A 43,984-nucleotide genomic window follows, 5' to 3' on the forward strand; every position below is an offset into this window, starting at 1 on the left:
GGCTTGTCCGTAGGTGCTCGCGTCCACTGTGTTGGTTCTGAGACAGCAACCAGACCCCACACACATGTCATTCCCCGTTTTCGGGTGGGTGGGGTGTGTGTGCGGGTGGTGTGTGTTTCATTGTGTTTCGGTGGTTATAGCGTGAGGGAAACGCCCGGTCACATTCCGAACCCGGAAGCTAAGCCTTTCAGCGCCGATGGTACTGCATGCGGGAGTGTGTGGGAGAGTAGGACGCCGCCGAACAATTCTTGAGTGAAGAGCCCTGCCGGGTCATCCGGCAGGGCTCTTTCTCGTTTCCCCGGCCCCCCTTTTTTCCACTACCTCCGCCCCCACTCCCTTGTCTCGGTCCCTGGCGAGACCAGCCGCGGAAAGGCTCCCCCTTCTCGGGGGGCTGACGGGGAGTGCAGAGAGGCCGGAGGGGAGGAGGGGTGCGGGCCCCGCTCTTTCCGCTTCTGTCAGAGCCGGCCGGCGGCCTTGAGGGCGAGGTAACTGTCCGCCAGTTCGGGGGCCAGCCTGCCCGGCAGGGTGTCCACGACGCCGACGCCCTGCCGGCGCAGCGTCTCGGCTACCCGGCGTCGGTCGGCACGGGTGCGGGCGGCGGCGGCCGCCGCGTACACCCCGTCGACGGTGCCCCGGGACGCCGCCATCTCGGCGACCCGGGGATCGGACACCGAGCCCACCAGGAGCGTGTGCCGTTGCGTGAGCATCGGCAGCACCGGCAGCAGCCCCGCCTCCGCGGGGGCCGAGTCGAGCCCGGTCAGGAGTACCACGAGCGAGCGCTGCGGGGCCCGTTGCAGGATGGCGGAAGCCATGCCCCGGGCGTCCGCCTCGACGAGCTCCGCCTCCAGCGGGGCCATGGCGTTCACGAAGGCCGGCAGTACGTCGCCGGCCGTGCGGCCTTGCACGGAAGCGCGCACCCGCCGGTCGTAGCAGAGCAGGTCCACCCGGTCACCGGCCCGGGTGGCCAGGATGGTGAGCAGCATGGCCGCGTCCATGGCCGCGTCGAGCCGGGGCACGTCGCCGACGCGTCCGGCTGCCGTCCGCCCGGTGTCGAGCACCACGAGGAGGTGCCGGTCCCGTTCGGGACGCCAGGTGCGCACGGCGACACCCGTCTGCCGGGCGGTGGCGCGCCAGTCGATGGACCGGACGTCGTCCCCGGGGACGTAGTCCCGCAAGCTGTCGAACTCGGTTCCCTCACCGCGGGTGAGCACGCTGGTCCGGCCGTCGAGCTCCCGCAGGCGGGCGAGCTTCGCGGGAAGGTGCTTGCGGCTCTCGAAGGCCGGGAGCACCCGCACCGTCCAGGGCACCTCGTGGTTGCCCTGGCGGGCGGCCAGGCCGAGCGGACCGTGGGAGCGGACCGTGACCAGGCGGGCCTTGCGGTCGCCACGGCGGGTGGGCCGGAGGCGGGTGGTCAGGCGTCGCCGCTCGCCGGCCGGGACGGTGGCCCGGTGCCGGGCCCCGCCGCCGTTGTCCCCGGGCGGGAGGCTGCTGGGCGGCCAGCCGTCCCGGAGCTCGGCACGGAGCGTGCGTCCGCTGGGGTTCGTGAGGCGGAGCTGCACTTCCGCGGGAGAACCGAGCCGAACTGATGTATCACCGGAACGGGTGAACTGGAGCGATCGCACTGGCGCGGCGCGTGCCAGGTCGTACAGGATTGCGAACAGCAGGAGGAGTTGGACGGCCAGCAGGCCGGTCCAATCGGGGAGCAGCAGTCCGACGAGAAGGGAGCAGATCGCCGCCAGAAGCGCGGCACGTCCGGTGAGAGCCATGGTCGCGACCGTGCCGGCTCAGCGGGGAACGGGTACGCGGGCGAGGATCGACGTGAGCACGCTGTCGGCTGTCACGCCTTCCATCTCGGCCTCGGGCCGCAGTCGTACGCGATGGCGAAGGGTGGGAAGGGCGAGGGCCTTCACATCGTCGGGAATGACGTACTCCCGGCCGGAGAGCCAGGCCCAGGTCCGGGCAGTGGCGAGCAGGGCCGTCGCACCACGGGGGGATGCCCCGAGGGTGAAGGAGGGGGAGCCTCGCGTGGCTCGACAGATATCGACTGCATAGCCGATGACTTCGGCAGAGGCCGCAGTCGCCGCGACAGCCGTCCGAGCGGCTTCCAGATCGGCCGGTCCGGCAGCCCGTTGTACGCCGGCGGCTTCCAGGTCGTGTGGGGTGAAGCCCTGCGCGTGACGGGTGAGCACGCCGACCTCCTCCTCGCGGGAGGGCAGCGGGATGGTGAGCTTGAGCAGGAAGCGGTCAAGCTGGGCTTCCGGCAGGGGATAGGTGCCTTCGTACTCGATCGGGTTCTGTGTGGCGGCCACCAGGAAGGGCTCCGGGAGCGGCCGTGCGGTGCCGTCGACCGTGACCTGGTGTTCCTCCATGGCCTCCAGCAACGAGGCCTGGGTCTTCGGCGGAGTCCGGTTGATCTCGTCGGCCAGCAGCAGGTTGGTGAACACCGGCCCGGGCTGGAACGAGAACTCGGCGCTGCGGGTGTCGTACACCAGCGAACCGGTGACGTCGCTGGGCATGAGGTCGGGCGTGAACTGCACCCGCTTCGTGTCCAGGTCGAGGGCCGCTGCCAGGGTCCGTACCAGCAGCGTCTTGGCCACCCCGGGGACCCCTTCGAGCAGTACGTGGCCGCGGCTGAGCAGGGCCACCACCAGACCGGTGACGGCGGCGTCCTGTCCGACCACGGCCTTGGCGATCTCGCTCCGCAGGGATTCCAGGGCGGCGCGGGCGGACTCGGCGGTAGGGGCGCTCACGAGGGTCGGTCCTTCTCTTCTGGGTTGGTGCAGTAGTGGCTGATCCGGCTCTGCAGCAGGTCGAGTTCGTCCGCGAGCCGGACGAGGGCGTCGTCGTCGGCCGGCGGGTCGCCGAAGAGCAGGGTGCGGGCACGACTGCTGTCAACGGTGTGCGGGGCGACGGCGACGGCCAACTCGTGCGGGTCGTGGGCCTGTGCGGCGGGGACGCCCACCAAGGGGGCGATGGACGCCCTGGCCTCGGCGCGCAGGGCGTCGGCGGCCCGGTCACGGGCGTGGGCCAGCCGGTAGAGGCGGGCACGGCCTTCTGTCGTCTCGGAGGCGTGGACGGCGACGGGCAGCCGCTCGGGGATCAGCGGGCCCAGCCGGCGGGCCCGCCAGACGGCGGCGAGTGCGGCGGCGAGCGCGAGTTGCCCGGCGCCCCACAGCCAGCCGGCGGGGACGAGTGCGAGCAGGCCCTGGTCGGCCTCGTCCTCGGCGGCGGGGTCGGACAGCGAGGGGAGATACCAGATCAGATGCGGGCGCGAGCCGAGCAGTTGCAGCGTGAGGGAGGCATTGCCGTGGCTGTCGAGACGGTGGTTGAACAGTGGGTCGGGGGCACCGAGCACCACGGTGTCCCCGGAAGTAACGGAAGTACCGGTGTCCTCGGGACTGCTCGTGCGGCCGTTCCCCGCGGGCAGCCGGAGCAGGGTGGGGAGTTCCCCGTGCGGATAGCACGCGTCCACGGTGTCGGCCGAGGAGGTGTAGGCGTAGCCGCCGAGTTCGGCCCCGCCCGCGCGCTCCGCGAACGACGCGGCGCACTCGGGCTGCCGGACCTCCACCTCCGTCTGCCCCACCGCCCCGACCCGCGGCGCCAGGATGCTTACTGATTCCGGGCCGGGAGCCAGCAGCACCGTCCGGCCGCCGCTGGGCGCGGAGGCGGCCCGCAGCCGGCGGAGCTGGCTGTCGCTCAGCAGGTCGGGGCTGGTCACCAGCAGGGTCCGGTCCGGACCGACGGCCTCGGTCGCGTCCTCGGTGGTGGTCACCACCGAGACCTCCACGCCGCGCTCGGTGAGCAGCTGAGCCGCCGCGCGACTGCCGAACCGCTCGGCGGACCGCGGGTCGAGCTCGCCGTACTGCGCCTCCGACCTCAGGGCGGCGACGGCCAGACCGGCCAGGAGCAGCACGAGGACGCCGAGGAGCGGCCCGCGCACGCGGCTCCAGTGCCGGGCCGCCCCGACGGACCGGGAGGTGCCCGCTTCCGCCGGAGGACGGGTCGCCGTGGCCGTCGGCGGCGTCACGAGGGCGCCCCCGCTTCGCTCGCGGCGGCCGGTTTCGCGCTGCGCAGCGCGGTGTCGAGGTCGGCCAGCGCGCGGTACGCCTCCGGGCCGGAGGCGCGGCCCGCGTACGTGACCTCGTCGAAGGCGCGAGCGGCCGCACGCAGCCGGTCGGCGTGGGCGGGCAGCACCCGTCCGGCCTCGGCGGCGGCCTCGTCGGCGGTGCGGCCCGGGTGGTGGTCCAGCAGCTCGCGATCCTCCAGCTCGCGCACCAGGGCGCGCATCCGCTCCTGCACGGCTCCCGCCCAGTGCTCCGCGGCCGCGTGCTGCTCGGCGGCCCTGCGATGGGCGGAGGCGCGGTCCGGCCGCTTGTCGAACAGGGCGGCGGGACCGGTGCCCAGAGCGCCGCGCACGCTGCCGAGCCGCAGTCGCAGGGCGAGGATGAGGAGGACGGCCAGGACGCTCACGACCAGCAGACCGAACCAGCCGCCGGGCGTCACTCCGGCGGCGGAGGAGAGCAGTGCGCCGAGCTGCTCCAGTACCCAGTCGAGGGCCTGCCTGAGCAGGCCGGGCTCGTTCTCCTGGTACGCGGGGTCGGACAGCTCCCGTTCGGCCGCCTCACGGGCGCTCCCGCGGTCGATCACGAGCGGTGTGTCACCGTCGGTGTCGTGGTCCCGCGGCACGCCTCTGAGCCGGCTGGTGGTTCCCGTCATGGCATCAGCGGCGCGGCGCGCCGTCGTCCCCGCCACCGGGGCCGCCCGCGGGGCCTTCGGCGGCGCGGGTGAGTTCGATGTCGAGCCCCTCCCGCCGGATGCGGCGGTCGATGTAGAGCAGGGCGCCCACCCCGGCGCTGAACGGCAGGGTCACGGTGGAGACCAGCACGGAGCCGATTCCCACGATGATCAGGTACGGCCAGGTCAGAGTGGTCTGCCCGGTGAGGAAACCCTCCCCGCCGTCGCCCGTGAAGAGGGTCGCGACCGCCGTGGTGGGCAGCGAGACGACGAAGCCGATCACGGTGACGAGCAGCAGGGTCAGGATCTGCACGCCGAAGACGCGCCACCAGGCGCCGCGGACGAGCTTGGCGGAGCGCCGGAGGGCGCGCACCGCTCCCTGTCGCTCCAGCATCAGCGCGGGGGCAGCCAGGCAGAGCTTCACCCAGAGCCACACGGCCAGTAGCACGCCGCCGAGGATCCCCAGCAGGGCGAGGCCGGCGCCGGCCGCCGGGGAGCCCAGGGAGGCGAGCAGCAACCCGGGCAGGGTGCACACGAGGAGAGCGCCGAGGACGATCACGGTGATCAGCAGGGTCAGGCCGAGCAGGCGCAGGAGCAACGGCCGGGCGTCGTTCCAGGCCTCGGCAACGGACACCGACCGGCCCAGCACCGCACGGCTGACCACCATGGTGAGCATCGCGGTGACGATCACCGTCCCGATCATGGTGGCGAGCATCGCGATGCTCTCGCTGACCATGGTGCCGTTGAGCGCGTCCATCACTTCGGACATGCTCGGGTTCGGGTCGTTCTGGATGCTGGTGAGGTCGGTGAGGTCGCGGAACCACACACCGGTGACCACGGTGGAGATCAACTGGATCACGACCGCGATGCCGAGCGCGATGCCGAGGACCGGGCGCCAGTGGGCGCGCATCGTCGATACGGCCCCGTCGAGGATCTCGGTGACGCCGAGCGGGCGCAGCGGGATCACACCGGGCTTCGCCGCCCGGGCGTGCTGCCAGGCGCCGCCTCCGCCGCCCCAGCCGGTGGGCGGCCCGGCGGACGGCGGCGCCCCCCACGCCGGGGCGCTCCCCTGCGGCGATGCTTCCGCGCCCGGGGGCTGCCGAGCGGACCAGGCGGCGGGAGCGCCCTCGGGGGCGCTCTGCTCGGGGGACTGTTCCCGTTCGTCGTCGTGCTTCGGCGCACGGTCGCGGGGAGGTTCGGACGGGGACGACCCGGGCGAGGCCCAGCCCGGAGACTCGTTCACTGCGGTTCACCTCGGTCTTATGAGCACTGGTTGGCAGCCATCGTGCCACGGCGGTCGTCCGGATGTACCGGGCCCTGCCCCTTCGCCGTGCGACCGGGCACACTTGGCGAATGGCTGATCACACTGCGCCGGTCCACGGCTCGGTGGCTGTTCCGGTGCTGCGGTGGGACGAACTTCCCGAGGGGCCGGTCCGCGTGCTGCTGGACCAGACCCGGCTTCCCCACGAGGAGACCGGGTTCGTCTGCACGGACGTGCCCGCCCTCATCGGTGCCATCCGGTCGCTCACGGTGCGCGACGCCCCACTGCTGGGTATCGCCGGCGGCTACGGCGTGGCGCTGGCGGCGGCCCGCGGGTTCGACGTGCAGGAGGCGGCCGGGCAGTTGGCGGCCGCCCGGCCGACCGCGGTCAACCTGGCCCACGGGGTCGAACGCGTGGTGGGTGTCCACGAACGCGCGCTCCGCGAGGGGGCCACCGCGGAGCGGTCCGCCGCACTCGCGCTGGCAGAGGCGCGGTCGCTGCACCGCGAGGACGCGGAGTCCGGCCGCCGGATGGCGCGGCACGGCAGCATTCTGCTGCGGGAGCTGCTGCCCGGGGGCGGCCACCGCCTGCTCACCCACTGCAACACCGGCCGGCTGGTCTCGGGCGGGGAGGGTACCGCGTTCGGGGTGGTCCGGGAGGTGCACCGGGCCGGGGAGCTGCGTCGGCTGTGGGTGGGGGAGACGCGTCCGCTGCTGCAGGGTGCCAGACTGACCGCCTACGAGGCCGCACGGGAGGGCCGGTGCTCACCGACGGCGCCGCCGGTTCGCTGTTCGCCGCCGGGGAGGTCGACGCGGTGCTGATCGGGGCGGACCGCATCGCGGCCGACGGCTCGGTGGCGAACAAGGTGGGAAGCTGTCCGCTGGCCGTGCTGGCCCGCTATCACCAGGTGCCGTTCGTCGTGGTGGCGCCCGTGACTACGGTGGACCTCGCGACGGAGGAGGGGGACGGGATCGAAGTGGAGCAGCGTGCGGGGAGCGAGGTCACGGAACTGGCCCCGGGCATGCCGGTGACGCCCCTGGGCGCCCAGGCGTACAGTCCGGCGTTCGACGTGACCCCGTCGGAATTGATCACCGCGTTGGTGACGGACGCCGGTGTGGTGTCCCCGGTCACCGCAGCAGGAGTGGCCGGGCTGTGTTCCACGTCACCGGCGGGAACCTCACGATCAGGTAATGGGATGATGAACGCATGAAGGGACGCGTCCTTGTCGTCGACGACGACACCGCACTGTCAGAGATGCTCGGCATCGTGCTGCGCGGCGAAGGCTTTGAACCGTCGTTCGTGTCGGACGGGGACAAGGCGCTCGCCGCCTTTCGCGAGACCAAGCCCGACCTGGTGCTGCTGGACCTGATGCTGCCCGGCAGGGACGGTATCGAGGTCTGCCGGCTCATCCGCGCGGAGTCGGGAGTGCCGGTGGTGATGCTCACCGCCAAGACCGACACCGTGGATGTGGTGGTCGGACTGGAGTCCGGGGCCGACGACTACATCGTCAAGCCGTTCAAGCCGAAGGAACTCGTCGCCCGGATAAGGGCGCGGCTGCGCCGTTCGGAGGAGCCGGCACCCGAACAGCTCAGCATCGCTGACCTGGTGATAGACGTCGCCGGGCACTCGGTCAAGCGGGACGGGCGGTCGATCGCGCTGACCCCGCTGGAGTTCGACCTCCTGGTGGCGCTGGCCAGGAAGCCGTGGCAGGTCTTCACCCGCGAGGTGCTGCTCGAACAGGTCTGGGGCTACCGGCATGCCGCCGATACCAGGCTGGTCAACGTTCACGTGCAGCGTCTCCGCTCGAAGGTGGAGACGGACCCGGAACGCCCGGAGATCGTGGTGACCGTGCGCGGCGTCGGCTACAAGGCCGGACCGGGCTGACGTGTCCGCGCAGTCTCCTGCTCCGCAGGAGGAGCCGGAGCGGAAAGGGAACCCGAAGTCGGCGATGTCCGTCCTTCGGCAGGTCCGGCGCAGCGGGTACCTGCTCTCCGACGGGCTGCTGGCGGAGGGGGCCAAGGCCACCGGCAGCAGGGCGCATCCGCTGACCCGGATGTTCCTGCGGTGGATCCGGCGGCCCCTGCTGCCGGTGCTCCGGCTCTGGCGGCGGAACATCCAGCTCAGAGTGGTCGCCGCGACCCTGCTCATGTCGCTGGCGGTGGTGCTGCTGCTCGGGCTCGTGGTGATCGGCCAGGTGCGCAACGGGCTGCTGGACGCCAAGAAGCAGGCGGCCGAGAGCCAGGCCGCCGGCGGGTTCTCGGCGGCCACCGACTCCGCCGACCGCGCCGCCAGCGGGGACCCGGAGACCGAACCCGGGGGGAGCCCGACGATCACCAACGCGGCGACCTGGCTGACTCAACTGGTGCAGCAGCTCGCCAGCGGAGGCCAGGGTGTGTACACCGTGGTGGCGCTGAGCTCCAAGGACGAGGTGGCCCCGTTCGTCGCCGACGCGACGGCGAACACCCGCGGGCCCCGCGCCTCCGGAGACGTGCGCCCCGAGGAGAGCGTCTCAGCCGACCTGCGCGAGACACTCGACGCGGAGCCGAGTTCGTACCAGCAGTACGGCGAGATCGTCTGGACCTCCGGGGACACCGAGCCCGCCCTGATCATCGGCAAGCGTCTCAACGACGTCAACGGCAACCCGTACCAGCTCTACTACCTCTTCCCGTTCGACCAGGAGGAGAAGACCCTGACCCTGGTCAGAGGCACCCTCGCGACGGCCGGGCTCTTCGTGGTCGTGCTGCTGGGAGCCATCGCCTGGCTCGTGGTGCGCCAGGTCGTGACCCCGGTCAGGATGGCGGCGGGCATCTCGGAGCGGTTGGCGGCGGGCCGGCTCCGCGAGCGGATGAAGGTGACCGGCGAGGACGACATCGCCCGACTGGGCGAGGCGTTCAACAAGATGGCCCAGAACCTCCAGCTCAAGTTCCAGCAGTTGGAGGAGCTCTCCCGGATGCAGCGCCGGTTCGTCTCGGACGTCTCGCACGAGCTGCGCACGCCGCTGACCACCGTCCGGATGGCCGCCGACGTCATCCATGAGGCCCGGGACGAGTTCGACCCGGTGACGGCGCGCTCCGCCGAGCTGCTGCTCGGCCAGTTGGACCGCTTCGAGGCGCTGCTGTCCGAGCTGCTGGAGATCAGCCGGTTCGACGCCGGAGCCGCCGCGCTGGAGGCTTCGCCCACCGACCTGCGGGAGACGGTGCAGCGGGTGGTCGAGGGGGCGCAGCCGTTGGCCGATGCCAAGGGCAGCCGCCTGCTGGTGCGTGGCGACGAGCAGCCGGTGGTGGCGGAGGCGGACAGCCGCCGCGTCGAGCGGGTGCTGCGCAACCTGGTGGTGAACGCGGTGGAGCACGGCGAGGGACGGGACGTCGTCGTCACGCTCGCCCAGGGCCACGGAGCGGTCGCGGTCGCGGTGCGGGACTACGGCGTCGGACTCAAAGCGGGCGAGGCCCAGCGGGTCTTCAACCGCTTCTGGCGCGCCGACCCCGCCCGGGCGCGTACGACGGGGGGCACCGGGCTCGGGCTGTCCATCGCGATCGAGGACGCCCGGCTGCACGGTGGCTGGCTGCACGCGTGGGGCGAACCGGGCGGGGGCTCGCAGTTCCGGCTGACGCTGCCCGGCACGGCCGGTGAGGCACTCAACGGGTCGCCGATCCCGCTGGAGCCCCCGGACTCCCGACGCCGCGCCGGGCCGCTCCCGGCGGGTGGGGGCACCACGGGCGCCGTGGCAGCCGGTGGCCGGAGCGTGGCCATCGAGAGGGACGACGAGGGGAGCAGGGGTGCGGACTGATCGCCTAAGGACGGTGGCGGCCCTGACTGCCGGACTGCTGCTCTCCGGTTGCGCCTCGATGCCGTCCGGGGGCGAGGTCAGGAAGATCGACTCCCTCCAGCGGAGCGATGCCGACTCCCAGGTGAGGGTCTTCGGGGTGAGCCCGCAGAAGGGCGAGCTGCCGACGCAGATCGTGCGGGGCTTCCTGGAGGCCACCACGAGTGACGAGGAGGACTTCGAGACGGCCCGCAAGTACCTGACGAGGTCGGCGGCCGCGCAGTGGAAGCCGTTCGCGGGCATCACGGTGGTGGAGGGCGCACCGGACGTGCGGCCCGAGGGAGTTGGCTCGGACGCGCTGGGCGAGGAGTTCACCATCGAGGTCACCGGGAGCCGGGTGGCGCAGGTGGACGAGCGGCATGCCTACAGCCCGGGCGAGGGCGCCTACCTTGAGCAGTTCCGGCTGGCCAAGGAAGGCGAGGAGTGGCGCATCGACGGGGTTCCCGACGGGCTGGTCGTCGGTGACTCCGACTTCGAGCGGATCTACCGCTCGGTCAACACCTACTTCTTCGCCTCGCTCGGGGCGGAGGCGGCCGAGATCCCGGAGGGTCGCAACGTCCTGGTCGCCGATCCGGTGTACCTGCGGCGCCGGATCGACCTGGTCACGGACACCGTGCGCGCGCTGCTGAACGGGCCCACCCAGTGGTTGGGTGCCGTGGCGACCTCGGCGTTTCCCAGCGGGGTGCGGCTGGTGCCCAACCGCCGTCTGTCGCTCGACGACTCGGGCGCGCTGGAGGTCCGGCTGGCGGCCGAGGCGGAGGGGAGCCGGCTGAGCGTGGGGGAGCGGCAGTGCGCGCGAATGGCCGCGCAGTTGCTTCACACCGTCGACCAGCAGTCGGCGACCCGGGTGGACCGGGTGACGCTGGCTGACGAGCGCGGCCGTGCGCTGTGCCGGCAGAACCGGGACGACGCCGCGGTCTATGCGCCCGGGCTGCTGAACGGCGTTGCGGCCCAGCCCTACTTCGTGGACGGCGATCACCGGCTGGTGGCGCTCGACGCGGACCAGGAGCGCGCCTACCCGGTGCAGGGACCGTTCGGGAAGGGGGAGGTCCCGTTCGGTTCCGTCGCCGTCAGCCGGGACGAGACGATGGGCGCCGGTGTCTCGCTCGATCGCGCCTCGCTGTACGTGGACCCCCTCTCGGCCGATGTCCGATTCGACGACCCGCTGGTGACCAGTCGGGCGCCGCGCGAGGCCGACCGGCTGAGCGCCCCCAGCTGGGACGGGCTGGGCGATCTCTGGGTGGCGGACCGGGACCCGGACGATCCGCGGCTGCTGCGGATGCGGGACGGGCGCGGCGATCCGGAGGAGGTGGAGGTGCCCGGGCTCGGCGACGGGCGGATCGAGGCTCTCCGGATGGCCGCCGACGGCACCAGGATCGCGCTGCTGGTCCGGGAGGGGGACCGGACCACGCTGCGATTGGGCCGGGTGGAACGGGAGAACGGTCCGGACGGCGAGCCGTCGGTGACGGTGACCGGGCTCCGGCTCGTCGCACCGCGGCTGGAGAACGTGGTGGCCGTCTCCTGGGCGGGCGGCAGCAGGCTCGTGGTGGTCGGCAAGGAGTCCGGCGGGGTCCAGCGGCTCCGGGTGATCTCCACCGACGGATCTGCCGGGAACCCGCCGAAACTGCCGAGCGTGAACAACGTCAAGGGTGTCGCGGCATCGGAGGACGAGGAGAAACCGCTGCTGGCGGACTCCGAGGAGGGCATCGTCCGGTTGCCGCCGGGAGCCGACTGGCAGGAGGTCACCACGGAGGGGTCCGCACCGGTCTATCCCGGCTGATCCTGCCGGAGGCCGGACCGCGACGTTCCGGCCGCCGCGCACGTTCCCGCTGCACCGGTCGTTGCGACCGGTGGAGCGGCGGGCGACCGGCCCGCCGCCGGAGCGGTCGGGGACGGGGTGGAGCCGTGCGCGGATGGTGGCGCGAACTGGGCGAGCTGGTGCTTCCGGCGCACTGCGCGGGCTGCGGAGCGCCCGGCGGCGTGCTGTGCGGGCCATGCCGGGACTCGCTGTATCTGCCTTCACCTGTTCGGGTGGATTCCGGGCGGCCCGTACCGCGGCTGCCGCCGGTGTTCGCCGCCGGGGCCTATCGGGACGCGCTCCGCGCCGTACTCCTCGCCCACAAGGAGCGGGGGGCCCTGCCGCTGGCGGGAGCTCTGGGCGCGGGCCTTGCCGAGGCGATCCGCGCGGAGCCGCCGGGGCCCTGCGGCACCTGGCCGGTCGCGGCCGTCCCGCTGCTGCTGGTCCCGGTCCCCTCAGCCCGGCGAACGGTCGCGGCGCGGGGGCACGATCCGCTGCTGCGCCTCGCCCGCTCCGCAGCCGGCGCACTGCGCCGCGGCGGCAGGCCGGTGCAGGTGGTGCCAGCCCTGCGGCAACGGCCCGGAGTGGCCGACCAGGCCGGGCTGGACGCCGAGGGGCGCTCCCGCAACCTGGCGGGGGCGCTGGCCGTGCGCCGAGGTGCGGAGGGCCTGCTCCGGGGCCGTGCGGTGCTGGTGGTGGACGACCTGCTCGCGACCGGCGCCTCGCTCGCCGAGGCTGCCCGGGTGGTGCGGACCGCCGGCGGCCATGTCCGGGGCGGGGCGGTGGTCTCCGCGGTGCTGTGAGCCCTCCCCTCCGGGTGCCCGGTCGCGGGCGGAGTGCCCGGGGGAACCGGGCGCTGGGAACCGGCCGCGGCGGCGGGACGTTCGGCGAGGAGAGGACGGGGAAGGAGCGAGGTACCGGACGAGCAGGGAGTACGCGTCAGTAGGGGGTGCCGACCCTCCCCCACCCGAGGTACGTTCGGAGTGAGGAACATCGCACGATGTTCCGCGGTGCGAAACTCGTATCGGTTGCTGCGTTCGCCCGGCTCTGCTGATCGCCACTCTTTTCGAGTGGGTGGCGGTCCTCCCGATGGGGGAGAAGGAGGTGGAAGTCGCAACTCGACGTAGCGCCGGATGGCGGCGGGCCTTCCCGGGCCGTCCGGTTCCAGTGCACCAAGGACGGGTTCCACCGGTCGAGTGGAACGGTCCGGGAACGGAGTTCTGCGTGGACATCGTCGTCAAGGGCCGTAAGACAGAGGTTCCGGAGCGGTTCCGTAAGCACGTGGCCGAGAAACTCAAGCTGGAGAAGATCCAGAAATTCGACGCCAAGGTCATCCGCCTCGACGTAGAGGTGTCCAGGGAGCCCAATCCGCGGCAGGCGGAGCGCTGTGACCGGGTAGAGATCACTCTGCGTCACCGCGGGCCGGTGATCCGTGCCGAGGCGGCGGCCGGCGACCCCTACGCCGCACTCGATCTGGCCGCGGAGAAGCTGGAGTCCCGCCTCCGGAGGCGGCACGACAAGCGCATCTCCCGCCGGGGCGCGGGCCGGATCCCGGCGAGCGACGTGGCCGGCGCGGTACCCGAGGCGGCGACCCTCAACGGCGACGGCCAGTTGGCGCAGCGGTCCGCCGAGGAGGACACCGCGGTCGAGGTGACCAAGATCGGTCCGCTGGACGTGCAGGGCGAGGGCCCGCTGGTCGTCCGGGAGAAGACCCACAAGGCCGCACCGATGACCCTGGACCAGGCGCTCTACGAGATGGAGTTGATCGGCCACGACTTCTACCTCTTCGTCGACTCCGACACCAAGCACCCGAGCGTCGTCTACCGGCGGCACGCCTATGACTACGGCGTGATACACGTCGAGCCCGACCCGTTCGCGGAGGAGGCTCCGCACGGCGCGGGCGGTGCTCTCGGCGGCTGAAAGCCCCGGCCACCAGGTGCCTCCGGCGGAGTGGGACGCCCCGCCGGAGGCGGCCGTGCGCGGCCGTTCCCGCACACGACGGGTGGCGAGTGCGCGGGGGCGGCCGCCACCCCCGATAGCATGGGCATCCTGGCCAACCGGCCTCCTGCCCAGCCCGGTTGGCGCCGACCGGCATGGCCTGCAGGGGGAGGAACGATGGCGGACAGCTTCGGTCCCGCGATGCGCGACGCGTTCGGGGAGAGCGACGCGGTCGCGCCCGGGGAGAGCACCTGCGCGCCCGGGGAGGAACCCATCCGGGTGCTCGTGGTCGACGACCACGCCCTGTTCCGCCGGGGGTTGGAGATCGTTCTGGCCCAGGAAGAGGACATCCAGGTCGTCGGTGAGGCCGGGGATGGAGCGGAGGCCGTGGACAAGGCGGCCGACCTGCTGCCGGACATCGTTCTGATGGACGTGCGCATGCCGCGCCGCGGCGGTATCGAGGCCTGCACGGCGATCAAGGAAGTGGCTCCGAGTGCGAAGATCATCATGTTGACGATCAGCGACGAGGAGGCCGACCTCTACGACGCCATCAAGGCGGGTGCGACCGGCTACCTCCTGAAGGAGATCTCCACCGACGAGGTGTCCACCGCGATCCGGGCCGTGGCGGACGGCCAGTCCCAGATCAGCCCCTCGATGGCCGCCAAGCTGCTCACCGAGTTCAAGTCGATGATCCAGCGCACCGACGAGAGCAAGCTCGTTCCCGCCCCCCGGTTGACCGACCGCGAGCTGGAGGTTCTCAAGCTGGTGGCCACTGGGATGAACAACCGGGACATCGCCAAGGAGCTGTTCATCAGCGAGAACACGGTGAAGAACCACGTGCGTAACATCCTGGAGAAGCTCCAGCTGCACTCGCGGATGGAGGCCGTGGTCTACGCGATGCGGGAGAAGATCCTGGAGATCCGCTGACGGGCCCCGTCCCTGGCCGTGACCGCCCCCCGCCGTGAGCAGGTGGCGAGTGCCGCGCCCCGCGCGCCGGTCAGCCGCGCAACTGCGCGGTGAGCCGGGCGGCCAGGGCGGCGTCGTCGCAGCGCTCGACGCGCACGTCCTCGCAGCCCACCCAGGAGGCGGCCTCCCGCAGGGCCGCTCCCATCGGGGCCACTGCCGACGGACCCGCCATGGAGAGCTGGCGGGCCACCAGCGTGCGGCCCTCCCGGGCCGGGTCGACCCGGCCGAGCAGACGCCCGCCGGCCAGCAGCGGCATCGCGAAGTATCCGTGCACCCGTTCGGGCCGGGGGACGTACGCCTCCAGCCGGTGGGTGAACCCGAAGATCCGCCGGGTCCGCGGACGGTCCCAGACCAGTGAGTCGAACGGGGACAGCAGGGTGGTGCGGTGCCGCCCGCGGGGCACCGTGGCCAGGGCCTCCGGGGCGGCCCAGGCGGCCTTCCCCCAGCCCTGCACCGCGACCGGTACCAGGCCGGTCTCGCCGATCACTTCGTCCACCTGCTCGGTGCGGAGCCGGTGGTAGTCGGCCAGGTCGGACCGGGTGGCCACGCCCATAGCGGAGCCTGCCTGCCCCACCAGACGCCGGACGCACTCGAGGTCGTCGAGGTCGTCGTGGAGCAGTTCCGGCGGGATCGCCCGCTCCGCGAGGTCGTAGACCCGTTTCCAGGCCCGCCGCTCGGTGCAGACCACCTCGCCGGTGTCCAGCAACCACTCCACGGCAATCTTGGTCTCCGACCAGTCCCACCACTCGCCGCCCTTCTTGGCCCCGCCAAGCTCGGAGGTGGTCAGCGGGCCGTCCGTCCTCAGGCGGTCCCGCACCGCCGCGCACGAGGCCTCCCGGTCGGCGAGCCGGTGCCACCGGTGGCCCCTCGCCCGCCGCTCGCGCCGCCGGAAGGCGAACTGCGGCCACTCCTCGATCGGCAGGATGCAGGCGGCGTGCGACCAGTACTCGAAGGAACGCCCGCCCGACCAGTAGGCGGACTCGACGGCCGTCCGGCTGAGCGCTCCCAACCGGGCGTACGGCACCAGCTCGTGCGAGCGGGCCAGTACCGAGATGGTGTCCAGCTGGACCGCGCCCAGCCTGCGCAGCACCCCGGCAGCGCCGGCCTTCCGGTCCGGGGCCCCGAGCAGGCCCTGCGCGCGGAGCGCCAGCCGTCGGGCCTCGTCCGCGGAGAGCGGCAGCGGTGAAGTCGTCATCCGCACAGCGTAGGACCGGTCACCGACAGCTCCCTTCCGTGCGCTGGGGCGGAGGGTGCCTCCGCGGGGGCGGCCGGGGTCCCGGGCCGCCCCGGGCGTCAGGGGGAGGGCACGTACGGGGTGGCCTGCTCCCGGCCGAGGTCGGACGGGAGCAGGGCGGCCACCCAGGCGTCCCGCCGGACCCCACGGTGCACGATCCGGGACCGCTGGACGCCCTCCATGGCGAAGCCGATGCGCAGCGCCACCTCGCGCGATCCCGCGTTGCCGACCTGGGCGCACCACTCCAGGCGCTCAACGCCCAGGGCGGTGAAGGCCCAGTCCGCGACCGCGCGTCCGGCCTCCGCCGCGTATCCGCGCCGGCGGTGCTCCGCCGCCGTCCAGTACCCCAGCTCCGCCTGCCGCTCCGGGCCGCTGAGGGCGAGCCTGACCAGGGCCATTGACCCCACCAGCGCACCTTCGCTGGTGAAGGCGCCGAAGTTGTACATGGTGTCGTCGCGCCAGCCGGCGGGGTCGGCGTACAGCACGAAGTTCTCCGCGTCCGTGCGCCGGTACGGGGCCGGCAGCGGGGTCCAGCGGCCGATGTCCGGGTCCTGGCAGGCCCGGAGGACGGCGTCCACGTCGCGCCGCTCCAGCGGCCGCAGCGACAGACGTTCGGTTCGGAGTGTGACGGGTTCCATGACGGGCATTGTGACGGGGGGACCGGGCGGCACCTTCCGGGCCCCCGACACGTTGGGGGTACAGGGGCCGCCGCCCCTCGCATACGATGGCCGGTGCGGCATGGCCACATGCGTGATGAGTCATGCGTCCGAAGAGACCGCACACCGCGCCACCGCACCGACCGTGCCAGGCCCGACCGGCAAGGAGACCAACCTCAGTGTCCGTCTTCAACAAGCTCATGCGTGCAGGCGAAGGCAAGATCCTGCGCACGCTGCACCGCATCGCGGACCAGGTGAATTCCATCGAAGAGGACTTCGTCGACCTCTCCGACGTCGAGTTGCGTGCGCTGACCGATGAGTACAAGGAGCGCTACGCGGGCGGCGAGAGTCTCGACGACCTGCTGCCGGAGGCCTTCGCCACCGTCCGCGAGGCGGCGAAACGGGTGCTGGGCCAGCGGCCGTACGACGTCCAGTTGATGGGCGGCGCAGCGCTGCACCGCGGCCTGGTGGCCGAGATGAAGACGGGTGAGGGCAAGACCCTGGTCGGTACGCTGCCGACCTACCTCAACGCGCTCTCCGGCAAGGGCGTCCACCTGATCACGGTCAACGACTACCTCGCCCAGCGCGACTCCGAGATGATGGGCCGGATCCACAAGTTCCTGGGTCTGTCCATCGGCTGCATCGTCGCCAACATGACCCCGGCGCAACGGCGCGAGCAGTACAACTGCGACATCACCTACGGCACGAACAACGAGTTCGGCTTCGACTACCTCCGCGACAACATGGCCTGGTCGCAGGAGGAACTCGTCCAGCGCGGCCACAACTTCGCCATCGTCGACGAGGTGGACTCGATCCTGGTGGACGAGGCCAGGACCCCGCTGATCATCTCCGGGCCGGCCGACTCGGCGACCAAGTGGTACGGCGACTTCGCGAAGCTGGTCAAGCGTCTGGAGAAGGGCGAGCCGGCCGACGTCCGGTTGCAGAAGCCCGAGACCGGCGACTACGACGTCGACGAGAAGAAGCGGACTGTCGGTATCCACGAGTCGGGCGTCTCCAAGGTCGAGGACTGGCTGGGTATCGACAACCTCTACGAGTCGGTGAACACCCCGCTGGTCGGGTACCTCAACAACGCGATCAAGGCCAAAGAGCTCTACAAGAACGACAAGGACTACGTCGTCATCGACGGCGAGGTCATGATCGTCGACGAGCACACCGGCCGTATCCTGGCCGGCCGCCGCTACAACGAGGGCATGCACCAGGCGATCGAGGCGAAGGAGGGGGTGGACATCAAGGACGAGAACCAGACCCTCGCCACTATCACCCTGCAGAACTTCTTCCGCCTCTACGACAAGCTCTCCGGCATGACCGGTACCGCCATGACCGAGGCGGCCGAGTTCCACCAGATCTACAAGCTGGGCGTGGTGCCGATCCCGACGCACCGCCCGATGATCCGGATGGACCAGGCGGACCTCATCTACCGCACCGAGGTCGCCAAGTTCGACGCGGTCGTCGAGGACATCGCGGAGAAGCACGAGAAGGGCCAGCCGATCCTGGTCGGCACCACCTCGGTGGAGAAGTCGGAGTACCTCTCGCAGCAGCTCAAGAAGCGCGGTGTCGCGCACGAGGTGCTGAACGCGAAGAACCACGAGCGCGAGGCTCAGATCGTCGCTGAGGCGGGCCGCAAGGGCTCGGTCACGGTCGCCACCAACATGGCCGGTCGCGGCACCGACATCAAGCTGGGCGGCAACCCCGAGGCCATCGCCGAGGACGAGCTGCGCGCGAAGGGGCTCGACCCGGACGAGCACCTGGAGGAGTGGGCCGCAGCCCTCCCCGCGGCGCTCGAGCAGGCGGAGCGCGCGGTGGAGTCCGAGTTCGAGGAGGTCACCCGGCTGGGCGGGCTCTACGTGCTCGGTACCGAGCGCCACGAGTCCCGGCGGATCGACAACCAGCTGCGCGGGCGGTCCGGCCGCCAGGGCGACCCGGGCGAGTCCCGGTTCTACCTCTCCCTCGGCGACGATCTGATGCGGCTGTTCAAGGCCCAGATGGTCGAGCGCGTGATGGCGATGGCGAACGTCCCGGACGACGTCCCGATCGAGAACAAGATGGTGACCCGCGCCATCGCCTCCGCCCAGTCGCAGGTGGAGCAGCAGAACTTCGAGATCCGGAAGAACGTCCTCAAGTACGACGAGGTGCTCAACCGGCAGCGCGAGGTCATCTACGGCGAGCGCCGCCGGGTCCTGGAGGGCGAGAATCTGCAGGAGCAGATCCGTCACTTCATGGAGGACACCGTAGAGGACTACGTGCAGGCGGAAACCGTCGAGGGCTTCGCGGAGGACTGGGACCTGGACCGGCTGTGGGGCGCGTTCAAGCAGCTCTACCCGGTGTCCGTCACCGTCCAGGACCTGGAGGAGGAGGTCGGCGACCGCGAGGGCATCACCGCGGAGTTCATCCTCGACACCGTCAAGGACGACATCAACAAGCAGTACGACGCGCGCGAGGAGCAGCTCGGCGCGGACATCATGCGCGAGCTGGAGCGTCGCGTGGTCCTCTCGGTGCTCGACCGCAAGTGGCGCGAGCACCTCTACGAGATGGACTACCTCCAGGAGGGCATCGGCCTGCGGGCGATGGCCCAGAAGGACCCGCTGGTCGAGTACCAGCGGGAGGGCTACGACATGTTCCAGGCCATGATGGACGGCATCAAGGAGGAGTCCGTCGGCTACCTGTTCAACCTGGAGGTCCAGGTCGAGCGGCAGGTCGAGGAGGTCCCGGTGCAGGACACCGAGGAGGCGCCGCAGGGCGCGGGCGTGGAGCAGGAGGCCGTGCCGGCAGGCGGCCGGCCGGCGATCCGGGCCAAGGGCCTGGACGCTCCGCAGCGGCCGGACCGGCTGCACTTCTCCGCTCCCACGGTGGACGGTGAGGGCGGTGTCGTCGAGGGCGACTTCAGCAACGAGGAGGGTCCCGCCCGTTCCGAGTCGGACGGCATGACCCGCGCGGAGCGCCGCAAGGCGCAGAAGAGCGGCGGTCGCCGGCGCAAGAAGTGACCGGCTGACGGGCGGCCGTCGCAGCGCGTTTCCGGCCCGGGCCGGGTGCTCCGTGAGGATGCACCCGGCCCGGGCCGTCGTACGGCATGGGCACCTGCGGCCGGTCCCGGCCCCGCCGGGGTGTGACCGGGACACGCGGTGTCGCCGGACCCGACCGGGCACGGCGATCGGTTCGGCGCGTGACCCTTTGGGAACTCGGCATCCGGCCCGAGGCGTACGGCCCGGAACGCGACGGCATAGCAACGCCCGTGCCCGTCGACAGCGGACCCCCGCCCCTGGGTCGGCGACGGCGCCCCCGTTCCTTCGGCTGCCGGCCGGGCGGGTCATCGGCTGCCGTGTCGTGGTGGCCCTCCCGTCGAGTGTCAGTCGACCGGGTCGAGGTCGATGTCGAGCTCCACGGCGGCGCAGCGCCAGCGGCGGTCGGCGCCCTGCTCCAGCCGGAACGCCAATGCCCGCGACCGGTCGCCGGCGGACACCCGTGCGTACACCTCGACCGCGCCCGGCCCGGGGACCGAGCAGCCGACCTGCTCCAGGACCGGGGAGGGCGAGGGCTGCCGCGCGGTGCGGGCGCGCAGCGGTGCCAGCGGGGCCAGGTGCGCCAACTGGTCGTAGGCGGTCCCGCTGGTGTGCCCGAGGAGAGCGTGGACGGGCCGCCGGCCGCTGAGGACGAGCAGCAGTTGCTCGGCGAACCAGTGGTGCGGCTGCCGTGCGCGGCGGTCGCGCTGGGCGGCGAGTACCGCGGAGCGCGACGGACGGCGGGAGTCGTGCCGTCCGGGTGGCCGGGTGGACCTGTTGCGAAGGGTCATCGTCTGTTCCCCGTGGGTCTCGGTGCTCGTCCCGACCTGCTTACTGGTCGGTAGCTTCGGCACGGTTCTAGCGAGGCCGGAGCCCGGACGCAATCGCGTCCGGGCTCCGGCGCACTGCGGGACGGAATTCACCTATCCGGGCGTGGCGCCCTGTCTGCTTGACACGAACGGCTCCGACCTGCGGCGATCGCCGGACAGTAGTCGGCGCCCACGGTTCCGGATCACCCGCTCGGCGGCCCGTATGCTGGCCCTTCAGCTCGTTCGGCCTTACACGAAAGCGGCAGTGATGCGTGTCTACCTCCCCCTGACGCTCCCCGCACTCGCGGCGGTGCACCGGCAGCGCGAGCTGGGCCCCGGACCGCTGGCCGCCTACGCGGTGACGCCCGCGCTGCGCGCCTGGTACGGCTCGGACGACCTGGAGGAGCTGGAGTACGTCGCGCTCGGCTGTGCCGCGCAGGCCTCCCTGCGACTGCTGGCACAGGACCAGGCGGCACCCCGTCGCCGGGTGGTGCTCGCGGCGGACGTGGCGGACGCCTCGGTCGCCGCCGCCGACGGGTCCGGTGATCCGGACGCGGTGGGCGAGGTCGTCGTGGCCGGGCCGGTCGTCCTCACCGAGGCCGCCGCGGTCCATCTGGACGCGCCGGACGCCGGGCCGGACGTTGCCGCAGCGTCGGAGGCGGCCGCCGGCGCCGGTGACGAGGGCGCGCGCGCCGCCGCGGATGCCGCGGACGACCACGAGTTGCTCTGGTACGCCGTCCAGGAACTGGAGCACCTGCTCTGACCGCGCCGCGCCCTCCGCCCCGGCGGCGCCCGCCGGGCCCCGGCCGAGAACCGCCGGTGGTCGGCGCATCCCCGGATAGTGTGGCGGCATGACTTCGGATGCGGCGGCACGGCCTCGGCGGGGCGGACGGCGGTGAGTGGGCCGACCCACATCGTGTGGGACTGGAACGGCACCCTGCTGCACGACATCCACGCGGTGCTCGACGCGACCAACGCGGCCTTCGCCGAACTCGGCATGCCGGGGATCACGCTGGAGCGCTACCGCGAGCTGTACTGCGTGCCGGTGCCCAGGTTCTACGAGCGGATCACCGGACGGCTCCCGGGCCCGGAGGAGTTCGCTCGGCTCGACGAGGTCTTCCACCGGCACTACTTCGCCCTGGCGGACGCCGTGGACCTGGCGGAGGGCGCGGCGGAGTTGCTGGCCGCCCGGCGTGCGGCGGGGACGACCCAGTCGCTCTGCTCGCTCGCCCCGCACGACCGGTTGCTGCCCCTGCTGCGGCGGCACGGAATCGCGGAGCACTTCGACCGGGTCGACGGCAACCGCGAACGGGTGAACTCCGTGGGCAAGGCTCGGCAGATGGCCGCACACCTGGCGTCGATGGAGGGGGTGGAGCCGTCCCGGACGATTGTCATCGGGGACGCCCTCGACGACGCCGCGGCCGCCGCCCACATCGGTGCGCACGCGGTGCTGTACACGGGCGGTTCGCACAGTCGCAGCAGCCTGGCGTCCGCCGGCGTCCCGGTGGTGGACAGCCTCGCCGAAGCGGTCGAGACCGCGGAGCGCCTCATCCCGGCGGCCGCGGCCCGCCGGGTCGAGCCGCACCACTGAGCCGGGTGCGCCGCTCCGCCCGCGTCACCGGCCAGGCGCGGGCGACACGCAGCGCCGCCACCACGCGGGCCCGGCGCGGGGCAGAGCCGCCGGCCCGCGGTGCGGGCGTACGTGCGGTGGTGGTACGCCGAGCCGGGTGGGTGCGCCCTTGTCCGACGCGTCAAAGTTTCGGGCGGGTTTTGTACACCTGCGGCTCATGACGGGGGCCGGGTGCGGGGGGATAGCCTGGATCCCGTGATCAGCGCGATATCCGTGGCGGGGGACAACGGCGACGAAGCCCTGTCCGCTCCCGGCCCGCACCGGCTCCGTGCCCGGTGCACCGCTGACCGACCCTTCCGGCGTAACGTCGAACCGAGGCCGTCATCGCGTACGGCGGCCCGGAACGGCGTCGTGCCCCCACCCATCTGACGTCACGCAACGGCGCGCGACAGGAGCCAGAGGACATGCAGACCAAGCTGGACGAAGCAAAGGCCGAACTGCTCGTACGAGCCGCCGAGGCGGCCGAGGGCGGCCCGACCGGGGGTCTCCCGGTGCAAGGGCTGGACTCCGAGGCCCTCATCGCGTATCTCCAGCGCTACTACCTGCACACCGCCCCCGAGGACCTCACCGACCGCGATCCGATCGACGTGCTCGGCGCGGCGCTCTCCCACCACCGGCTGGCCCAGGAGCGACCGCAGGGCACCGCGAACGTCCGCGTCCACACCCCCACGGTCGACGAGAACGGCTGGACGTGCACTCACACGGTCGTCGAGGTGATCACCGACGACATGCCGTTCCTGGTGGACTCCGTCACCAACGAGCTCTCCCGGCAGGGACGCGGCATCCACATCGTCATCCACCCGCAGGTGATCGTCCGGCGCGACGTCGCGGGGAAGCTGCTGGAGGTCCTCGACGCGGGGCGCGACCCGCACACCGAGCGTCCCCGAACGCACACTCCCGCCGAGCTGCCGCCGGACGCGGTCACCGAGTCCTGGATCCACGTCGAGATCGACCGCGAGACCGACCCGGACGACCTCCAGCAGATCACCACCGACCTGCTGCGGGTGCTCTCCGACGTCAGGGAGGCGGTGGAGGACTGGCGGAAGATGCGCGGCGCCGCCCTCGGCATCGCGGACGAACTGCCCGACGAGCCCACCGACGACCTGCCCGCCGACGAGGTGCGCGAGGCCGCCGAACTGCTCCGCTGGCTGGCCGACGACCGCTTCACCTTCCTCGGCTACCGCGAGTACGAGCTCGCCACCGTGCACCCGGCGGGGGATGGCACCGAGGACGTCCTCAAGCCGGTGCCCGGAACCGGCCTCGGTATCCTGCGGGCCGACCCCAGCCACAGCGAGGACGACGAGGGCCATCCCGTCTCCCCGTCGTTCAACCGACTCACCTCCGACGTCCGGGCCAAGGCGCGCGAGCACAAGCTCCTGGTGCTCACCAAGGCCAACAGCCGCGCCACGGTGCACCGCGCGTCCTACCTCGACTACGTGGGCGTCAAGAAGTTCGACGCCGAGGGCAACGTGGTGGGCGAGCGCCGGTTCCTCGGCCTCTTCGCGGCCTCCGCCTTCGTGGAGACGGTGCGGCAGATCCCGGTCATCCGGCGCAAGGTCGAGGCGGTGCTGTCGGCCGCGGGCTTCACCCCCGACAGCCACGACGGGCGCGACCTGCTCCAGATCCTGGAGACCTACCCGCGCGACGAGCTGTTCCAGATCCCCGTCGGTGAGCTGCGCTCCATCGCCACCTCGGTGCTCTACCTCCAGGAGCGGCGCAAGCTGCGCCTCTTCCTGCGCCAGGACGAGTACGGCCGCTACTACTCGGCGCTGGTGTACCTGCCGCGGGACCGCTACACCACGGCGGTGCGGCTGCGCCTCATCGACATCCTCACCGAGGAGCTCCACGGCACCAGCGTGGACTTCACGGCCTGGAACACCGAGTCGGTGCTCTCCCGCCTGCACTTCGTCGTCCGCGTGGAACCCGGCACGGAACTGGACCGGCTCACCGACGCCGACGCCGACCGCATCGAGACCCGGCTCGCCGACGCCACCCGGTCCTGGGCGGACGGGTTCGCCGACGCGCTGCTCGCCGAGTGCGGGGAGGAACATGCCGCCGAACTGGCGCACCGCTACGGCAGCGCCGCCTTCCCCGAGGGGTACAAGGCTGACTTCCCGCCGCGGGCCGCGGTCGCGGACATCCAGCACATCGACGCACTCGCCGACGGCCCCGCCTCCGGCGCACCGGCCTCCGCCGGGCGTGCGGGCGACCCGGCGAGCGCGGAGAACCGCGACAGCGGCGGCGACTTCGCGCTCAGCCTCTACGAACCGGTGGGCGCCGGCCCGGGCGAGCGGCGGTTCAAGATCTTCCGGACGGGTCAGCCGGTGTCGCTCTCCGCGGTGCTGCCGATCCTCCAGGCCATGGGGGTCGAGGTCGTCGACGAGCGGCCCTACGAACTGCGTCCGGCGGACGGCCGCAAGGCCTGGATCTACGACTTCGGTCTGCGGCTGCCCGGGACCGGGCCGCGGGGCGGGGGCGACGACGCCCGGGAGCGGTTCCAGCAGACCTTCGCCGCGGTCTGGAACGGCCGGGCCGAGAACGACGGCATCAACGCCCTGGTGCTGGCTGCGGGTCTGACATGGCGGCAGGCGATGGTGTTGCGGGCCTACGCCAAGTACCTCTGGCAGGCCGGTGCCAAGTTCGGTCAGGGCACGATGGAGGAGACCCTCCGCAAGAACGTCCACACCACCCGGCTGCTCGTCTCGCTCTTCGAGGCGCGGTTGGCCCCCACCCGGCAGCGCGCGGGCACCGAACTGACCGACGGCCTGCTGGAGGAGCTCGACGGCGCGCTGGACTCGGTCGCCAACCTCGACGAGGACCGGATGCTGCGGTCCTTCCTGACCGTCATCAAGGCCACCCTGCGCACCAACTACTTCCAGCGCGGCGAGGACGGCGAGCCGCGGGACTACGTGTCGATCAAGCTCGACCCGCAGGCCATCCCGGACCTGCCCGCGCCCCGCCCCGAGTACGAGGTGTGGGTGTACTCGCCGCGGGTCGAGGGCGTCCACCTGCGCTTCGGCAAGGTGGCCCGCGGCGGGCTCCGCTGGTCCGACCGGCGGGAGGACTTCCGCACCGAGATCCTCGGGCTGGTGAAGGCCCAGGAGGTGAAGAACACCGTCATCGTCCCGGTCGGGGCCAAGGGCGGCTTCGTCGGCAAGCGGCTGCCGGACCCGGCCAGGGACCGCGAGGCCTGGATGGCCGAGGGCATCGCCTGCTACCGCACCTTCATCTCCGGTCTGCTCGACATCACCGACAACCTGGACGGCGGCGAGGTGGTGCCCCCGGACGAGGTGGTGCGCCACGACGACGACGACACGTATCTGGTGGTCGCGGCGGACAAGGGGACCGCCACCTTCTCGGACATCGCCAACGAGGTCGCCGTCTCCTACGGCTTCTGGCTGGGGGACGCCTTCGCCTCCGGCGGGTCGGCGGGTTACGACCACAAGGGCATGGGCATCACGGCCAGGGGCGCCTGGGAGTCGGTGAAGCGCCACTTCCGGGAGCTCGACCACGACACCCAGACCCAGGACTTCACCGTCGTGGGCATCGGCGACATGTCCGGGGACGTGTTCGGCAACGGGATGCTGCTGAGCGAGCACGTCAGGCTGGTCGCCGCCTTCGACCACCGACACATCTTCCTCGACCCGGAGCCGGACGCCGCCACCTCGTATGCCGAGCGGCGGCGGCTCTTCGAGCTGCCGCGGTCCTCGTGGGCCGACTACGACACCGGGCTGATCTCCGCCGGAGGCGGGGTCCATCCGCGCACGGCGAAGTCCGTCCCGATCAGCGCCGAGGTCAGGGAGGCACTCGGTCTGGACGCCGGGGTCTCCAAGCTCACCCCGCCCGAGCTGATGCAGGCCATCCTGCGGGCCCCCGTCGACCTGCTGTGGAACGGCGGGATCGGGACCTACGTCAAGGCCTCCACCGAGAGCAACCAGGACGTCGGCGACAAGGCCAACGACGCCATCCGCGTCGACGGCCGGGACGTGCGGAGCAAGGTGGTGGGCGAGGGCGGCAACCTCGGACTGACCCAGCTCGGCCGGATCGAGTTCGCCACCAACGGCGGCCTGGTGAACAGCGACGCCATCGACAACAGCGCCGGTGTGGACACCTCCGACCATGAAGTGAACATCAAGATCCTGCTCAACGCGGTGGTGTCCAGCGGGGACATGACCGTCAAGCAGCGGAACGCGCTGCTGGCGGAGATGACCGACGAGGTCGCCGGCCTGGTGCTGCGCAACAACTACACGCAGAACGTGGCCCTGGCCAACGCCCAGGAGACGGCCGCCGGTCTGCTGCTGGCGCACCAGCGTTTCATGCGGTCGCTCGGCCGCGCCGGACGGCTGGACCGCTCGCTGGAGTTCCTGCCCTCCGACCGGCTGATCAAGGAGCGGTTGCACAACGGAGTCGGCCTCACGCAGCCGGAGCTGGCCGTCCTCCTCGCCTACGCCAAGATCACCGTGACCGAGGCGCTGGTCGGCACCGACCTGCCGGACGACCCGTACCTGCGGCGGCTGGTGCACGAGTACTTCCCCCGGGCGCTCCGGGAGCGCTTCCCCGAGGAGGTCGACCGGCACGCCCTGGGCCGGCAGATCGTCACCACCCTGCTCGTCAACGACACGGTGAACACCGGCGGGACGACCTTCCTCCACCGGCTGCGCGAGGAGTCCGGCGCGACCATCGAGGAGATCGTCCGGGCGCACACCGCCGCCCGGACCATCTTCGAGATGCCCTGGATCTGGGACCAGGTCGAGGCGCTCGACAACGTGGTGTCCGGCCGGGTCCAGACCCGGATGCGGCTGCACTCGCGCCGTCTGGTCGAACGGGCCACCCGCTGGCTGCTCGGCAACCGCCCGCAGCCGCTGCACCTCTCGGACACCATCGTCTTCTTCGAGGAGCGGGTCGAGGAGGTCTGGCAGGAACTGCCCAAGCTGCTCAAGGGCGAGGACCTGGGCTGGTACGAGCGGATCCACGAGGAGCTGGAGTCGGCCGGCGTGCCGAGCGAACTCGCCCAGCGGGTGGCCGGGTTCTCGTCGGTCTTCCCCGCGCTGGACGTGGTGGCGGTCGCCGAGCGCACCGGACGCGATCTGATGGACGTGGCCGAGGTCTACTACGACCTCGCGGACCGGTTGGGTATCAGCCAGCTCCAGGACCGCGTCGGCGAACTCCCGCGGGCCGACCGCTGGCAGTCCATGGCCAGGGCCTCGATCCGTGAGGATCTCTACGCGGCCCACCAGCTGCTGACCGCCGACGTGCTGGCGGCGGGCGAGCCCTCGGCTTCGCCGGAGCAGCAGTTCAAGGCGTGGGAGGAGAAGAACGCCGCGGTCCTGGGCCGTGCCAGGGCGACGCTGGAGGAGATCCAGGCCTCGGAGGTGTTCGACCTGGCCAACCTGTCGGTGGCCATGCGCACCATGCGCACCCTGCTCCGCAGCAACCGCTGACCGGCCGACCGCTTCCGCCGGCCGGAGCGCGCCCCGGGCGCGCCCCGGCCGGCGGACCAGCGGGTCCGGAGCGCCTCAGAGCCGGGCGGCCGGCCGGGGCACCTGCTCCGGACGGCCCGGCCGCGACGGACCGACCACCCGCGGCCGCCGCGGCGCGGCGCGGCCGGCCGGCAGCGCGGCCGCGCCGGACGCGGGCCCGGACGGCACGGCCAGGGCGGGTGCGTTCAGGAAGACCGCCCGCACCACCCGGTCGGCGGTCTGCCCGTCCTCGTACGGGCAGAACCGGGCTCGGAAGGCGGCCCTCAGGGCGGCCGACCCCGCGCCCCGCCAGGCCCCGCTGCGGAAGAGCCCGACCAGTTCCTCCAGATCGTGGGCGATCGGCCCGGGCGGAGCGCTCGGCAGGTCGAAGTAGGTGCCCCGGGTGGCCCGGTAGGTCTCCCAGTCGTCCAGGTGGAGGACGATCGGCCGGTTCAGGACCGCGAAGTCGAACATCACCGGCGCGTAGTCGGTCACCAGCACGTCCGCCGCCAGGCAGAGCTCGGCCAGCGGACGGCGGACTCCGGCGTCCAGCACCGTGTACCCGGGGCCCAGGGCGTTCGCCAACCGCGTGCTGCTCAGCCGTGCCGACTCCCGGCCGTGCAGGTACTCCCGGGGCGCCGGGGCGTACAGCACCGCCTTCACCCCGTCCGGGACGCCCGCCTCGGCACGCACCCGGGCCACGTCCGCGGACGTGGCGGTGCAGAGCAGGTCGTTCCGCGGTGCGCCGTACTCCAGCGTGGTGCAGCCGCCGGGGTACGCGCGCTCCCTGGCCAGGGTCGCGTGCCGGTTCGCCGAGAGGCTGTAGTCCCACTCGTCGGCCTGCTCCAGGAGCCTCGCGAAGTCGATCCCGGCGGACGCAGCCGGCCGGTCGCGCAGGTCCATGCCCATCAGCCCCAGCGGGGTACCGCGGTGCGTCTGCACCAGCACCTGCCCCGGCCGCTTGTGCCGCCGTGGGCCGAAGGAGCTGTCGCCCACGAGGTAGCCGGCCCGGGCCAGTGCCGTCCAATGGGCGGCGGACCCCGGAGCCAGCAGCCGTACGCCGGGGGGCAGGACGGGCGCGTCCTCGGCCCGGTCGACCCAGCAGATCCGCAGCCCGGGGACCAGCGCCCGTGCCCGTGCGGCCAGCACGGCCGGGTCGCCGCCGTCCGAGGGTGAGGCGCTGGTGAACAGGGCCAGATCCGGATCGATGGGCCGCCGCGACTGGACCCGGTGGTGCAACCGCAGGGCGATGCGGCGCAGTCCGCCCCACACCCGTGCCGCCCGCCCCCGCAGGCCCCGCACGGACCACAGCAGTTGGAACGTGCGCCGCGCACCGAGCCGGACCAGCAGGTGCCGCAGGTCGGTCCGTCCGGCGGCGGCCTGGTGGCTCAGGCACTGCCTGCTGCTGCGTCGGAAGAACTCGGTCCGGCTCGCGCGCGGCAGCCGTCCGGGCTTCAGGAACAGGGCGAGCAGATGGTCCGTCATCCGGCGGTAGAGAAGCGGTTTCCAGCGGGCGAGGCCGGGCCGTTCGTCCAAGAACGCGAAGGCGCGGTCGTACTGCTGGAACAGGTCGAAGTCGCGGCGGTCGTCCTCTTCGGTGCGGGAGCCGGGTTCGGACGCCTTGCGGCGCTGCCGGTGCTGGACGCAGACCCGGTCCAGCACGGACGTGGCCTCCGAGGTCAGCAGGACCGCCCAGGTCCAGGGCGTCGCCTCGTGGCTGCCGGTCGGGAAACCGAGCCCCTCCTGGCGGACGAACGCCCCCCGGTAGGCCTTGTTCCAGGCGACGGACGGCAGCCGGAGCAGCCCGGGACGGTCCTTGAGCCGGAACACCTGCGGGTCGCGCGGGGCCAGGGCGCCGACCCGGCTGCCCCGGTCGCTGCCGCCGTGCCAGAAGGTGCGCACGTGGTCGAAGACCAGCACGTCCGGCTCGGCGGTCTCGGCCAGTCGGTCGGCCACCGCCTGGAGCGCGCCCGGGGTGAGGGCGTCGTCGCTGTCGAGGAAGAGCAGGTAGTCGCCGCGCGCGTGTGCCAGTCCGGAGTTGCGGGCGGGGCCGGCGCCGGACCGTTCCGGCAGGCGCAGCACGGTCATCCGCGGGTCGCCCGCGGCGGTCTCGGCGAGGAGGTCGGCGCAGGGCTCGGGCGAGCAGTCGTCCACCGCGACGAGTTCGAGATCGGTGAAGGACTGGGTCAGCACGGATTGCAGGCACTCGGGCAGATATGCCTGCACCTGATGGACGGGGACAATGATGCTGAATCGAGGCACGGCACATCCACGGGTGGGCGCGATCGGCTGATAAGCCGATCATGCGCGATTCGCAAACGTGTGCCGTGCACCTGACCGGGCGGCGGAGCGAAATGGTCCGTTCGGCCCAGCGGCGCGTGGGCCGACGGTGCGAGGGTCAGCGGTGCGTGGGTCCGGGGCGGGCGCCGCCGGACCGCGGTTCCGGGCGTGTCGGGCGCCCGGCCCCGTCCGGGACACCGCCCGGGGCGGGGCCGGGCCGGGCCGGAACACTGCCCGGCGGTCCCGGGCCGGGGCCTCAGCCCAGCGGGGGCACCGGTTCGGCACCGGCCTCGCGGGCCGCCCGCTCGGTGGCGCTGGCCAGCAGCGCCAGGTCCGTCGGTCCGTTGCCCAGCTCGCGCACCGGCCGCCGGGAGGGCGGGTCGCCCGCCCGGTCCCAGTCGAGCGCGACCACGGTCGGCCGGAGCGTGGCCGTCCGCGGGATGCGGCCGGTGACCCGGCTGCCCTGGAAGGGCGTCACCGAGCCGTCCGGACGGTGCAGTGCCCCGCGCCCGGGCCGGGACTCCTCGGCCGAGGCGGGATCGTCCGGATCACCGCCCAACGCCACCCGCATCGCGGCGCCCTGGTCCGCGACGGTGGCGGCCGTCCGGTCGGGCCGCCCGGTGGCGGCCACCAGGTGCACCCCGAGCCGGATGCCGTCCCGGGCGACCGACTCCAGCGCGCGCACCACCGAACCCGCCGCCGGGCGGCCGGGGTTGCCCAGGGCCGGGTCGACGAGCACGTCGAAGTCGTCCACCAGCACCACGAGCCGCGGCAGCGGCGGCGCGGACTGCACGGGTGCGGAGGCTGCGCCGCCGCCGGCGCGCGGCCGCAACCGGAGTGTGCCGCTGTCGAGGTCCGAGGCCGCCGACCGCCGCCGGGCTGCGGCGGTCTCGGTGGCCTGCTGGGCGAAGGTGTCGAAGTGCGCCGTTCCCAGCAACTCCGCGCGCCGTTTCAACTCGCCGCTCAGCGCCTGGGCGAAACCGCGCATCCGGACGGGTTCACCGGCGCTGAGGTACATCGAGGCGTGCGGGAGTTCGGCGCACACGCCCAGCCCCGCGCCGTCGCCGTCGATGAGCACCAGGCCCAGCCGGTCCGGGCGCTCCCCGGCGGCCAGAGCCGCGGCCAGCGAGCACAGCAGCTCGGTCTTCCCGCTGCCCGCGGCGCCGCTGACCAGCAGATGGCTGCGGTCGGCCCCCAGGTCGGCCGTCACCGGACCGCGCGGCCCGGCGCCGAGGACCAGCGAGGCGGCGCCGGCCCCCGGCACCTCACCGGAGGCGGGCGACCAGCGGGCCAGCAGCGCCGCGGGGGTCGCCCTGGCCAGCCCCAGTTCGTCCAGCAGCCGGGAGCCGGGCGGCAGGGCGACAGCCGGGCGGGCCGCCGGTACGGCGCCCGCCGCCGGCTCCGGCTCGCGCACCGGCGCGAGCGCCCGCGCGAAGCGCTGCGCCCAGGCCGCGGACACGCCGTCCACCGTCGCCAGTGCACCGGTCGGGTCGCCCCCGCGCTCCACCAGCCGGACGGCGGTGGCCACCGCGCCGCTCAGCAGGGCGGCGGAACCGCACTCGCGGAAGGCCGGCAGCGCGGCGTAGGCACTGGCGAGGGTGTCGGCGAACGGGGAGGACGGGGTGGTGGCGGGGGTCTCGGCCAGGCAGAGTACGTGTACCCCCGCGGAGGAGCCCCCGGCGGCCAGCCGGGCGACGGACTCCCGCAGGGCGGCCGTCCCCGGGTCGCCGTCGACCACGACGACCGTCGCCGGACCGCGGTGGCGCCCGGCGGCGGCCAGCACGTCCGCCCGCTCGGCCGTCACCCAGTCGCTGCCGAGCGGCCCTTCGTCGACCCGGCGGGTCAACTCCTCGGCACGGGCGGCGGCCTGGGTCCGATCGAGGCCGAAGAGCAGCCGGCAGTCCTGCCCGCGCGCGGCGCGGGTGTGCGGCAGCCACCCCAGCCACGACCACTCCGCGGCGGCGCCCGCCCGCCCGGAGGCGATCAGCACGACCTCCAGCAGGCTCGGCGGGTGCAGCACCGCGAGTTGGGCGAGTACCGAGCGGGCCATCGGCAGCAGCCGCTCGCGCGGCCCCGCCAGACCCAGTGATCCGGCACGCCGCAGCGCCACGGCGACCGGGGCGTCCGGGTGCGCGCCGTGGTGGGCGGTGCCCAGCCGGGCGGTGAGGGCGTGCGGGTGGTCCGCGCCGCGCTCCCACAACCGCGGGCCCTGGCCGAGTGCAGTGAGCAGCACCTCCGCCGGGTCGGGCCACCGGCCGTCGGCCGGGACGCCTGCCGCCCGCGGCGCGGGGACGCCCGTCCGCGGCCCGGCGTCCTGCGCCGTGCCCCCGTGGTCGGCCGCGGCCTCGGGCCCTTCGGCGCGTCTGCCGGTGAGCCGGCGGGCCCAGCCGCCTATGCCGCCCCGGGACCGCCGGTCCTCGGCGGACTCCTCGGTGCCGGCCGCCCCGCCGTGCCCGGGGTGTTCGTGATCGGTGACCGGGTGGGCGTGCCCGGCGCGGTGCGTGCCAGCGGCGCCGTCGTCGGAGCGCTGCTCCCGGCGGTGCTCGATCTCCTCCGGCGCCCGGGCCCCGCCGACCGGCCGCCCGGCCGCGTTGCGCCGGGCCGGGCCGGTGTTCTGCGCCGGGACGGGGGCGGCGGTGCCGCGGAGCGGTGTGGGCTGCCGGGTGGTGGCGGCCTCCCGGACGGCGGGCCGTACCGGGGCCTCCGGAGCGTCGGGGGAGTGCCCGGTGCCGGTGCGGCGGTCCTCGGCCGGGGCGTGCAGCCGCAGCAGCGTCTCGCCGACCCGCAGGGCCGCGCCGGGGAGCAGCGGGGCCGGACGGTCGTGCACCGGACGGCCGTTCACGCTGGTGCCGTTGGTGGAACCGAGATCGGTGACGGTCACCGCGCCGGTGTCCGCGACGGTCACCGCGCAGTGCAGCCGGGACACGTCCGGGTCGTCGAGCACCACGTCCGCTCCGGTGGACCGCCCGATCCGCACGCGGCCGCCGTGCAGCAGGTGCACGCCGCCGGCGTCCGGTCCGGCCACGACGTCGAGCCTGATCCCGTCCGGGACCGCGGTCGCGGGGTGACCGGAAGGGGCGTGCAAGGTGACGACCGCGCCGTCCATCAGAGGTGGTTCGCCGACCATCTGCCGCTGCGGGTCGAGCCGTCGTGAACCGCAGTAGAGCGTGACCGGGTCACCGGGCGAGGCCGGGACGCCGGAAGCGGTGGCGTGCGCGGTCGCCAGTGCGCCAGCCACCGTCGCCAGTACCGTCCCGGCCGGTGCCGTCACCAGGACGTCGCACGCGGCGGCGTCCTGCTGCGGACCGCTGCGCGGCCCGAGGACAGTGAGCCGGATCTGGTTCGGCATCGGACCCTCCCGGTTCATCAACCATGCGCCAGACCGTAGACGTATCCTCGCACCCGCCATCCCGGTTTCGCGCCGCTACCGCCATAGAATGATCTTGATTTGTGCACCCGGCTGGAAAGTGACTACGGATGTGGCCGAGTTCATACCTTGTGTCGAGCGTTTCTGAGCGCCGTACGAGCGCGAGTGACCTGCCCCGGCCCTCGGGTGGCCCCTGGGGGAAGCGTTGACGTCCGGCCGCGCCGTCCGCCGGAACACTTCCGCGGCGACCCGCGGCAACCCTCAGCCCGCGGTGCGCGTCTTGCCGGGGAGTCGCCGTGTGAGGCGGTCCCGGCCGGTGCCGCACTCCACCCGCCGGGCGTCGCGTGCGGCATTAGAGTGGGCCGGGGCCGGGCCGACCGCGGTCCGGTGCACAGCCACAGGACGACCAGGGAGCCGATGACGTGCGGCCGGTAGGCAGCAAGTACTTGCTCGAGGAGCCGCTCGGGCGCGGGGCCACGGGCACCGTCTGGCGTGCCCGCCAGCGGGAGCGGGCGGGCGAGGAGGCCGCTGTCGCGGGGCATCCCGGCGAACTGCTCGCGATCAAGGTTCTCAAGGAGGAGCTTGCGCACGACCCGGACGTGGTGATGCGCTTCCTGCGGGAACGCTCCGTCCTGCTGCGGCTCACCCACCAGAACATCGTGCGCACCCGGGACCTGGTGGTCGAGGGCGATCTGCTCGCGCTGGTCATGGACCTGGTCGAGGGCCCGGACCTGCACCGCTACCTCCGTGAGAACGGTCCACTCTCCCCGGTCGGGGCCGCGCTGCTCACCGCGCAGGTGGCCGACGCGCTCGCCGCCAGCCACGCCGACGGCGTCCTCCACCGGGATCTGAAACCGGCCAACGTGCTGCTCGCGGAGAGCGAGCAGGGCATGTGGCCGATGCTCACGGACTTCGGCATCGCCCGGCTCGCCGACTCGCCCGGCCTCACCCGGACCCACGAGTTCGTCGGCACCCCCGCCTACGTCGCCCCCGAGTCCGCGGAGGGCAGGCCGCAGACCTCGGCGGTGGACATCTACGGCGCCGGCATCCTGCTCTACGAAGTACTCACCGGCCGGCCCCCCTTCGGCGGCGGCTCGGCGCTGGAGGTGCTCCAGCGGCACCTCAGCGAACAGCCGCCCCGCCCCGGGCAGATGCCCGAACCGTTGTGGACGGTCGTCGAGCGGTGCCTGCGCAAGAACCCCGAGGAGCGTCCGAGCGCCGAGTCGCTGGCCCAGGGCCTGCGCACGGTCGCGGCCGGGCTCGCGACGGGAGCCACCCACGAGCAGTACCGGGCCGCCCTCGGGGTCGGCGCGCTGCTCGTCCCCGCAGTCCGGCCGCCGAGCGTGCCGGGCAGCGGGCCGGATGAGTCGCCCGCCACACAGGTACTGCCCTCCGGCAGCGGCGGCGCGGCAGCCGGCTACGACCCCGATGGTGCCACCAGCGTGCTGCCGCAGTCCCCGGGCGGCCCCGGAGGCGGGAACCCGAACGCCGACCCGACGTCCGTGCTGCCGCCGGTGCCCGGTGGGCCGCCGCAGGGCGGCCCACCGGACCCGCACCCGTGGCAGAGCCAACTGCGAGCGGCCCGGGACCGCAACGAGCAGACCCAGGTGCAGCCTCTCGACCCGGGCGAGGACCCGCTGCGCCGCCGCCCCGCCCGGCAGGCACCGCCGCCACCGGCCCCGCAGCCCCCTCCCGGCCGCCGGGGGCAGGACAGGCAGCAGGACCACCGGCAGCAGGGCGCTCCGCGGGCCGAGCCGCGGCCGGCCCCGCAGCGCTACGCCCCGCCCCCGTCCGCGCAGCCGGCGCCCCAGCGGTACGACCCGCAGCGCACCGAGCCCCGCGAGCCGCGCCCGTCCCGGGAGCCGCGCCGACCGAGCGCCAACCCGATGCGGATCCCGGGCCTGGGGTGCCTCAAGGGCTGCTTCTTCATGATCCTCATCATGGTGGCCGTGGTGGCGCTCATCTGGAACTTCACCCCCGTCCCCGAGTGGGTCGCCGAGGGGAAGAGCTTCTGGGAGACCACCAAGGACTGGTTCGGTTCGGTGAGCGAGTGGATCGGCGGGGTCTCCGAGAACTTCTAGGCGTGCGGGCCCGCCCCGCGGAGCGGGCCCGCACGGAACGACCGCACGGGCTCAGAGTTTTGTCGACATAACAGGGGTCTTTCCGGTACAGATGCGGCGCTTGTCGCCGACCTTGGCCCGAGTGCGCCCCCGCGCCGCGTAGCTTTGTCGTCATGGCACGGAAGATCGGCAGCCGGTACACCGCTCATCAGATCCTGGGACGCGGGAGCGCGGGCACGGTGTGGTTGGGTGCGGGCCCCGACGGGCCCGTCGCCATCAAGCTGCTGCGCGAGGACCTGGCCGCGGACCAGGAACTCGTCGGCCGCTTCGTGCAGGAGCGGGCGGCTCTGGTCAGCCTGGACCACCCGCGGGTGGTCGGGGTGCGGGACCTGGTCGTCGACGGCAACGACCTCGCCCTGGTGATGGACCTCGTCCGCGGATCGGATCTGCGCACCCTGCTCGACCAGGAGCGCCGCCTCACCCCCCAGGAAGCGGTGGCCCTGGCCGCCGACGTCTCCGACGGGCTGGCCGCCGCGCACAAGGCCGGGTACGTGCACCGTGACGTCAAGCCGGAGAACATCCTCCTGGACGGTGAGACCCGGCGGGCGCTGCTCACCGACTTCGGGGTCGCCAAGCTGATCGACGAGCCGCGCCGGGGTGGCGCGGGGCGGGTGGTCGGAACCCCCGACTACGTCGCACCGGAGATCGTCGAGGGGCTGCCGCCGCGGGCCGCAGTGGACATCTACGCCCTGGCCACGGTGCTCTACGAACTGCTCGCCGGGTTCACGCCCTTCGGTGGCGGCCACCCGGGGGCCGTGCTGCGCCGCCACGTCACCGAGGCGGTCGCCCCGCTGCCCGGCATCCCGGACGAGCTGTGGCGGTTGATACACCAGTGCCTGGCCAAGGCACCCGCGTCCCGCTACCGGGCGCCCGAGCTGGCGACCCGACTGCGCGAGCTGCTGCCCGCACTCGCCGGGTACCCGGCCCTGCGCATCGACGAGACGGAACCGGAGCAGCCCGCGGAACCGCCCCGCCCCGCGGACCCCGAGCCGGAGCCGGTGGCCCGGGGCGCCGTCCCGCTGGTCCGGGGCGAGCCGTCACCCGATTCGGCGAACCGGGACACGCACACGAGCATGCGGGTCCCCGGCGCGGAGGAGCTTGCCGGGGGCGCCCACGGCACCGCGCGCGCGGTGCGGGCCCCCGGGCAGCCCCGCGCCGGCTCGGCCAGGCACCGGGCCGCCGAGCGGCGGCGGCGGGTGAAGCTGGGCGTCGCGGCCACCGCGGCGGCGGTGGCACTGGGGGTGGGCGGCTGGCTGGCCTTCGGTCCCGACGGTGAGTCCACCGGAGGCATGGGAGGCCCGCCGGCGGTGCAGAATCCCACCCCGTGACCCTGCTGGGGGCGCCCCGGTCAGCCGGTAGGCTGGAGACGTGGCAGCCGTCGATGTATCCGAAGCACTGAAATCCCTCTCCTCCACCATGGAGTCGATCGAGGCCGTACTCGACCTCGACAAGCTGAGGTCCGATATCGCCGTGCTGGAGGAGCAGGCCGCGTCCCCCACGCTCTGGGACGATCTGGAGCACGCCCAGCAGGTCACCAGCCGCCTCTCCTACCTCCAGGGCCAGCTCAGGAAGGTCGAGGAGCTGCACGCCCGGATCGACGACATCCAGGTGCTCTTCGAGCTGGCGCAGTCCGAGGACGACGCCGACGCCCGCGCCGAGGTGGAGAGCGAGCTGGCAGCCGCCCAGAAGCTGGTGGACGAGCTGGAGGTGCGGACACTGCTCTCCGGCCAGTACGACCAGCGGGAGGCGATGGTCAGCATCCGGGCCGAGGCGGGTGGTGTGGACGCGGCCGACTTCGCCGAGCAGCTCCAGCGCATGTACCTGCGCTGGGCCGAGCGCCGCGGCTACCCGACGGAGGTACTCGACACGTCCTACGCGGAGGAGGCGGGCATCAAGTCCACCACCTTCTCGGTGCGGGCCCCCTACGCCTACGGCACCCTCTCGGTCGAGCAGGGCACCCACCGGATGGTGCGGATCTCGCCCTTCGACAACCAGGGCCGTCGGCAGACCTCCTTCGCGGGTGTCGAGGTGCTGCCCGTCGTGCAGCAGACCGACCACATCGACATCCCGGAGAACGAGCTGCGGATCGACGTCTTCCGGTCTTCCGGCCCGGGCGGCCAGTCGGTCAACACCACCGACTCCGCGGTCCGGATGACGCACATCCCCACCGGCATCGTCGTCTCCTGCCAGAACGAGAAGTCGCAGATCCAAAACCGCGCGGCGGCGATGCGCGTCATGCAGGCTCGACTGCTGGCGCACCGCCGGGCGGAGGAGCAGGCCAAGATGGACGCCCTGAAGGCGGAGGGCGGCAACTCCTGGGGCAATCAGATGCGTTCCTACGTCCTCCAGCCCTACCAGATGGTCAAGGATCTCCGTACCGACCACGAGGTCGGAAACCCGCAGGCGGTCCTGGACGGCGACATCGACGGATTCCTGGAGGCCGGTATCCGCTGGCGCAAGCAACAGGAGCAGGAAGCCACCGCCTGACCGTCGGCGACCCCGAGGTGAATCCTGGGCTCCGCCCGCGGGCAGGTGTGCTCTCCCTCACAACGGAACGTCCGGGGTCGCAAGTGACCGCCCACGGCGGACATTTCCCGCACGTCTCGCTTGACGCTGTTGTGGAAAGTGGGAAGGGTGTCCACTCGGCAGGCGTGTGCCACGACCCTGCACCACGGGGACGAGCCGGACACCCGGTCGCCGAGACGATCGCGGACCGGATCCATCGAGGTCTCCAGCAGAAGCTTTCCGGCGCCGCTGCTCCATTGCTCAAGCAGACTACTGGGGGTAGTTGGTAGTGACCAATTCCAGAACGCGGGTGCGTCTCGCGCGGATCGCGGCCGGCGCGGTCTTCGCCGCGGGCGCCTCGCTCACCGTTGCGGGCGTCGCGCAGGCCGCGAACCCCGACAGCGACTCCGTGACCACGTTCGACGAGGGCGGCCCGGACGTCCCCGAGGACCCGGCCCCGACGGAGCCCGACCCGGACGACCCGGACGACCCGGACCCGACCGATCCGACGGACCCGACGGATCCGGCCGATCCGACCGATCCGACGGACCCGACGGATCCGGCCGATCCGGCCGATCCGACCGATCCGACGGACCCGACGGATCCGGCCGATCCGACGGACCCGGCCGATCCGACGGACCCGGCGACGGGGGGCGGTGACAACGGCGGTTCCGGTGGCGACGGCGGGTCGACCAGCCAGGGCGGCTCCGGCGGCGGCCTGGACCCGGAAACCACCGGTGGCTCGGGCGCCGCGCCGGACGGCGGCGGCAAGGAGCAGATCACCACGCCGCAGCAGCCCGCCGCTCAGGACCCGCAGCCCGCCGCTCAGGGCGGGGGCCGCGAGGAACTGGCGGAGACCGGCGCGGCCGAGACCGGCTTCCTGCTGGCCGGCGCGGCGACGATGATCGCCGGTGGCATCGGCTTCCGGATGCTGCCGCGGATGATGAACCGCGACGGCGCGGCCGCCGCCTGAGGCCGCGGTGCGTGCGGCGTCGAGGCAGGTGAGGCGGCAGGGCGCCGAGGCGTCCCCGCCGCCGCCGAGGCGCTCCCCGGTCGCCGGTCCACCCGGGCCGGCGGCCGGGAGTACGCGAGATCGCTGCAACGGCACCGCGGGGCCCGGACACGGCGGGATTCACCGCCGTGTCCGGGCCCCGCGGTGCCGTTCGCGTACGAAAGGCGGCCATGCGCGCACCGGGCTGCGCATGGGGGCCGCGGAGGGGTGTCGGCTCAGACGAGCCGGCCGAAGAGCAGCGCGACGGCCAGCAGGGTCAGAAGCAGCAGGAACAGGGCCTGGGGTGTGAGGCCGGCCAGGGGGCCTTCCTGGCGGTGAAGTCGGGCTCGCTCGGCTCGGCAGACCGAGCAGCGGGCCTCATTCACCGGCCCCGCGCAGTTGGCGCACACCAGTCGATCGCATGTCATGCGAAATCCTCCCTCTACTGCGCCAACGCCGCAGCGGAGCGATACGTTCCCCCGGTAGCGCCGATACCACTGTGCCAGGGGCGGAGCCGGTGCGCAGCACGGCGGAGGACGGAGCGGGGCGCTGCCTGCTTTGGGCCGGTTCGTCACGGGGACGAACCGGTGATACCGGACGGTGTCTGCGGGCTGTCCGGTGCTTCGCGTATGGTCGCCCACACCGAAGGCAAGCCGCCCCGCGGCTTTGACTGCCCCTACCCAGGTCGACGTGGTGTGAATCCGTGATTCGTTTTGACAACGTCTCCAAGAGCTATCCCAAGCAGACCGGCCCCGCGCTCCGCGATGTCTCGCTGGAGATCGACCGCGGTGAGTTCGTGTTCCTCGTCGGCTCGTCCGGCTCCGGCAAGTCCACGTTCCTGCGCCTCGTCCTGCGGGAGGAGCGCGCCTCGTACGGGCAGGTGCACGTACTCGGCAAGGACCTGAACCGGCTCTCCAACTGGAAGGTGCCGCAGATGCGGCGCCAGTTGGGCACGGTCTTCCAGGACTTCCGGCTGCTGCCGAACAAGACGGTGGGGGAGAACGTCGCGTTCGCGCTGGAGGTCATCGGCAAGTCCCGCGGTCAGATCCGCAAGACCGTGCCGGAGGTGCTCGACCTGGTCGGGCTCGGCGGCAAGGAGGACCGGATGCCCGGTGAGCTGTCCGGCGGTGAGCAGCAACGGGTGGCGATCGCGCGGGCCTTCGTCAACCGGCCGCTGCTGCTGATCGCGGACGAGCCGACGGGCAACCTGGACCCGCACACCTCCGTCGGCATCATGAAACTGCTCGACCGCATCAACAGGACCGGGACGACGGTCGTGATGGCCACGCACGATCAGCAGATCGTCGACCAGATGCGCAAGCGAGTGATCGAATTGGAGAAGGGCCGTCTCGTGCGCGACCAGTCGCGCGGCGTCTACGGCTACCAGCACTGAAAGGACGCCATGCGCGCCCAGTTCGTACTGTCGGAGATCGGCGTCGGTCTCCGCCGCAATCTGACGATGACCTTCGCGGTGATCGTCTCGGTGGCGATCTCACTGGCGCTGCTCGGTGCCGCCCTGCTGGCCAACGAGCAGGTCAACTCGATGAAGGGCTTCTGGTACGACAAGGTTCAGGTGTCGATCTACCTGTGCAACAAGAACGACGCCGAGACGGACCCGCAGTGCACCAAGGGCGCCGTCACCAATCAGCAGAAGCGTGAGATCAAGGCGGACCTGGAGAAGCTCAAGGTCGTCGACACGGTCTTCCACGAGTCCAGCGACGAGGCGTACAAGCACTACAAGGAACAGTTCCAGGACTCTCCGCTGGCGTCCTCGCTGACCCCGGACCAGATGCAGGAGTCCTACCGGGTCAAGCTCACCGACCCGACCAAGTACGACGTGATCCAGACGGCGTTCGGCGGACGGGACGGGGTGCAGGAGGTACAGGACCAGCGAAGTCTGCTGGAAAACCTGTTCAACCTGTTGAACGGGATGAACTTCGCCGCGGTCTGCGTGATGGCGCTGATGCTCGTGGTCGCGCTGCTGCTGATCGTGAACACCGTCCGGGTGTCCGCGTTCAGCCGGCGGCGGGAGACCGGGATCATGCGGCTGGTCGGCTCGTCCAGCTTCTACATCCAGATGCCGTTCATCCTGGAGGCTGCCATCGCCGGCCTGATCGGCGCCACGCTGGCCTGCCTGCTGCTGATCGGCGGCAAGTACTTCCTGATCAACAACTGGCTGCAGGAGCGGATCGCGCTGATCCAGTTCATCGGCTGGGACTCGGTCCTCAAGGTGATGCCGTTCGTTCTGATCGTGGGGGTTCTGATGCCTTCGCTCGCAGCTTTCCTCGCTCTGCGCAAGTACCTGAAGGTGTGAATCGGGTGTGACGAAGGACGCGGGCGCCGTGCGGCCAAGCTGGCGTGCGGCGCCCCTGCCTGTCCTAGACTCCGCACCATGTCGGGTCCATGGATGTTCGTCCAGCCCCACCGCGTCCGCCGCGGGGCTGCCCTGACACTGGTCTTCGCCGGGGTGCTGGTGGCCGGGTTCGCGACCGAGTCGTGGACGGTCGAGCACGCCGGAGGTGCCGAGGCCGGGTCGGTCTCGGAAGGGGTGCCGATACGGCCGGAGCAACCGGGCGACGTGGGGGGCGTCCACGCCGGTGATGCCCACGAGTTGGTGAGCCGCAGCGGCGACCGCTGGTCGGCCGCCTACACCGCCCGGGAGTACGAGGGGCTGCGTCAGGCCCTGGAGGGCAGCTACGTCGGTGTCGGGCTCGCGGTGCGCACCGACTCCGACGGCACGGTTCTCGTCGACGCCGTCACGGAGGGCAGCCCCGCCGCCCGGGCGGGAATCCGCCCCGGCGACCGGCTGAGCGGTGTGGACGGCCGAGAGGTCGCCGGGGTGCCGGTCACCGAGGTGGTGGCGATGCTCCGGGGCGGGGCCTCGGGGGAGGCGGCCGCCGGCGAGGGCAGCGGCGTCACCCTTTCGCTGGGCCGGGACGGCTCCCGCTGGGACGAGGAACTCGTCCGCGCCCTGCTGGACACCGGGTCGGTCACCGCCGAGCCGCTCGGGCGGGGAGCTGCCGCGGTGCGGATCACCTCCTTCACGAAGGACTCCGGAGCCCGGGTGCGGGAGGCCGTCGAGGGACTGCCCGAGGGCACCGGCGTTCTGCTGGACTTGCGTGGCAACTCGGGCGGGCTGCTGCACGAGGCGGTCGCCGCGGCCTCGGCGTTCCTCGACGGCGGTCTGGTGGCCGCCTACGGTGACGACGGCACCGAGCACGCGCTGTACGCGGAGCCGGGCGGTTCTCCGGACGTCCCGTTGGTGGTCCTGGTGGACGGCGGGACGATGAGCGCAGCCGAGCTGCTCGCCGGGGCCCTCCAGGACCGCGGCAGGGCCCTGGTGGTCGGTTCCCGCACCTTCGGCAAGGGTTCGGTGCAGATGCCCCTGGAGCAGCCGGACGGCTCGGTGGCGGAACTCACCGTCGGCCACTACACCACGCCCACCGGGCGGGTGCTGGACGGCACGGGACTGACGCCGGACGTCGCCGTCGGCCCCGGTCAGCGGACCGAGGACAAGGCGCGCCAGGTATTGGGTGGCCTCGCGGCCCGCGGGTGAGGAACAATGGTCCGGCTATGGCAAAAGAATCGGGTCAAAAGCTCATCGCGCAGCACAAGAAGGCACGGCACGACTACCTGATCCTGGACACCTGGGAGTGCGGCCTGGTGCTCACCGGGACGGAGGTGAAGTCGCTCCGGATGGGACGCGCGTCCCTGGTCGACGGTTTCGGCCAGATCGACGGCGGCGAGGCGTGGCTGCACAACGTGCACATTCCGGAGTACAGCCAGGGCACTTGGACCAACCACAGCGCTCGGCGCAAGCGCAAGCTGCTGATGCACCGCGGCGAGATCGACAAGCTGATCGGCAAGCTCCAGGAGTCGGGGCTGACGCTGGTGCCGCTGCGGTTGTACTTCAAGGACGGCAAGGCCAAGGTCGAGATCGCGCTGGCGCGCGGCAAGCGCGAGTACGACAAGCGGCAGACCCTCCGCGAGAAGCAGGACCGGCGGGAGGCCGAGCGGGTGATCTCCGCCGTCAAGCGCCGCGAGCGGGCCTGATCCACCCGCCCACCGCTCCCGTGCCTCCGGCGCCGTCCCGGACGGTCAGGCGGCCGCGCGCTCCGGCGGCCGGCCGGGTCCGGGCGGAATCCACCGGTCGGGCGGGAACGCGCTGGCCGTCCGCGGCGTTGTTCACGTAGGATGGCGACAGCAGCGCCGTTGCGGGAGCGCACCGGGAGGCAGCAGCCTCGGTACCGGTTCGGGACCACGACGTGCTTGTCAACAGAACATGGGGATGATCGGTTTCGACAGCGGATGTCGAAGTAGGGGAAGCGAGCCGAGGAACGCGGCAATGATCTCGATAACCACCTGCCGCAAAAAAATAATCGCCAATTCCAAGCGCGATTCCTTCGCCCTCGCTGCCTGAGCAGCGACTTGCGAAGTGTCAGCCCGGGTGCGTTCCCGACCCGGATCCTGGCATCAGCTAGGGAACTCACCGCGTAGACCCGGTCACGGGGTCCACCGGGACATCAAACAGTGACTGAGCCTGTCGGCAGCTTGTCTGCGTGACTGCCGGGGCTGAGAAAATCGCAGCAGACTGCGCTCGGAGAAGCCCTCCTTCCGCACCGTTGGACGCGGGTTCGATTCCCGCCATCTCCACTCATCCCATGTTGGGCAAGGGCCCCCGTTCCGCCAGCGGCGGAACGGGGGCCCTTGCCTTGTGCTGCCGGTGTGCTGCCGGGTGGCGGTGCGGTTGCGCGGGGAGCGGACCCGCTTCCGAGCGGGCCCGCGCGGGGCGGATTCTCGAATCAGTAATGGTCTAAACCTTGACTGGTTCAGACCATTGCCTTTGACTGTCCTCCACCAACCCCCCGCACTTGCGGCAGTGCCGCATGGAGGTCATCTCGTGTTGAGACAACGGATCATGGCGTTCTTCGCCGCGTCCGCGCTGCTCGGAGCGCTTGCCGTGGTCGTTCCGGCCGCCACGGCCACCGCCGCCCCGGCGTGTGCGGCCGCCTGGAACTCCTCCAGCGTGTACTGGAACGGCGACGTCGCCTCGCACAACGGCAACAACTGGCGTGCCAAGTGGTGGACGCAGAACCAGGCACCGGCTGCCGGTGTCGACGTCTGGGAGAACCAGGGTGCCTGCGGTTCCGACGGCGGCGACCCGGGCGACCCGGACCCGGGCAATCCGGGTGACTTCGTCGTGAGTCAGGCGCAGTTCAACCAGATGTTCCCGAACCGGAACCCCTTCTACACCTACCAGGGCCTGGTCGACGCGCTCGGTGCGTACCCGGGCTTCACCAACACCGGTGACGAGACCACGAAGCGCCGGGAGGCCGCGGCCTTCCTCGCCAACGCCAGCCACGAGACCGGCGGCCTGGTGCACATCGTGGAGCAGG

At 72.4% G+C, this 43,984-nt stretch carries 30 protein-coding genes, 1 rRNA gene, 1 other RNA gene and 1 pseudogene; 22 read left to right on the forward strand and 11 right to left on the reverse strand.

The genetic code is table 11. The features are described from left to right. Positions 1–126: 126 nt before the first annotated feature. Positions 127–243: ribosomal RNA gene (gene rrf / locus H300_RS0119775) — 5S ribosomal RNA — on the forward strand. 212 nt (positions 244–455) lie between these two features. Here the strand turns inward: rrf and H300_RS0119780 are convergent. From H300_RS0119780 to H300_RS0119800, 5 genes are read right to left on the reverse strand one after another with little or no spacing between them, the layout of a single operon-like run. Further along, the gene (locus H300_RS0119780; protein WP_028428796.1) at positions 456–1,766 is read right to left on the reverse strand and encodes a DUF58 domain-containing protein; all 1,311 of its coding nucleotides are present in this window, start codon (positions 1,764–1,766) and stop codon (positions 456–458) included. Between the two features lie 18 nt (positions 1,767–1,784). Next, positions 1,785–2,783 (reverse strand): AAA family ATPase, encoded by a 999-nt coding sequence (locus tag H300_RS0119785; RefSeq protein WP_051270233.1) that lies wholly within the window; start codon positions 2,781–2,783, stop codon positions 1,785–1,787. Continuing rightward, positions 2,747–4,027: a DUF4350 domain-containing protein gene (locus tag H300_RS28065; protein ID WP_051270234.1), complete on the reverse strand. Its 1,281-nt coding sequence runs from the start codon at positions 4,025–4,027 to the stop codon at positions 2,747–2,749. The genes H300_RS0119785 and H300_RS28065 overlap by 37 nt, the downstream gene beginning before the upstream one ends. Beyond that, entirely contained in the window at positions 4,024–4,716 is a 693-nt protein-coding gene (locus H300_RS0119795; protein ID WP_078516163.1) for a DUF4129 domain-containing protein, read from the reverse strand. The genes H300_RS28065 and H300_RS0119795 overlap by 4 nt, the downstream gene beginning before the upstream one ends. 4 nt (positions 4,717–4,720) lie before the next feature. After that, positions 4,721–5,977: a DUF7847 domain-containing protein gene (locus H300_RS0119800; RefSeq protein WP_028428799.1), complete on the reverse strand. Its 1,257-nt coding sequence runs from the start codon at positions 5,975–5,977 to the stop codon at positions 4,721–4,723. Positions 5,978–6,087: 110 nt separating this feature from the next. Here H300_RS0119800 and mtnA point away from each other — a divergent pair. The 7 genes and pseudogenes from mtnA (at position 6,088) to H300_RS0119835 (ending at position 14,481) form a co-directional block, all read left to right on the forward strand. Next, positions 6,088–7,205 (forward strand): annotated as a pseudogene (gene mtnA, locus H300_RS28070) (S-methyl-5-thioribose-1-phosphate isomerase). Next, positions 7,202–7,879, forward strand: coding sequence for a two-component system response regulator MtrA (gene mtrA / locus H300_RS0119810; RefSeq protein WP_028428800.1), 678 nt, complete (start codon positions 7,202–7,204; stop codon positions 7,877–7,879). Before mtnA ends, mtrA begins: the two are co-directional and overlap by 4 nt. A gap of 64 nt (positions 7,880–7,943) precedes the next feature. Continuing rightward, positions 7,944–9,782: an MtrAB system histidine kinase MtrB gene (gene mtrB, locus H300_RS28075; RefSeq protein ID WP_078516159.1), complete on the forward strand. Its 1,839-nt coding sequence runs from the start codon at positions 7,944–7,946 to the stop codon at positions 9,780–9,782. Between the two features lie 13 nt (positions 9,783–9,795). Beyond that, the gene (locus tag H300_RS0119820; RefSeq protein ID WP_486583955.1) at positions 9,796–11,598 is read left to right on the forward strand and encodes an LpqB family beta-propeller domain-containing protein; all 1,803 of its coding nucleotides are present in this window, start codon (positions 9,796–9,798) and stop codon (positions 11,596–11,598) included. Positions 11,599–11,849: 251 nt separating this feature from the next. After that, the gene (locus H300_RS0119825) at positions 11,850–12,419 is read left to right on the forward strand and encodes a ComF family protein (RefSeq protein ID WP_486583956.1); all 570 of its coding nucleotides are present in this window, start codon (positions 11,850–11,852) and stop codon (positions 12,417–12,419) included. A gap of 421 nt (positions 12,420–12,840) precedes the next feature. Beyond that, entirely contained in the window at positions 12,841–13,536 is a 696-nt protein-coding gene (gene hpf / locus H300_RS0119830) for a ribosome hibernation-promoting factor, HPF/YfiA family (RefSeq protein WP_028428803.1), read from the forward strand. Positions 13,537–13,731: 195 nt separating this feature from the next. Then, positions 13,732–14,481: a response regulator transcription factor gene (locus tag H300_RS0119835; protein WP_028428804.1), complete on the forward strand. Its 750-nt coding sequence runs from the start codon at positions 13,732–13,734 to the stop codon at positions 14,479–14,481. A 70-nt stretch (positions 14,482–14,551) separates the two neighbouring features. Here H300_RS0119835 and H300_RS0119840 read toward each other — a convergent pair whose 3' ends face one another. Both H300_RS0119840 and H300_RS0119845 read right to left on the reverse strand, forming a co-directional pair. Beyond that, a complete protein-coding gene (locus H300_RS0119840; RefSeq protein WP_028428805.1) occupies positions 14,552–15,715 on the reverse strand; it encodes a DNA glycosylase AlkZ-like family protein in 1,164 nt (387 codons plus the stop codon). 98 nt (positions 15,716–15,813) lie between these two features. Continuing rightward, positions 15,814–16,392, reverse strand: coding sequence for a GNAT family N-acetyltransferase (locus H300_RS0119845; protein WP_028428806.1), 579 nt, complete (start codon positions 16,390–16,392; stop codon positions 15,814–15,816). A 197-nt stretch (positions 16,393–16,589) separates the two neighbouring features. On the opposite strand from H300_RS0119845, the gene secA reads away from it, so the two are divergent. Further along, positions 16,590–19,412 carry a preprotein translocase subunit SecA gene (secA, locus tag H300_RS0119850; protein WP_028428807.1) on the forward strand — a complete coding sequence of 941 codons (2,823 nt, stop codon included), beginning with the start codon at positions 16,590–16,592 and terminating at the stop codon, positions 19,410–19,412. Between the two features lie 362 nt (positions 19,413–19,774). Here the strand turns inward: secA and H300_RS31220 are convergent, their stop codons facing one another. Then, the gene (locus tag H300_RS31220) at positions 19,775–20,218 is read right to left on the reverse strand and encodes an Rv3235 family protein (protein WP_028428808.1); all 444 of its coding nucleotides are present in this window, start codon (positions 20,216–20,218) and stop codon (positions 19,775–19,777) included. A 286-nt stretch (positions 20,219–20,504) separates the two neighbouring features. On the opposite strand from H300_RS31220, the gene H300_RS0119860 reads away from it, so the two are divergent. From H300_RS0119860 to H300_RS0119870, 3 genes are all read left to right on the forward strand, one after another. Continuing rightward, complete coding sequence (locus H300_RS0119860; protein WP_028428809.1) at positions 20,505–20,999, forward strand: DUF6912 family protein; 495 nt, start codon at positions 20,505–20,507, stop codon at positions 20,997–20,999. Between the two features lie 132 nt (positions 21,000–21,131). Next, positions 21,132–21,827, forward strand: coding sequence for an HAD family hydrolase (locus tag H300_RS28080; RefSeq protein WP_037981141.1), 696 nt, complete (start codon positions 21,132–21,134; stop codon positions 21,825–21,827). Between the two features lie 443 nt (positions 21,828–22,270). After that, positions 22,271–27,307: an NAD-glutamate dehydrogenase gene (locus H300_RS0119870; protein WP_028428810.1), complete on the forward strand. Its 5,037-nt coding sequence runs from the start codon at positions 22,271–22,273 to the stop codon at positions 27,305–27,307. 75 nt (positions 27,308–27,382) lie between these two features. On the opposite strand, the gene H300_RS28085 is transcribed toward H300_RS0119870, so the two are convergent. Beyond that, positions 27,383–29,587 carry a CDP-glycerol glycerophosphotransferase family protein gene (locus tag H300_RS28085; RefSeq protein ID WP_051270235.1) on the reverse strand — a complete coding sequence of 735 codons (2,205 nt, stop codon included), beginning with the start codon at positions 29,585–29,587 and terminating at the stop codon, positions 27,383–27,385. A gap of 274 nt (positions 29,588–29,861) precedes the next feature. Then, positions 29,862–32,954, reverse strand: a complete 3,093-nt coding sequence (locus H300_RS0119880; protein WP_486583957.1) for an FtsK/SpoIIIE domain-containing protein — start codon at positions 32,952–32,954, stop codon at positions 29,862–29,864. Between the two features lie 440 nt (positions 32,955–33,394). Between H300_RS0119880 and H300_RS0119885 the strand changes: the two genes are divergently transcribed. The 4 genes from H300_RS0119885 to H300_RS32645 all read left to right on the forward strand — a co-directional run bounded on the left by H300_RS0119885 (position 33,395) and on the right by H300_RS32645 (position 38,570). After that, a complete protein-coding gene (locus H300_RS0119885; RefSeq protein WP_028428812.1) occupies positions 33,395–35,053 on the forward strand; it encodes a serine/threonine-protein kinase in 1,659 nt (552 codons plus the stop codon). 152 nt (positions 35,054–35,205) lie between these two features. Further along, on the forward strand, positions 35,206–36,420 hold the full coding sequence (locus H300_RS0119890) for a serine/threonine-protein kinase (RefSeq protein WP_028428813.1): 1,215 nt from the start codon (positions 35,206–35,208) through the stop codon (positions 36,418–36,420). A gap of 40 nt (positions 36,421–36,460) precedes the next feature. Then, positions 36,461–37,579 (forward strand): peptide chain release factor 2, encoded by a 1,119-nt coding sequence (gene prfB, locus H300_RS0119895; RefSeq protein ID WP_028428814.1) that lies wholly within the window; start codon positions 36,461–36,463, stop codon positions 37,577–37,579. A gap of 307 nt (positions 37,580–37,886) precedes the next feature. Next, positions 37,887–38,570, forward strand: a complete 684-nt coding sequence (locus H300_RS32645; protein ID WP_037981149.1) for a hypothetical protein — start codon at positions 37,887–37,889, stop codon at positions 38,568–38,570. A gap of 254 nt (positions 38,571–38,824) precedes the next feature. Here the strand turns inward: H300_RS32645 and H300_RS0119905 are convergent, their stop codons facing one another. Beyond that, positions 38,825–39,016, reverse strand: a complete 192-nt coding sequence (locus H300_RS0119905; protein ID WP_028428816.1) for a hypothetical protein — start codon at positions 39,014–39,016, stop codon at positions 38,825–38,827. Positions 39,017–39,291: 275 nt separating this feature from the next. On the opposite strand from H300_RS0119905, the gene ftsE reads away from it, so the two are divergent. From ftsE to H300_RS0119935, 6 genes are all read left to right on the forward strand, one after another. After that, positions 39,292–39,981 (forward strand): cell division ATP-binding protein FtsE, encoded by a 690-nt coding sequence (gene ftsE, locus H300_RS0119910; protein WP_028428817.1) that lies wholly within the window; start codon positions 39,292–39,294, stop codon positions 39,979–39,981. A 9-nt stretch (positions 39,982–39,990) separates the two neighbouring features. Then, on the forward strand, positions 39,991–40,902 hold the full coding sequence (ftsX, locus tag H300_RS0119915) for a permease-like cell division protein FtsX (protein WP_028428818.1): 912 nt from the start codon (positions 39,991–39,993) through the stop codon (positions 40,900–40,902). 78 nt (positions 40,903–40,980) lie between these two features. Beyond that, positions 40,981–42,144 carry a S41 family peptidase gene (locus H300_RS0119920; protein ID WP_028428819.1) on the forward strand — a complete coding sequence of 388 codons (1,164 nt, stop codon included), beginning with the start codon at positions 40,981–40,983 and terminating at the stop codon, positions 42,142–42,144. A gap of 17 nt (positions 42,145–42,161) precedes the next feature. Continuing rightward, on the forward strand, positions 42,162–42,641 hold the full coding sequence (gene smpB / locus H300_RS0119925; RefSeq protein ID WP_028428820.1) for an SsrA-binding protein SmpB: 480 nt from the start codon (positions 42,162–42,164) through the stop codon (positions 42,639–42,641). A 231-nt stretch (positions 42,642–42,872) separates the two neighbouring features. Then, positions 42,873–43,244, forward strand: a transfer-messenger RNA (tmRNA) gene (gene ssrA / locus H300_RS30575). Between the two features lie 262 nt (positions 43,245–43,506). Next, positions 43,507–43,984 (forward strand): glycoside hydrolase family 19 protein (locus H300_RS0119935; protein ID WP_028428821.1); only part of this gene is annotated, 478 nt, incomplete at its 3' end.

The sequence above is a fragment of the Streptomyces sp. TAA040 genome, assembly GCF_000424845.1.

Excerpts from the sequence above, each read along its gene's own strand:
- H300_RS0119845 (WP_028428806.1), bottom strand. The coding sequence starts at position 16,392 with ATGGAACCCGTCACACTCCGAACCGAACGTCTGTCGCTGCGGCCGCTG.
- smpB (WP_028428820.1), top strand. The coding sequence starts at position 42,162 with ATGGCAAAAGAATCGGGTCAAAAGCTCATCGCGCAGCACAAGAAGGCA.
- H300_RS0119795 (WP_078516163.1), bottom strand. The coding sequence starts at position 4,716 with ATGACGGGAACCACCAGCCGGCTCAGAGGCGTGCCGCGGGACCACGAC.
- H300_RS0119840 (WP_028428805.1), bottom strand. The coding sequence starts at position 15,715 with ATGACGACTTCACCGCTGCCGCTCTCCGCGGACGAGGCCCGACGGCTG.
- H300_RS0119890 (WP_028428813.1), top strand. The coding sequence starts at position 35,206 with ATGGCACGGAAGATCGGCAGCCGGTACACCGCTCATCAGATCCTGGGA.
- ftsX (WP_028428818.1), top strand. The coding sequence starts at position 39,991 with ATGCGCGCCCAGTTCGTACTGTCGGAGATCGGCGTCGGTCTCCGCCGC.
- mtrA (WP_028428800.1), top strand. The coding sequence starts at position 7,202 with ATGAAGGGACGCGTCCTTGTCGTCGACGACGACACCGCACTGTCAGAG.
- H300_RS0119880 (WP_486583957.1), bottom strand. The coding sequence starts at position 32,954 with ATGCCGAACCAGATCCGGCTCACTGTCCTCGGGCCGCGCAGCGGTCCG.
- H300_RS0119780 (WP_028428796.1), bottom strand. The coding sequence starts at position 1,766 with ATGGCTCTCACCGGACGTGCCGCGCTTCTGGCGGCGATCTGCTCCCTT.
- H300_RS31220 (WP_028428808.1), bottom strand. The coding sequence starts at position 20,218 with ATGACCCTTCGCAACAGGTCCACCCGGCCACCCGGACGGCACGACTCC.
- H300_RS0119870 (WP_028428810.1), top strand. The coding sequence starts at position 22,271 with ATGCAGACCAAGCTGGACGAAGCAAAGGCCGAACTGCTCGTACGAGCC.
- H300_RS0119835 (WP_028428804.1), top strand. The coding sequence starts at position 13,732 with ATGGCGGACAGCTTCGGTCCCGCGATGCGCGACGCGTTCGGGGAGAGC.
- H300_RS0119920 (WP_028428819.1), top strand. The coding sequence starts at position 40,981 with ATGTCGGGTCCATGGATGTTCGTCCAGCCCCACCGCGTCCGCCGCGGG.
- mtrB (WP_078516159.1), top strand. The coding sequence starts at position 7,944 with ATGTCCGTCCTTCGGCAGGTCCGGCGCAGCGGGTACCTGCTCTCCGAC.
- H300_RS0119905 (WP_028428816.1), bottom strand. The coding sequence starts at position 39,016 with ATGACATGCGATCGACTGGTGTGCGCCAACTGCGCGGGGCCGGTGAAT.
- H300_RS0119860 (WP_028428809.1), top strand. The coding sequence starts at position 20,505 with ATGCGTGTCTACCTCCCCCTGACGCTCCCCGCACTCGCGGCGGTGCAC.